Origin of the sequence: [Scytonema hofmanni] UTEX 2349 (assembly GCF_000582685.1) — a bacterium.
GTDB lineage: Bacteria > Cyanobacteriota > Cyanobacteriia > Cyanobacteriales > Nostocaceae > Hassallia > Hassallia hofmanni.
Genome location: NZ_KK073768.1, coordinates 1,750,224 through 1,807,894, shown reverse-complemented (window position 1 = coordinate 1,807,894; position 57,671 = coordinate 1,750,224). Strand labels below are relative to the sequence as shown.

Sequence of the window (57,671 nt, the reverse complement as noted above, 5' to 3'; positions counted from 1 at the left end):
AGTGCAACTTCTAGGATTTTATCCCAGACTTGCTGAGGCAGATTAAAGAAGACACTCTTTTATAGCTATTCGCGCTTGAATCAGCAATTCCCTAACAGCCTTTGTCAGTAACTCTGACTCTATGGTTTTTCAAACAATTGCTGAATGCCTAAACCCCAGGTGGTAATGGCGATGCATCAAAAATCAATCACGGACGGTTGATTTAATTGCTTACAACAATATGCTGCCGTTCTGGAATAATCAGGCTATTAAACGCAACTCCCTAGTCAATCGCTCTTTTACTTTGAGCCGAAATTCGCAATATTTATTATCAGCAGCGCATTTTTGGGCTGGCAGAGGACAGAGGTATAACCCGACTCCAGAACTATTTGTGCTGCCAATATTCGAGGAAATTGAATGCCAAAACAAATTATAATCGCGGAACAGCATCAGATTGCTGCGGTATTTTCCGAAGATCAAATACAAGAACTCGTAGTTGCCACCGGTCATCACCAAATAGGTGATATTTATTTAGGTGTGGTAGAAAATGTATTACCTGGGATAGATGCGGCTTTTGTCAATATAGGAGACCCGGAGCGTAACGGCTTTATTCATGTAACTGATTTGGGACCCTTAAAGCTGAAGCGTACCGCAGCTGCAATTACAGAACTACTGACACCACAGCAAAAAGTGTTGGTGCAAGTAATGAAAGAGCCAACAGGGACTAAAGGACCAAGGCTCACAGGTAATATCACCTTGCCGGGACGGTATGTAGTGTTGATGCCTTATGGACGAGGCGTAAATTTATCGCGTCGGATTAAGAGTGAAAGCGAGCGCAATCGCTTGCGAGCGTTAGCGATTTTAATTAAACCCGCAGGAATGGGTTTGTTAGTTCGCACCGAAGCCGAAGGCAAGCCAGAAGAAGCGGTTATCGAAGATTTAGAAGTGCTGCAAAAGCAATGGGAAGCAATCCAACATGAAGCTCAATCTACCCGCGCTCCAGCACTGTTAAATCGAGACGATGATTTTATTCAGCGCGTGCTGCGAGATATGTATGGTGCGGATGTAAATCGAATTGTGGTAGATTCGAGTACTGGTTTGAAGCGAGTAAAGCAGTATTTGCAAAACTGGAGTGGTGGGCAGACACCACAAGGATTGTTGATTGACCATCATCGCGATCGCTCTGGAATATTAGAATACTTCCGGATTAATGCCGCCATTCGCGAAGCTCTCAAACCAAGAGTAGACCTGCCTTCTGGAGGTTACATCATCATCGAGCCAACAGAAGCATTAACGGTGATAGATGTCAACTCAGGTTCATTTACGCGATCGGCAACAGCCAGAGAAACCGTTTTGTGGACGAACTGCGAAGCCGCAACCGAAATTGCCCGCCAACTACGTCTGCGGAATGTTGCTGGGGTGATAGTCGTCGATTTTATTGATATGGAATCGCGGCGCGATCAATTGCAAGTCCTAGAACATTTTAACAAATCTCTCAAAGCAGACAAAGCTCGTCCGCAAATTGCTCAACTAACCGAACTAGGCTTAGTAGAACTTACCCGCAAACGTCAAGGACAAAACATCTACGAATTGTTTGGTCAAACTTGTCCTACCTGTGGCGGTTTAGGGCATATAGTACATCTGCCGGGAGAAACTGAAAACAGATTGCCAACACCAGCAGAATTACCAGACCGTTTTGTATCTGTGCCCCATAGAGAACCGCGTTTAGCAACAACCAACATCACAGAACGACGGGAAAACTACGACGGATTTAATGAAGGGTTAGATGCTGACCCGGAATTGAATTCGATGAATCTAAATCATCCCAGTTATCAAGAAATAGGAGATAACAAGCGTGGTGGTGGTGTTCGCAGGCGTCGTCGAATTAGTATAAATGGAGGAAACGGCAAAGAAGAGCCACGGGTTATTGGCAATCCCCTGTCTTTTGTCAACGATTCCGAGTTAGAAATTGATGACGAACCGGAAGCACCAGTAACTCCAGAAATATCTTTACCCAGCATTAGCAAAGCTCCTTGGACTGATAGAACAGAGCGGATAAAAATCACTAAAGGTGAACCAGTCAAACCAGTGGTAGAACCACCGGAGATTGTTTCTGTAGAAATGTCATCTCAGGAACAGGATGTTTTTGCTTTGATGGGAATTTCTCCTTTGGTGCGCTTGAATCGGGAAGTCAAAAATCCCAAGTCTGTGATTATTAACGTCACTCCACCAGGACAAACTCCGGCTACACCGACCGAATTCACCTCAGAAGTAAGCACTCCGGAAAGAGTAAATATTTCCGAATCCACTGCTCCGGAAAGAGTAAATATTCCCGAAAGAGTAAATCTTGGAGTAACTCCAATTAAGAAGGTTGAGCCAAAAGTAGAACCAGAACCAGAACCACAACCACAACTGGAATTGTTTACTGAGAATGTAACTGAGCCATCGGGTTTTGCCGCGAATGCCGATGAAACTGAAGTTAACAGCGCTCCTGTTGACAAACGTCGTCGTCGTCGTCGGGGTTCTATGGATCTCGATGCGTCTAACGATGGGTAAAAGTTAAGTTTTGTAATGGTACAGAAAAAGCAAGCTGTCGCTTCTCTAGAAGAATCGATTTGGCTGGAATTGTCTGGCTATTGGGACATTCAACAAGGGTTGATTGCAGGTGTAGATGAAGTGGGACGGGGTGCGCTATTTGGTCCTGTAGTTGCGGCAGCAGTTATCCTACCAGAAAGCGCAATGCCCGTTCTGATGGCGGCTAAAATTAAAGATAGTAAAAAGCTGTCTAGTTCTCGGAGAATTCAGTTAGCGCAGCAAATTTGTGCATTAGCGATAGACTGGAAAATCGGTTTTGCAACAATAGCCGAAATTGACTCTATAAACATTCTGCACGCAACACTTTTAGCGATGAAGCGGGCAGTGTTGAAGTTGAAAGTACAGCCTGCACTTTGCTTAATTGATGGCAATCAGTTGGTGAAAGGCTTGTTAATGCCGCAACAAACAATAGTCAAAGGTGACGAGCGATCGCTTACCATAGCAAGTGCTAGCATTGTTGCGAAAGTGTGGCGTGACGACTTGGTGGTGCGTCTGGCATCAAAATATCCTATGTATGACTTAGAGCGGAATAAGGGTTATGGTAGCCAGCGACATCTAACAGCGCTGCAACACTATGGTGCTTCTGCCTTGCATCGTCGCTCATTTCGTCCTTGCCAAATTCAGCTTTAATAGGACTTACGGATGGACTAGGTATTTCCGTCATTGCGACGCAAGGAAGCAATCTCAAAGTCTTGTTTTCTCGTGACTGAGTGCGTAAGTCCTATTTAAGTTAAGAGTTACAGCAGATTTCGCTCTAATCGAATACACCTAGAGACGTAGCAATGCTACGTCTCTACAAAGTTTTGGGTTTTATATAGGACTCATAATTTTTATTTATTTCTTCCTACGTGAATTTTGAATTCAAAAAGGGTCAACTAGCAACAAGTTCTGTAAAAAAAGTATAAAATTACTCCATACCGAGGATAGGTAATTCAGTAGTATTATCACGAAGTTCTATTTCCTTAGTTTGTGATATTACCCAACCACGATAATCCACCAATAATTGATGTAACAATCTTTGCTTAATTGTCATCAAAACACTTTTTAGTAGACCATTGCCAGTAGCCTCTAAAATTGATGTCGGCATAAAAGAAAATGGCGGTGGTAACTCAACCTGCACCTCTAAATCAGCTTTTCCTTTTAAGAAAGTGTCACCTGATCGCTCGTAGGGAAACAAATGCCCTTTTAAATTTAGATCAAAACGTTGGTTAATATATTCCACACCAAGAATTTCACAACCCACCGATCGCAAACAAATAATTCCATTTGATTGTGCCCAAACTCTCATGTCTACAGTCGGCTGAATACTGAGTGTCATAAAAGTCAGCGGACGCATTTTCAAGCGAAATACTTCTTCCGAAAGTTGCTGAATGCGAGTGGGGTCAATTAAAGCATTAACTAGGCGTTGGGGTTGACGCAAATAGTGCTGAATGGGGATGGGCTGCTTTGGAACAGCGATTTCAACCGATAAGGAGGCAGTAAATCTAGTAGCCATGAGCAAACAAAACTGCGTATAGTAGAATGATTTTAAATTCTTTTCCGAATAAATAACTAATTACAAAGCTGCTTCATGAATTTTTTACAAGTAATACTTACAGCTTTATCTGGGTAGATGCCTCCCCCAGAAGTGTTGCCATTCGACTAGCGCCCTCTCGTAGATATCCCTGTTTTTCTACGAAATATAAATAAATATATCGTTTAACGTTGTCTTTCAACATCTAACCGTAGTTATAGTTATTGATTTGTTTAGCTCTAGTGCGATCGCCCTTGTTATCTGTTATTTCGCCCTTGTTATCTGTTATTAATATAAACGGCAACTAAAGACTAAAGGCGATGAATCAATCGATTGCACATTTAGGACCTCCTGGCACTTACGCAGAACAAGCGGCTCTTTTTTATCTCAACTGGCTTAAGAAAAACAAGGGAATTGAAGCTAGTTTGTGTCCGTATCCCAGTATTGCCCAGTCACTCCAAGCCGTAGTTCAAGGTAATGCACAATTAGCTGTTGTGCCTGTAGAAAATTCTATTGAAGGAAGCGTGACAATGACGCTGGATTCGCTGTGGCAGCTGGAAACTTTGCGAATTCAAATGGCGTTGGTAATGCCCATTGCTCATGCTTTAATTTCTGGGGCTAGTAGCTTAGATAACATTAAAACAGTTTTTTCTCATCCACAAGCTTTAGCGCAATGTCAGGGATGGTTGGAAAAATTTCTGCCCAATGTGCAGTTGATTCCCACTAATTCTACAACCGAGCCGCTACAAAAGTTAGAACACAACAAAACAGCAGCAGTAATTTCCTCTACTAGAGCGGCGCAATTGTACAACTTGCCGATAATAGCTAGGGGAATTAATGACTACCCAGAAAACTGTACTCGCTTTTTAGTGGTAAGTCAAACTGAAGTAGACACGGCTTACCGAATAACTTCAGCAAGTTCTAGTTATACGTCTTTGGCTTTCAGTATACCTGCCAATACACCAGGTTCTCTGGTCAAACCTTTACAAATATTTGCTGAACTTAACATTAATCTTAGCAGAATTCAGTCTCGCCCTACGAAGCGATCGCTCGGAGAATACTTGTTTTTTATTGATTTAGAAGCAGATTCCACTGAACCAAAAATGCAATCTGCTTTAGCTAAATTGAGCACTCACACAGAAGTATTAAAAATTTTTGGTAGTTACAATGTTCTAAGTAGCTATAGCAATCTGGAATGATTCATCAGAAAATACAGCAGATTTCACTCCTTAGGAAGTACATATATAAAATCCCTCTCCTTGTAGAGACGTAGCAGTGCTACGTCTCTACGTATATTCGATTAGATCGATATGCTGCTGTACTACCTGTCCCCCTATGAAGAAAGTTCTCTGTGAAGTGCATCTACTTTTAACTGAGAAAACACACGATAAGCATCTAAATTCACCTTTGGCTGAGAGGTTTGCTCATCTTGTTTCATCTGAATCAAGTTATATTCAATGTTTTCTGCATAAATTGCAAAAGTGATATTAAAAATTTCTATAAAATTAATAACCCATTGGCATTCCTCTTCTGGATATTTGTCGTAATAAGCAATCAAATCAGCCATCCTGATTTCTAAATGACTGCGCGCGTTTTTACAAATCAAAATTACTTTTAGCAGTACAACCACCAATGTTAAAGGATGACCCTGAGAAAGTAATAAAACGAATAATTGTGAAGGTTCTCGTCCCTTTTCTGTTGTTAAACAATCAATCACTCGGTTACAGGTTCTCAATAACAATTCTTTGCTGATAGTTTGTTCATTATATTCTTTCTTCCAAGGTGATAATTTATCTGACAACTGCTGTTTCAACGTTTCTACAAAATCTTGACGTTCTACAGAAAAAATCAAATATTTTTGTAAGCTGTCTTTAAAGTCTTTAAAAGTTTGATTTTCAATCTGTTTGAGAAATATATTCGCAACATTTTCGTGACTGAATGCACCTTTTTTTAAAACAATCGTTTTGATTAAATGTAAAACATTATCTCCCAAAATAGTGGGATTTCTGTAGCGTGTTTCGCTTGATTTAGCAGACTGAGAACGAGCAATATACATTGCTAGTTCAAACTTAAATTTGTCTTTCATCTGCTTGGACAGCTTTAAAGCCGATTCTTGTTGCTCTTTTGGGTTGTTTTTATCAAAAGATTGAGCAACTAATGAATATGTTGTGTAGCGATTAGTCCAATGAGTTTTGTTTTGTTCTTTATGTCTAAGAGCAAATAATTTTAGTTCTTCATAGTCGTTACTATTAACAAAATTTATTAACCATGTTTGGAAAATATTTATTTTGTTTGAACAAGATTCAGTAGTCCATATCTTGATTTTGTAATTAACAAATAATTCCACTAATTCTTTGATTTCTTTGTGTTTTCTTTGAGAATCCCAGTTATTAACTATAATGTAGCAACATCGCTTAAGTGTATGACGAAATTCTTGTTCCTGATTCTCAGAAAACATTGCATATATAGTTGGTGCAGAATTTAAATCAACTGAATCAAGGCAGTCTATAAATAAAAACTTAAATTCTTTTAAAACCTCTTCTGGCGAAGATTTTTGCACAATTTCCCCTAAAAACTTATAAGTTTTCTCTTGTGCAGTTTGCAGAGTTATCTGTGTAGAGTTATACTTAAAAAAAGGCTTATTTACCTGAGTTTTATGTAATCTATTTGCGGTCATTGCAGTTCTCAAGACCAAAAAGTTTGCCGATATTATTATCAGCTTAACCTTAGAGAACAAGAGGATCAATCTATTTTTCAAAGATTAAGTAATCTTTTTATATAAATTTGATAAACACGATATAAAATTAGTTGATTTCTTCTGTATTTATATACTTGCGTATGTATTTATACTGATTTTCTACTTACGTAAGAATTTCTTTTCCCAAATTTTCTCAGGTGTGGGCAAAGCCTACCAGCTATATTTATAGGACTTACGCACTCAGTAGTGAGAAAACAAGACTTAGATCGGTGTGTGACTTTACCCATATTTGATTTGGAGAATCACTCGTAGAGGTAAGGGACTCTTTACTGGGGACTGGGAAGGAGGAATAAAAGTGTACTGAGTTTTGTTCAAAAATCAAATATGAGTCCTATAGAATAAAAGTATTACCCATTACCCATTACCCCATGCTACTGTCTTATTCTCAACTCTACGAGCAGTTTATTGAACAGGTAATTGGTTTAAGTCAAGAACAAGAATTTTCATTGACTGCTGTAATAAGTAACTATCTAAGCATGAATTATCAGCTTAAATTAGAGCAAATAGACAAGTTAAAAGCTTGGTTAGATGGCTTTAGACCTTTTAATAAAACAATTATAGCGGAACTCAAAAAGCTGTATAGTGTCCGCTTTACTTATAACTCTAATGCCATCGAAGGGAACACTTTAACTCAAAGTGAAACTGAGTTAGTGTTAACTAAAGGGATTACAATTGGCGGAAAAACTCTCGATGAACATTTAGAGGTGATTGGACATAAGGAAGCGATTGACTATATTGAGAGTTTAGCCCAAAAAGATACAGCAATTAATGAATGGGAAATTAAACAAATTCACAATCTGATGCTGAGAAAAATTAACCCTGATGAAGCGGGTTGTTATCGGACGCTGGATGTAATGGCAGCAGGAACAAATTATCTTTATCCTCCCCATTATTTCCTGTGTCAATTAATGGCAGATTTTGTAACCTGGCTCAATTCAGACGCTGCTTTAACACTCCATCCAGTAGAATATGCAACAATGGCTCATTATCGTTTTGTCTCGATCCATCCTTTTCGGGATGGAAATGGGAGAACGGCTAGATTATTAATGAATTTATTGTTAATTCGTGCAGGATATCCCATTGTGGTGATTAATAATCAAATTCGCAATGATTATATTAATGCTTTGGCTTATGGACAACAAAATCAAGATGATTTAAGTCAGCTTTTTGATTTGGTTTGTGATGCTGCTATAAGTTCATTGGTGGAAACTTTAAGATTATTAGTAACTGCAAGTAGCAGTAGGGAAAAAGGGCAGCTTTTTTATCAGGAAATTACTGATTTTATTGATAATTATTTGAGGAAATAGGAAATATAAATTGATCGGAAAATCGAAGCCCTCTCCCGCCAAATCAACCAAACCGAAAAATTCAAAAAAGGCTTAGTGCAAAAACTACCGAAGCCTACGATCGCGGTGGCAAATTCAGAATGTATCAAAATAACCCCGTCTTCAAAGATTACTTATTGGTTAGTTCCACTGCGATCGAAATGGATTTGTATCACAAAAATGATGCGGGACAATGGATGATTATTAACTATGGAGAAGGCGACACAATCGAACTAAAAAGCATCAATCTCAGCTTCCCTATTGAACAAGTCTATCGCAGTTTAACCCTTGAACCAGGGAATGGGGAATAGAATAAAAGCATTACCCCTTTATTGGAAGCATAAGCTTACCGTTGCGGCAAAGTTATGGGTAAAGTCACAAAAAAAGTCACTCTAGAGTGACTTTTTTTTAAGTGGGGGTGGAGGGACTTGAACCCACACGACCTTTTACGGTCAACGGATTTTCATTTTCCCGCAGCTTTCGCTGCTGCCTAATCGGTTTTACTTTAGGCTTTGAAAATTGGACTCTCCCTTTACCCTCGACTTGACGTTAGGGTAGCTCCCGTCGGGTCTCTGCACCTTCCGAAGAGTTAAGATAATGAAGTATGAGTTAAGAGTTAAAAGTTAACTCATGACTCAGCATTCAGCACTCTTATCGGCTTGGCTCAGGATTGCCATGTCTGTTGCCAGATTTAGGTTTCCCTGAGTTTGAGAGCGGTCACTTGAGGGATTTCTCCTTCAAGGCTCAGTTATCTAAGTCCGTAGCGTCTACCATTCCGCCACACCCCCATCAGCTATTTGGGATTTGCTGATTTTCTTGAGGCAGCAAAAACCTCTTTATCTATTCCACCATCAATTGCGTCTTTTGTCCAACTGAATTTAAAATTTTTTTTTCTGGCTTGCCGTCAGAGTGGTCAATGAGATTTTTCGCTTTCAATGTAGCAAATTATCAAACTTATATAGGACATAGCTTTCAGGCTTATAGGTAGATTCTACGGCGATCGCGATTTTATGCCAAAGCTACGCAATTGAAATTAAACTATGGCTAATTTCAACTTTTATCTATACGTGTTTTTACGAGTGTTGAATATAACGATTTATAACGAAAATAGTAAAATATCCAAACCAAAAAATATTTAGATATTCAATAAAAGTAAAATATATGGGAGATCCCCTGACTAAGGATGTAGGTCTTACTCAAGAGATTTTGTTACACCGCATTGCAAATCGCATTCGGCAATCTTTAGAACTTCAAGAAATTTTATCGGCGACGGTTGCCGAAGTACGTTCGTTTCTCGACACCGATCGCGTAAAAATTTACCAGTTTCAACCTGACACTCATGGATTAGTAATTGCCGAATCAATTCAGGAAGGACGTTTACCTCCTTTGCTAGGGCTGAATTTTCCCGCAGATGACATTCCCCCCTACGCGCGTGAATTGTATGTTCGGGCACGGCAGCGAACCATCGTCAATTTGGCAACACAACAAATCGGCATCAGTCCTCTTATTTGTCCAGAAACAGGCAAACTGTTAGACCAGCAAGATATTCGCTATCGTCCGGTCGATCCTTGCCATGTAGAATATTTAACAGCAATGGGGGTAATGTCTTCGGTTGTGGTGCCTATCGTTCTAGAAAGCAAGGAAACAGGCAAAGGTTCTTTACCTTCTTTACAGCAATCATCTCAATTGTGGGGACTGTTGGTGTCTCACCATTCAGAACCACGGGTAGTAACAGAGAAGGAATTATTATTTATTCAGTCTGTAGTCGATCAAGTGGCGATCGCCATTTCTCAGTCCATCTTGCTCAATCAAGTGCAACAGCAAGCCCGCCAAGAAGCCATTATTAACCAAGTTACCCAGCAATTGTATAGTACCTCCATTGTCCAGCTTGAAGCTGCCCTAGAAGCGACTGTGGCTGCCTTTGCAGGCTCTGGAGGACGGCTCTACTTATTACCAGATAAGGAGCAAAGCGCAGAAATCTACACATCTGGCGTGCAGCCCACCCAACTTGATGGCGGACAAGGTAGAAATATTGAGGAGCATCGACTGTGGCAAAAATATCTTTATTCTGCCTCTATGTTGCCCGTCGGCGATCCAGAACAGCCCAGTGTTAAATCATGGTCGATAAACTGGATGAGAGCCGTTTATGCTTTGAGTCCTCTACCCAACGAACTAACTTCAGACTCAAATTTGTGGGCGATCGGCGACATTTATAAAGAACCATTATTTCGCTCGCTCACTCCATGTTTCCAAGCAACCCAAATTCGCGGCTTGTTAATTGTACCGCTTCAGCATGGTTCCACTGTCGTTGGCTGCTTAAGTATTTTCCGAGATGAAGTAGATATTGAAACGATTTGGGCTGGCTGTTTTTCTACTGATTCTCGCCAAATGATGGCGCGTCAGTCGTTTGAAGCATGGCGCCAACTGAAAACCCAGCAAGCACAACAGTGGGCAGAATCAGAAGTCAAGCTAGCGCAAGAGCTAGGTGAGCGCTTTTCCACTGCTGTGAGGCAATACCAACTTTACCAACAGATACAAACTCTCAATACAAATTTAGAGCAACAAGTACGCGATCGCACGGCACAACTGCAACAAACTAACAGCGACTTGCAACGCTCAACTATTGAGCTACAGCGATCGGTTGAACGGCAGCAAGCTTTGGCGCGGATCATCGCCAACATCCGCCAATCGCTGGATGTGGAAAAGATTTTTTATACCGCGAGTGAGGAAGTTTGTGAATTACTCAAAATCGATCGCGTTGCAGTTTATCGCTTTAATGCCGATTGGGGAGGTGAATTTATCAGCGATTATGAATCTGCAAATCCCCAATGGCACAGAAGAGTCAAATTGGGAGTAGGCATGGTATGGGACGACACCCACTTACAAGAAACCCAAGGGGGACGCTATCGCCATAATCAACCCTTTGTGGTCGATGATGTCTACAGTATGCAATTTAGCCAATGTCACATTGATTTACTCGAACAATTTCATGTGCAAGCGTTTATGGTTGCGCCAATTTTTATCGGGCAAGAGTTATGGGGTTTATTGGGTGCTTATCAACACTCAAGCAGTCGGCATTGGGAAGCTTTGGAAGTAGAGTTTTTCACGCAAATAGCAACTCAACTGGGAGTAGCATTGCAGCAAGCTGAATATGTAGAACAAGTGCGATCGCAATCGATAGAATTGGTTCGTGTGACAGAACAGCAGCAAACCCTAGCGAGTGTCATTACCAAAGTTCGGAAATCCCTCGACTTGAACGAGATTTTTGAAACCACCACCCAAGAACTCTGCCGAGTACTCAATGCCGACCGTGTTGTGGTCTTTCGCTTCTACTCCGACTCCGAATATGACGGTGGCGAAGTTATTGCAGAAGATGTTGCCTCTGGTTTGCCATCAACCTTAACCGCAAAAGTGTACGATCGCTGCATCGGTGAGAAGTATACCGAGAAATTCCGCCAAGGTCACATTCATGCAGTTAGTGATATTTATAACTCTGAGCTAGACGAGTGTTATATATCAATGCTCTCTCGCTTCCGAATCAGGGCAAACTTGGTAGTTCCCATAATTAAGCAAGATCGGCTATGGGGCTTATTGTGTATTAATCAATGTGAAAATTCCCGTGAGTGGCAAGAGTTAGAAATTGAATTTGTCAGCCAAATTGCCTCTCAATTAGGAGTTGCCCTCGAACATGCGGTACTGCTCAAACACACACAGCAGCAAGCTACACAACTTTCCCAAACACTCGACCATTTAAAGCAGACTCAAGCTCATTTAATTCAGAGTGAAAAAATGTCGAGTTTAGGACAATTAGTTGCTGGGGTAGCACATGAAATTAACAATCCTGTCAACTTTATCTACGGCAATATCGCTCATGTTCATGAGTATACGCAAAACCTAATTGAGATACTCAATCTCTATCAACATTACTATCCTGAACCCGACCCAGAAATTAAAAAACAAGCAAAAATCGCAGATTTAGAGTTCATCGCGGAAGATTTGCCTAAACTATTTTCTTCGCTGGAATTAGGCGCTGAACGCATTCGGGAGATTGTTCTTTCGTTAAGAAACTTCTCTCGTTTGGATGAAGCCGAGGTAAAATCCGTTGATATCCATGAGGGACTTGATAACACTTTGTTAATATTGCAGCATCGTCTTAAGCCTAATTCATTGCATTCAACCATTGAGTTGATCAAGCATTATGGTGAGTTACCGCTTGTAGAGTGTTTTGCCGGACAACTCAATCAAGTTTTTATGAATCTCCTCTGCAATGCAATTGACGCAGTAGAAGATTCCTGCCGTAAATCTCTTAAATCTGGAAAGGAGAGACATCATCCGCTCATCACAATCAAGACCCAGGTTTTAGAAAATGATTGGGTACAAATTTCCATCAAAGATAATGGAGTTGGCATAAATCATGAAGTACAGGCGAAGCTATTTGATCCCTTTTTCACCACAAAAGAGGTGGGTCAGGGTACAGGTTTAGGACTCTCAATTAGTTACCAAATTGTCGAAAAGCACCGAGGCAAATTAGAATGTGTGTCTCAACCAGAACAGGGGGCTGAGTTTTTGATCGACATCCCTCTAAAACAACCCAGAAAAAAAATTGCCTGATTTTCGTCCTCTCAAAAAAGTTAAACTAATCGGCGTTCAGCCTATGATGGAAAACAGATGCACCCCTATATAGAGAGACAATTATGGTTGTAGCCCTACTGTATCTGATTTTGGCTGGAGCTTATCTATTAGTCATACCAGCAGCAGCCTTGGTGTACCTCACACAACGGTGGTATGTGGCTAGCTCCTTTGAGCGCGGTTTTATGTACTTTCTCGTCTTCTTCTTCTTGCCCGGTTTGTTGCTTTTGTCACCTTTTGTAAATCTTCGACCCAGACGGCGACAAATTGAAGTTTAACCGAATACACGTAGAGACGTAGCACTGCTACGTCTTTACAACGAGAGGGGTTTTATAAAAAATGTACTTCATTTATAGTCATAACTAGAGATGCGACGGATTGACGCTGTTGGAATTGTCTTTGGGTTTTTTGTAGCTGGTGGCTTGGCGTATGTATTATTTCAGCTAGTAGGCTTAGATAGCCAGAAAGCCGGAATTTGGAGCCAAGCGTTGCTAGTGTGTGGGTTGATTGGCTGGGTAGCAACCTATCTTTTTCGTGCAGTTGGGCAAAAAATGACCTACCATCAGCAACGAGAAGAATACGAAAAAGCTTTTTTGCTTCATCGACTCGACGAACTCACCCCAGAACAACTCGCAAAACTTCAAGCTGACATAGAGACTGGGGATTAGGGACTGGGGACTGGGGACTGGGGAGCAGGGGGAGCAAGGGGACAAGGGGAGCAGGGGGAGCAGGGGGACATTTCTTTCTATTCCCAATGCCCAATGCCCAATGCCCAATGCCCAATGCCCAATGCCCAATGCCCAATGCCCAAATTGAAAGTTTTTTGCCCTGACTTAGTAGACAATTTAACCGATATGTTCTTGAATATTAAGAGCAGATATCAAGCTGTAAAAAAATAGCTGATACATCCGCTTATGGTTTGAGTATTATGTAAACTTGAATAGGTTATAAATAGTCAGGAACCCTAGCCGTCATGCATAGGGCTTGAATGAGAAATCATCAAGCCATTCTGACCCGACCACCTAGAAATAGGTAAACGTTATTTGAGTCATGACACCGAGGGCAATGCGAAGCTAGTCCCCCGCTCTGTCGCTTGTGATTAAACAAAACTAAGGTCACTGGTTTAGTGTTGCAAGCCCAACAAGCTCTTATAACAGGTCTAAGCTAACATCACCCCGAAAGGGAGGTTCTTCGGAACAAAACCGTTATGCGTACAGGGTTGTGAGATTTGAAATGGTAATTGTCCCATTGAAAGTGCAATACAACGGCACACCGAATTAAGCAACCCCTAGGCGGTAATGGAGCAAATATAAAGCCGTCAAGCGAAGGACGGGGTTTCAGACCCAAGGAGTTTCGATGAGTGTGAGAGTGAGTAAATCACAAATGGTTATAATTACGTCGCAGTTGAGGGGGAGAGGCGATGAGTGAAAGTATGGCATTTATCGGCGGAGTTGCTGTAGCTGGTCTAGCAGCGATCGTATTGCTCAAAGGGACAGGTACTCCAAATCTACAACCTAATATTGCTGTTGCCCCGCAAATCCCAGCTACTGTAGTCGCACCGCAAATGATGCAGCCAGGACAATATTCTGCTTACGGGCAACCATACCCCAATCCTGCGCCAATCAATCCCAGCGGAACCGAAGAGTTCAGAATGCAAATGGAACGGCAGAAAAGTCAGCTTGACGTGCTACAGCGAGAAAACGATCTGCTCAAACAGCAAATTCCCCAACTTCAATATCAAGTTGAAAATTATAAAAACCAAGCTCAATTAAGCGTCAATAACCAAGCAGCTCAACAAGCAGCATTGAAGCAGCAGACTGAAACTCCTTGGTCGTCTTCACCCATAGTTTGGGCAGTGGCAGGTATGACTCTAACGATTGGCGGTGGTGTTGTTGTCGCTGGTGTGTTGGCTTTGTTCTCGCCACGGCAGCGTTCTACCCGTACCGTACAAGTAATTCATCCTTATAATGGTCCGACACCGCCCCTGGCTCCTGTACGACGGGCTGAATTTCTCCCCCCTCGTGTAGAAACCCGACGAGTTGAAGCCACTGAATACGACGAAATGCATTGAAATTGAAGTAGTAACCACAAAGCAATACCCTATGGTCAGATCCCTTTCGGGCATCTAGGGTGAGAATTATTTTGGGTAAAACCAATAAATCTCGCCTATTTGTTTTATCTATAAATGAATACACTCGTCCGATGCAGCTAAACTGAACGGTATTGGTCTAGAAATTGGTTCTTTACCCCTAACTTTAATTAGATAAGATATTTATATGATAAAATGATTAACCATATAAACTTTGTATAGTTATTGAGTACTGGGCAAAGCGATTGTTGGAAAATATTAATAAGACAAGCGCATTTTACTAAGGAGGGGGTGCATCTTAGCATACTGCAATCAAAAGCAACGCATCTCCCCGAATCGAGAAGAAATAAATGCCCAGCATATCATTCAAGCGATCCTTAACACCCGTAAGGCTATTTATTTTTATGGATCACTCTTAAAGGGAAAACGGGAAAGGGGAAGAAGTAATTTGAAGTATTTTTATTAATTTCAAATAACTCCGTCCCTTTTGCCTTCTTCATGTATTGAAAAATTAGCGTCCGCAATTGAAAACCCTAAATTTATTTATAGGGTTTCCCTTTCCCCTCTTTTTCATCAGTTTCCTAGTTATGTCAATAAAATTACTTTAAATATTAAATTACTAGTAACAGAAATGCGTTATGTATCTAATCCTTGCAGTGTATGATTCATCATTGCAACCATACACTGCAAGACAAAAGTCGGATGATCTTTGACAATTGTCAGAGACTAACTGGTTAGTATCATCTTTTATCAGCTTTATTTATTATCTAGAAAATATGCTGATACGTAGAAAACTTGGAAAAAAAGTATAAGAAAACATACTGAATAAATTTTTCTATCACTGATGGCTTAAAGATGATTTCTGAGTATTATCACTCTCAGTGTTAGTTAAAAATACTAATTTTACAACTTCGGATATCGTCTACTGGATTATTCATCATTTGACAAGGCTTTGAGACGAAGTTGTCACCCCCTCAGGCTGTATTCAGGGCATCATACATGCGTTAAATAAATTAACTAGATTATCCAGTAATGTTAATTTATTGGCAGCAACCTGGTAGAATCTCAGAATCATCAGTTGTGTTCATCTATTGGCAGCAATTGCCAATACTTTTTATTCGGCGCATGAATTTGAAGTAGATATATTTATCTTGGCAGTTACTGTAAAAGTAACAAATTTTGTTTTTAAAATTGACACGGCTTTGATAACATGCTCTAATCACAAAAAAATAGAAATGTTTTTCTAGGAGTAGTTAGCAAGGCGTAATTGTATTAGGGTGCAGTAGATACAAGCAGTTAGTAAACGGCAAGCTTTTTGGGTGCTTAGTGTTGCAGTGAATTTGGGCAAAAAATATTTCATCTACCAGAAGGAGGACATTTTACATCATTTTGCTTCCTGAATATAAAATTTAATTCCACTCAATCGACATCATTCCCTTGCAAGACAAAGGGAAAAACAGTAAGCGGACTAAGGAAAGCTGTTTTTGCTTTCTTTATATTGCAATTACAGTTCTATACGGTATTTTTCATGGGTAACAGTGAAATTTTGGTAATACTTTTGTGACTTAAGTTTCACAACCAGTATTGCTAATAGCATGGCAGCAATAATCCCAGTGATTTAATCGTTATATCTGAAAATAGAAACAGCGATCGCATGTCAAATCAAAATTATGTGTTATTCAGATTGACACATGTTCTCGTTATGCTCTCCTTCCAAAAAAAGTTAATTAAAGATTGTGTAAAAGGAATTGTGAAAAAACTGCAATTGTATCAAAGTTAAAAGACCACTTATCAAAATTTACTGAGTCCACTCGGCAAGAACGGTTTCCGTTCCGTCTCGATTGGGGGAGACGCTACGCCAACCAAGTGGCTCTCCCGTTGGGTGATACGATGCTTGCGTCTAAAAAAAATGAATTCATCCCAGAAAAGAATTAGGTTTTTCCACAAAAACCTAACCCCATAACAATCCTCTGCTATTGCTTGATGCCTTCCAATGACCTCTATAAATTCATGGTTGAGGCATAAGAGCCTCTTTTTTCCGTTTTTCTCGCTCAGTATATTTATTTACGTAGGCGTACCTGTTTTTGCTCAAACAGGAGTAATCAGGAATACCGCAGGTGCTGGCGCAGACAATCTTCCACAAGTTCGCTCAAATGAGGTGACTTTAACTGCCGGACAAGCAGCTTTGGAGATTATCAAAACAGGTGACAGAGCAGCAGCCGAACCGGGCGAAACAGTAGTTTATCGCCTTGCCATCAGAAACGCTGGGAGGGCAGCAACAAGCCAGGTATCGATTACAGACAGACTGCCTCTAGGGGTGCGATTGATCAACAGATCGTTGAAAGGTTCTATCGGTGGTAGGGAAGTCCCTTTAACCACTGACCGGGGTTCAAATCGGACGGTGACAATTAATGCGAGTGTTGGACTGCAACCGAACGAAACCTTAGTTGTGGTATATGCCGCTGAAGTAACACCAGATGCAGTTCGAGGAGATGGCAGAAACTTAGCCCAAGCCAGAGCCGGAAGTTTGACAAGCAACCAAACCAGCTATCGGATACGCATTCGACCGGGTATTCTTTCCGATTGTGGTACCTTGATTGGTCGCGTGTTTGTCGATAAAAACTTTGATGGTGAACAGCAGCCGAACGAACCAGGAGTACCGAACGCCGTGATTTATATGGACGACGGCAATCGCATCGTTGCCGATGCGAAAGGATTATTTTCCTTGCCAGGTGTTATATCCGGTTATCGTTCAGCAACACTGGACTTGAGTAGCTTACCTGGTTACGCTTTAGCACCTAACAACTACTTTATCGAAAAAAATAGCCAGTCACGCATGGTGAAATTAGCACCAGGTAGTTTGGCACGAATCAATTTTGGAGTTACCCCTGCCTTTTCAGGAGGTAAGCGATGAAAACTAGAAAAACTTATGTAAATTTTGCCAAAAATTTGAGGATGAAGCGGAATATAGGACAACTGGGGACTAGGGACTGGTTACTGGGGACTGGGAAAGAGGTTCTTTTAAGGTTTAGTTGGGGTCTGAATCCTCATGTAAATCTTGCCTTACCCCAGTCCCTAATGTTGCCTGTATTTTTAGCGATCGCCACACCATTTTTTGATCGCAGTGTTTGTGCTAGCACCTTAGGCGATCGCCTGCGGGGAGCTGCCGAAACCTCGACCGCAATAGGACAAGGGGACTTGGAGACAAGGGGACAAGGGGACAAGGGAGACAAGGGAGATAAGGGAGATAAGGGAGATAAGGGAGATAAGGGAGATAAGGGAGATAAGGGAGATAAGGGAGATAAGGGAGATAAGGGAGATAAGGGAGATAAGGGAGATAAGGGAGAATTTACTTCCTCATCCCCCTCATCCCCCACTCCCCCCCTCCTCTCATCCCCCACTCCCCCACTCCTCCCCGGACTCATAACACAAATTTCCCAACTGAGCCAAGATTCAGGCGGATTTCCCCAAGATCCGGCAACTCAATTTCAACAAAATCCGGCTTCTCCGATTCAACAACCTGTTCCTCCACCGTCGCAACAAACACCGCTACAAGCACCACCGACGACTCAGGAAATCTTGCCCAGTAGTACACCGCAGATTATTGGAAAGGATCGCAAAGCACGAATTGAACTTACACCTGTAGGAGATCCGCGAGTTCAAGCTGATGGACGTTCTACCATCAAGCTTTCGGGGCAAATTACCGACGATAAAGGTCAACTCCTTACCAAAGATGTGATGGTGACATTGACCACCACCGCAGGGAAGTTTGTTGGGGCAGACCAAGAAAAAGACCAACCAGGGTTTCAAGTTAGGGCGATCGGTGGTGAATTTGTTGCCACTTTGCAATCAGATATCAAGCCTCAACAAGTCAGGATTCGGGCTGGGGTAGACAAAATTCAGACCCGAAATCGTTTTAGACAACTACCACCCGAAGCGATCGGGCAACCATCAATCCCGTATTACGGAGACAGCAATACAACTGGGGGAAGTCAACCATTTCCCCAACAAAACGATAGCTCTTTATTTGAACTAGTTGGCAGTCAGCCACTAGAAGCTTATACCCAAATTGAATTCACAACTTACCTGCGTCCATCCCTAGTGACAGGGGTAATCAATTTGCGAATTGGACAGCGGGGAACTGATTACTTCGGTAGTTATAGCGATTTTCTCGCACCTGGTCGCACTGGTGGCACTCAAGTTGACTTCTATAGTGCGGTGTTTGCGACAGGTAAGGTTGGAGATTGGTTATTTACCGGCGCATATAACAGCCAACGTCCCCTCAATCAAGATTGCGAAGGCAGAAATCGCCTCTTTGGGGGAATTCAATTTTGCGAACAACAATATCCCGTCTATGGTGACAGTTCTACTTTCACTTCAACTGCCCCCTCGATAGATAGCTTCTACGCCCGCTTTGAGCGCAGTTCTTCGGTGCCTGGGGCAGAGCCAGATTACTTTATGTGGGGGGACTACAACACCCAGGAATTCAACCGTTCCTCGCAGTTGTATACGGCAACCTCGCGTCAATTACACGGGTTTAAGGGTAACTACAATTTTGGCAACTTGCAGGTAACTGGTTTGTATGCCAATAATATTGAGGGTTTCCAGCGCGATACCTTTGTGCCGAATGGAACTAGCGGAAATTATTTCCTCTCCAAGCGGTTGATTGTTCCGGGAAGTGAAATTGTTTATGTAGAAGCAGAGGAAATTCAGCGTCCAGGTACAGTGGTTCAGCGCGAACAGTTGTATCGTGGACAAGATTATGAAATAGAGTACGATCGCGGGACACTTTTGTTTCGCCGTCCAATTCTATCAACAGATTTGAACCCTTTTGGCACAACTTTGGTGAGACGAGTTGTGGTTACTTACCAAAATGATGGTGGTGAAGATTCCAAACTTTACGGCGGACGACTGCAATATAATCTTTCCAACGAGCTGGAAAGTAAAACTTACATCGCCGGTTCTTATTTAAGAGAAGACCAAGGCGATCAAGATTTTCAATTGTATGGAGCAGATTTCTTAGTTTCCTTGGGGAATTCAGGTCGGATTGTTGGGGAATTTGCCCGTTCTAACAGCGATTTGCTGACTGGACGAGAGGTGACGGGTAATGCTTATCGGTTAGAAGCATTTGGTAATATTGCTGAGAGAATCAGCGCTAGTGCTTATTATCGAGGAGTTGACCCAAATTTCGCCAACAACGCCACTTTTAGTTTTTCACCGGGGCAAACACGGTATGGTGGATCATTGTTGGCAAGGGTGACAGACACCACCAGCTTTACTGTTGGTTACGACTTTGAAGAAAACTACGGTCGCTCTACGGGGAATATTGTAGACTTTTTTGACTTATTCAATCCGCAGCCTCAAACGCGAGTTGGGGACAGGGTTAGTAATGAGTTAAAAACCTTCCGCGTCGGCATTTTGCAAAGAATCGGAAATGCAGACGCGAGTGTGGAGTATGTGAATCGATCGCGTGAAGATCGGGTGAGCGATCGCTTTAATGGTAATGCGAATCAGTTGGTATCTCGGCTAAAATTGCCTCTAACTCAATCATTGACCTTTCAGGCGCAAAATGAATTAAATATAAATGGTTCTGACCCACTTTATCCTAACCGCAGTACTTTCGGCTTGGATTGGAAGGCTATGGAAGGGGTGACGGTGCGACTCGCTCACCAATTCTATGATGATAGTGAGTTACTGCGCGGCAATTCTTTCACTACTTTGGATACGATTTTCGATCGCAAGTTAGCAGAAAATACGGCGATTACTGGTCGCTATTCGGTATTAAGTGGTTTCAATGGGTTTCAAGGTCAAGGAGCCGTAGGATTAGATCAGGGCTTTCGGGTTGCCCCAGGTTTAAAGGTAAATGTTGGATACCAGTACATCTTTAGAAATATCTTTAACGCCACCGCTGCCGGTTCCCGCAATGAACAGTATTACGCTGTTGGTCAAACGGCTTCTTCACTGGGACTTTTTGCTGGTTCGGTGTATAGTTTAGGGTTTGAATATACTGATAATCCTGATTTCAAGGCAAGCACAAGATTTGAATATCGTGATGGCGATGAAGGCAACAATCTAGTTATTTCCGCCGCTGCTTCTGGTAAAATTACTCCGGCTTTAACGGCATTGGTTCGCTTTCAACAAGCAGGTGAGGCAAATGTATTTCTACCAACTTCTGCCGGTATTGTCAGCGATGGAGTCAGATTTCAAGAACTCGGCGACACGGCAAATTTGAGATTTGGGATAGCTTACCGCGACCCCAGCAATGATAAGTTTAACGCTTTGTTGAAATATGAGTGGCGGCAAAATTTTGACTCAATTCCCGAAGCGCAATTGACTGGCAGCACTGCTACAGGGCATGTATTTTCTGCGGAGGCTATTTATGCCCCAAATTGGCGTTGGGAATTTTATGGGAAATTCGCTCTGCGTAATGGTGTCACCTATTTAAATGGCGATCGCTACGACGGGACGGTGAATTTGGCGCAGATGCGGGCAAGTTACAGACTTGGTTATCGTACTGATTTGGCGGTGGAAGGGCGCTGGATTGGGCAAAACTCGAATAGTGGGACTGATTATGATGAGTTTGGCGTCGCTGTGGAAACCGGGTATTATTTAACACCTGATTTGCGCGTGGGGCTGGGCTACAGCTTTGGTAGCATCGATGATCGGGACTTCACTGGCTATCGGTCTCAGGGCGGTATTTATGTGAATATCAGCTTGAAGTTGAATGAACTTTTGGGTGGATTTGGATTGCAAAAACCTGTACCGAAACAGCAACAGGAATCGGAAGTCGGACCAGTGGTTAGCAGGGATGGTAATTCTCAAAGCAAGTTGATTAACCGTCTGCGGCTTGCGATGGGGCAAAATTCACCCCAGAAGTTGATCAGTCGTCTCAAAGAACTAGGGACTGGGGATAAGGGACTAGGGACTAGGGATTAAAAATGAGGAATAAAGAATATCTTCCCCAATCCCCAATCCCCAGTCCCCAATCCCTAGATAGCCATAGAATGCGAGGTTTACAGGAGTGATGTTGAGTGTGAAATTTCGTTTATTGTTGATGGGCAATAGGCAATGGGCAATGGGAATAAAAAGAAGTTTGCGAATTTCACTTGCCCTATCCCCCATGCCCTATGCCCTATGCCCCATGCCCTTTTTGCTTTTAAGTTCGGGGGTTGCATTTAGTCAAACGCCGACTCTACCAGCTTTGCGGGTGGTGGTGAACAGTAACTCTGATGGGAATATTCAGGCTGATTCAGAACTGACATTGCGAGAAGCGATCGCTCTGGTGAATGGTACGTTATCGGTTGAACAACTCAGCAGTAGCGAAAAGGCTTTAGTTCAACCACAAAGTAGCGGCAGTTCCCGCATTGAATTTAATTTGCCTAATGGGGCAACGACGATTCAGTTGCAGCAACAATTGCCCGATTTGTCAAGTCCGGGATTGGTGATTGATGGTGGGACGCAACCGGGATATGATGCTGCCAGTTCAGCGACGGCAGAAATTGCCATTCCGGTGCCGGTGGTGACGATAACTCCAGCGACAGATAAAGAAATATTTCGCGGCTTGACTGTTGTCGCGGATGGTGTAACGATTCGCGGCTTAAGTATTTATGGTTTTAATGCCAGTCCGGTTAAGCAGCAGTTGGGGAACTTATTAATTTATGATGGGATTCCCAAACCGGTGACGCTGACGACACCACCAGGGGATATTGTCATTTCTCATCGTTTTCCACCTCCGAATACGAAACGACAGCAACCACCTAATGATAGTTTTCCTTTTTATGACCGAGATGTTCCACCGAAGAATGTTGTCATCGAAAACAACTGGTTGGGACTGACAACTGATGAAAGGATGCCACCAATTACATCGGCTTTTGGGGTTTATGTTTTTAATTCCCAAGGTGCGACAATTCGCAAAAACCGAATTTATTATCATGATGGCAGTGCAATTATTACTTCTGTTAGGGGTGAAAATACGGTAGTTGAACAAAACATCATCGTCGGAAATGGTATTGACGGGATGCCAGATGCCTTGCGGTTTGAGGGTGTGGTTACAAAGTCGCAGATTATAGGTAACTTGATTTGTGCCAACGATGGGGCAGGGGTGTATTTATTTAAACCTGAAGGTGATGTGTTGTTGCAAAATAACAAAATCACTTATAACGGTAGACGATTGCGACGTGCGGCTGTTTATGTGATGGGAAGCAATCATCAAATAATTGGTAATGAGATTGACCATCAAACTGGACCTGGGGTAGTAGTGTCGGCGTTCCCTAATACGGAACGGAATATTATTCAAGATAATTTGTTTACCGCTTTGGAAGGTTTGAGCATTGACCTGAACACCCAAGGCAATCTTGATGTCAGCGACTTTCAGCGGGGGGATGGTCCCAACCCGAAGCGGGATTCCGACAATCGGCGTCGGGATACCGGAAATGGGGCAATTAATGCACCAGAATTTACGGCACGGTCGTTTCTGCCGAGTGGTAGCGGGGTGACTTTGCAAGGGAAGGCTGACCCAGGTTCACAGGTAACAATATATCGTTTGGGAGATTATCAAAGAGGAAAAAAAGCGCTTTATGAACCCGGTTATGGAGCGTTGAGTCAAGTTTTGGCGACGGTGCCTGTAGATAATAAGGGCAATTTTAGCCTGACGGCGACAAACTTGCAGACAGGAGAAATGGTGAGTGCGATCGCTACCGATCCGAAATATGGGACATCCGAAAGTGCGATCGCAGCGGTAATTGGCACTCCTGGTACACCAACGAACCTGACACCATCTTCTAGTCCAACGCCCATACAGCCACCGCAGTGTACTTCAAAACCGACACCACCCCCACCACCAGAACCGCCGGCACCACCCCCACCACCAGAACCACCAGAACCGTTGCGGATACGTGTACCGCGCAACGTTCACTTTGCCTTAGATAAATCCTTTATTAGTCCGGCGAGTTCGCTGGTTTTGGATCGGGTAACGCAGGTGTTGAAGCAATATCCGGTGATTGTCATTGAAATAATCGGTCACACCGATCCCCGTGCTAGCAACGCCTATAACCTAGCGTTGGGTAGACGACGGGCATTAGCTACGAGAAATTACTTATTACGCCAAGGTATCGCCCCAGAACGCATGACCATTCGTTCTGAGGGTGAAACCCAGCGTGTAAGTGATGGTTCTGGTCGAGTAGATTATGCACGCGATCGCCGTGCGGAAATCATTTTCAAAGACGTTAGAGGCATCGAAATCATTATCGAAGGACAAGAACAAGACTTACAAATCGAACCACCTAGAGGTCGATAAGAGGGGAAAAGGGGAAGGGGAAAAAGGGAAGGGGAAAAGGGGAAAGGAAAAGAAAGATAGAATCATTTGAATAAATCCGTTCTTACAAAGGTTGACGGGACGGAAACCGACCCCGCCAACTTTGCGCTATTTTATTTCCGTACCTTTCCCCTTTCCGCTTTCCCCTTTCCCCTTCCCTTTTTCCCCTTTCCGCTTTCCCCCTCTTATTCCCCTTCCCGCGTCAACTCTGACTTAGGATCTTGCGATGAAACCTTTATTTAAGCCTTTACCAGCGTTGGCGGAGCCTCTTTGGAGGAGAATCGCCCACACTGAAATATTTCAACCTTTAAGACTGACACTTTTGACACTGTTGTTTACAGTGCCGCAAGTTCCCATACAATATCCATTGCCAGGAAGCATTTCATTGGGTGGGAAGGCTTTGGCACAAACAAGTTGTCCGGCTGGGACATCACCCCAAACTTTACAGTGGACTCCTAGCAGCAATCTCCAAGATTTTTTAAGTCAAAATCTGAGCGTTGGCGGCATTGCTACCACATTCCGCTTCTCTGAAAGCAGCCCTGGAGTCATTGACGAAGGCGAAACACTTATTGAATCAGAAGTATACGGTGGTCTTAACGAACCGAATCTCAGGTTTAATATCGGAGGAAATTCGCTAAATAGACCAGCCAATGATCGAGATAGCAGTCCGGCACCAGTTGGTAGTAGTGCTACACTCACCATTACCTTCGCACAACCAGTCACTCTGGCATCCCCGCTTACTTTTTTAGACATTGACCGAGATGGTGCGCGAGACCCTGTGGGAAGAACTTTCCAAGATAGAGTAACAATCAGAGCCGTTAATGGAACTACACCAGTTGGTGTGACAGGTACGGCATTAGGTACAAATACTAGAGTCACTAATCAAGGTAATAGTGTTCTGGCAGAGGGTATAAACGAGAATGCCCAAACCACTCAAAATGCCGGCAATATTCAAGTTACGCCAGCTGGGGCAATTACCCAAATTCAAGTTTTATATGAGCCAGGAACAGAATTTGGTCCTCCTGGGCAGGATGAAACTATCGGTCTTGCCCAGTTAAATATTTGTGCGTCTATTCCTGGTACAGGCTCACTTGGCGATACAGTGTATAATGATACCAACGGCAACGGCATCCAAGACACAGGCGAACCGGGAATTGGCAGCGTTCCTGTCAATTTAGTAGGGGCGGGACCTGATGGTCAATTTGGCACGCCAGACGACATCAGCCGCACCACTACTACTGATATTAATGGTAGATATAGCTTTCCGGGATTACCTGCGGGTAGTTACAGAGTTTCCGCAAATAATCCTCCTGGTTTAACACCCACTCAAACTCAACCGAATGCGATCGCTCTCAGTGCTAATCAAAATATTAATACAGTTGATTTTGGCTTTCGTCCGACCTCACAAGCTTCAATCGGCGATACAGTATTTAACGATCGCAATGGTAACGGTGTTCAAGATCAAGGCGAACCGGGAATTCCTAATGTCCCCCTCACCTTGACTCTTCCCGGACCCGACGGTAGATTAGACACTCCTTCTGACAACACCACGCAAACGACTACCACCAACAGCAACGGTAATTACAGCTTTAATAATTTGCCGCCAGGACCTTACAGAGTTACAGTTACCCAGCCTTTCGACTTTCCCCAAATTACCACTGCTAGTCCCCAAATAGATGTAAATCTCTCAACAGGTCAGACGCTAAATAACGTGGATTTTGGCTTGCTGCGTCCACCTGGGGGTTCAATTGGTGATTTTGTCTTTAATGACAGAAATGGCGATCGCATTGCTAACCCAGGCGAAACCGGAATTCCCAATGCTACTTTAACTCTGAGAAACTCTAGCAATCAGATAGTTGCTACCACTACAACTAATAACAACGGTAACTACATTTTCAGCGGCTTACCACTAGGCAATTACACTGTAGAGGTAACAACACCAGGTGGCGGTTTTAGCGCTACCACTAACACAACTTTGACCGCTAACCTAACTGAAGCCAATCAAGATAACCCCGATATTGACTTCGGTTTCCGTGGTGGTACTGTAGGTGCGGCAAATACTGCTCTGCGTTTGGTAAAACGAATTACCAACGTGTTTAGAAATGGTCAGCCTGTCAACATTGCCAACTTCAACACTTTTGTCGATGATCCCAATGATCCTAACGACAATATATTACAGCAAGCTGGGCGCCCACCTCTCGGCGTTACCCAACTAGAAACCCCCTTGCAAAGCGGTGATGAAGTAGAGTACACAATTTATTATCTTGCGGAAGGCGATCAAGACTTGCAAAACGTCAGCTTCTGTGATTTAATTCCACCGGAAACAAGCTATAGTTCTGGGGAAATTTTAGTCAATCGAGCCGGTACAAATAGTTTGCTAACTAACGCTCAAGATAACGATCAAGGAGCATTTTTCACACCTTTACAACCGTTACCTCAGCCTAATCAATGTCTGAGTCAAACAAATACTAAGGGGGCAGTGACTGTAAATTTAGGCACTATCACCCCTGATAGAAACTTCGGTTTCCTGCGTTTCCGCGTCAGAATCGATTAAAACTCTCTTTTTAGTTACCAGGGCTTATGTCTGGTAACTATAGCGCTTCTCGGTCCCGTGCAATACGCGGTGTAGGAACGCGAAATTTCGCCACATCTGGTCGTCTTATATCATGTCCGCCAAATTACCCATAATAAAAGAACCCCACCCCCAACCCCTCCCCGCAAGCGGGGAGGGGAGATAAAGCACAGCTTTGTCGGGGTGGGGTTCCGGGTCTCCTATGTCTATTTATTTTTTGAACATGTATGTGATTCAAATGAGAACCGCTATAATTTCTGTTGGTTCTGTATACGAAAAATTTGACAGTAAATTAGGTATTATTATTGAGGCTTTTACTTATCAGCTTAAATATTAAAGTTACCATTCCCAATGCAGAAAACTAAGTTTATTAGCTCAATTATCACCAGTGCAGTGCTATTATCTACCTTCATCATGGAGGGAAAAATTGCCCAAGCAGTACCTCGTCCCGTTCCACTTTTGAGAGCTAAATGTGTTAGTAGTGGACTTGGCACTTACCGCGAGCAAAATCTTGATGTTTCTATAGGCAAAGGAGTTTATACAAGTCAGTTTTATTTAGGAGCTGGCAACCGCTCGGCTTCGTTGACTTGTAAAATTAAACCAGATAATCGCCCAGAATCTCCTTTTCAAACCCTCAATTTGGGATTTGGAATACGTGACAATGACGCAACAACTCCAAATGTGATAATTAAGGTTTACTTAGATGGTCAGCAAGCTGAAACACGGACTGTGATTCCAGCACAGCCAATCTCATTATCACTTGATGTCAGCAATGCTAGTAATGTTGCTATAGAGGCTGTTTGCTCTCGCTCAAACCAATATTGCGATAGAGTTTACTTTTATAAGGCTGATTTAGAACGCAAAATCATTTCTCCACAACCGAAAAAGTAAATTTGTTATTTGTTGGTGGATAGTGGTTAGTCTCTTCAGATCCCCGACTTCTCTAAGGATACAGAAGAACGAATGGTAGGTCTGACCCCTCGTTTTATTCAAAAACCTCGTAGAGACGTTCCGGCGGAACGTCTCTACAATTGTGTGGAATGTCGAAAAATCGTCAGATAAGGAGTAATACCCCTGATTCTCTCTTCTCTATCCTCTAAGAAGTCGGGATCTTAGTCCATAATCGATAGTGAATAACTGTTGACTGTTACGTCAACAACCAACCTAAAAATCATTTTCATCAGTTTCGGTGGTAGTTTCACTATCTATATTATTGTCGGATTCTTCAGTAGAGACGTTCCGTCGGAACGTCTCTACTTGATGTTGGCGTTGATTTAGATGATGCGGTTTAGCTATTTTTGGCAACTCTTGTTTAGCTAAATTATCAGCTGCTTGCTTAAATAATGGGTCTATTTTATCTCGCCAATATTGAATATTCGGCAACTTTTCTGGATGCTCTTTATAAGCTAAAACTTTATCCCATTGACCGTTATCAAGTGCTTTATTGATTTCATTAGATAAAGCTTCCGCTTTTGCCCAATCTTGCTGCCATTGGGTGACAGTTCCTGCTGTTTCGTTCCAACTTGAAGAAGCGTTTGCAGGCAGAGATTTGAGTAGTGCGATCGCTCCCCCTAAATCTCCATTATCATACTTCTCTCTTGCTTGTTCTACAACCTGAGAACCGTTTTCTTTATTCTTTGATTTATCTAAATTATCATCAGCAGTAAATGGTTCAGCAATAAATGGATCTGGTTTTTCTGACTTTAGCAATTCTGGTTTTTCTAGCTTTGGCAATGAAGTTACAGCAGCTGGTTTTGGTATCGGTTGGGGAATCGGTCGAGCCGCAATTAAATCACTATCATTTACTGTCTTAATAGCAATACTTTTGTCTCGCAAACAAGATACCCATTCTTCGGGATTAGCTATTACATGAGAATTCGCCCAAGCTAACTTTCCGGAATCAAGTTTAACTTGCACCCAACCGAGTTTTGTCCGCTTGCCAGTCACCTCAAAACTAGTGTTATCGCTAAGTGTTTGGACAATAGTATCAGAATTAATTGCACTCGGCTCAGAACGAATATTAGAATTACCTGTAACAACAGCCTCGCAGATATTTGGTGAAGTTGCGCCATTACTAGCAAAATTAAAACCGAGATTTTTTGCACTTCCAACTAAATTAGTAGCTACAACAGCTGCACCACCTGCCAATAATGTGGCAATAACTAACGGCAAGAAGTCAGGTTTGTTATCTTTACGGGCAGATTTGGCAGCATGATTTGCTGGTGCTAGAGCGATCGTCTGCTGCCCAGACATTTGAGAAGTCGGTTTGATTGTTTGGTAGCTGCTGGGAGTTTTCGCGTATTCTTGAGCTTTAGAGGGTACAACAGAAAGCAATTGCAATGACAGCAGTGCTTGCATGACGCTGTTATAGCGGTCTTTGAAGTGATAGCGCACCATCTTGCTTAACACTGCCGCCAATTCTGGACTTACAGGTGCTAAATGCTGCCAAACAATTTCGCCTGTATCGGGGTCTTCTTGAAAATCCATTGGCGCCACTCCCGTCAGCGCTTGAATGGCGATAATACCTAAAGAGTAAATATCACTGTTGGGACGGGGTTTGCCTTGTCCTTGTTCTGTGGGCATATAACCGGGAGTGCCGATCGCTACAGTCGCGGTGGTTTGCCCCGCAAAAGTAAGATTAGGCGATCGCAGTTGTTTAACGGCTCCAAAGTCTACTAAAACTAACTTATTATCACAAGTACGACGAATAATATTATCTGGCTTGATATCGCGGTGAATTACCCCTTCGCGGTGGACAAATTCTAAGATGTTCAAAACTTCTAGCAACATCTGAATGACTTCGCTTTCACTCCAACGCTGATGTGGTATAAGTTCTTCGCTGAGGGTATGTCCTTCAATAAATTCTTGGACTAAATAGAATTCTTTATTATCGTCAAAATAAGCTAAAAGTCTGGGTATTTGGTCATGATTCCCCAGTTTTTCTAAAGTTTCCGCTTCTGATTGAAACAAGCGCTTGGCAGTTTCAAAAATTTTCGGATCAGAGTTTGCCCCTTTGAGGTGCTTGACAACGCAGATGGGGTTGCCCGGACGTCTAGTATCTTGGGCAATGTATGTTTCCCCAAATCCTCCCGTTGCAAGAACTCTAACTACTTGATAACGATGGTCTAACAGCTTGCCGATCATATTCCCTCCCCAGTTTTAACACCCATTTTCCGCATGGTAATAAATATCTCCAAGTTTTCTTTGATGAAATCCGCTATCTTGAGAAAAGATTTAGGCAGAAAACACAATTTTTTCACAAAAACGTTGTTAATTTTTATTTCAATCTTGCTTTGAATTTACCATGCCACCTAAGATAACCAATTCACAGACGTGGGAACAGGCTGAACTGCTGATGCAACCTGCTTTCATTCGCGTTGTTGATAACATTCGCAAGCAACTCGATGAATCTGCTTGGAAAGGAACTTACAAAGATGTATTGGTTTGGACTGCTGATACAAGTGATGAAACTAAAGCGATCGTTACCCAACTGTTGCAAGAAATGGAAGGGGCAACACCGGAACAAAGCGATTTAATCAGACAGTCTCTTGCCAATTTACCAACACCCCATCCAGGATATCATCTATGTTTGCAGCGTCAAGATCAACTAGTGACGGTTGATTTGTGGGAACTGTGTTATCAAGTGTGTTTTCTTGACTATGGTACAGGTAATAACTCAGTAAGTATCGACGCTAGTTTAATTGATGAAATGGGTGATGTAGATTGGCTCCAGTTGGAAGCGAAGACTAAGGAGTTAGTTGAGCAACTGTTTGCGAATTTACCACATTAATAATATCATGACAGGCTTATTACATATCTCTTGTAGAGACGTTCCGCCGGAACGTCTTTACGAGGGTTACGATGTTTTTATTAGTATTAATTAACCTTTATAGCGATTCCCACATTCATGAGGTACAGAAAGAATTAACCGCAGATGAAGATAGATAAACGCAGATGGACGCAGATAAATTTGTACCTCAGCAGACTAAGAAACGGTATATTATGTCTAAACCAAAAATTTTGCAAGAAGGACAGAGTTACACTTTTCGTTCTTACTTCGAGTTCCCTTATGAAACAGAAGATATTTTAGCTGAATTAGGTTATAGCTTTTCACGTATGCGTATGACCTTACCCTCTTCTCAACGTATACCACAACGTTTACCTGAATTACGTCAGCAAATTGAGGAGTTGCTACCACTAGTAACTTTATCGAGCGAAACTGCACGTCGAGAAATTATGGTAGCACCAGTACTTTCGGAATTAGCGCGTTTTTGTAAGTGTCAAATGCGCTTAGAATATCCTCTTCAGGTAAGTTCTCAACTCAAAGGTAATTTAGATTATTTACTGCGAAATATAAACACAGATGAAAAAAGTAAAAATTTTCTGGTAATTGAGGCTAAAAACGACGATTTGTCAAGAGGTTTTACTCAACTATCAGCAGAGTTAATCGCTTTGGCAATAGCAGAAGAACAAGATATTCTTTATGGTGCAGTTACAGTAGGTGATACTTGGCGTTTTGGTTTATTAGAACAACAGCCTCTTCATATTACTCAAGACATTACTTTGTATCGTGTGCCTGATGATTTAGATGTTTTAATGCAAATATTGATTGGAATTATTGAATAGCTGATTTATAGCCAGTTAAGGTGCGGAATCTCGGTAGTAAGCACTTCAGTGCTTAATTTGAGCGGTAAACCGCTCACTACGAACTAAAAGAGTATTTTGCATATACTCATAAAGGCATTTAGCAACATACTCAGCTAATTTTACGGGAACTGCATTACCGATCATTTGTTCTAAGTCTGTTTTGCAACTTTCAAAAATAAAATTAGGTGGAAATGTTTGTATATAGCTGCGTTCAATAGTAGTTAAAGGTCGTAATTGCGGCGTTACGGGTGCAGCATCACCAGGATGAATTTTATAATTTTTAGGAATCGGTCTATTAACACCTCTAATAGTCGGACTTGGTTCGTCAATACTAAATATTGCTCTTCTTTTATAGCTTCTCGGATGCCTATAATAATACTGAATGCCTAAACTATCACCCAAGTATTCTTTAATTGTTTTTGGTCGCGGTGCTAAATTAGCATTTAAATAATATTCTAAACCTTTATCTTCACCGTTCAATTCACCTAAACAAAAAAATCTTTTACGCTTTTGCGGTACACCACACAAGCTCGCATCTAATACCTTTTCAGTGAGTCCGTATCCAGCTTGTTTAAAAATATCTCTAGCTATTTTATATTTGGCGCTTTTGGCTAATCTATCTACATTTTCCATGACAAACCATTTAGGTTTGACACTAGCGACTATTTCCGCAAATTTTATCGTTAAATCACCTCGTCCTAAGTTTTCATCGCGTTTGCCAGCGCTAGAAAAATCTTGACAAGGGGGACCGCCAATAATTATATCTGGATTAATATTTTTGATAAGTTCAAAATTATCTAAAGCGGCAATATCACATAATATGACATCGTGATCAAAGTTTTTTTGATAAACTTTGATAGCGGTTTGCCAGTTATCAAAGGCTGCGGCTATTTGAAATCCGGCATTTTGAAATCCGAGAGATAAACCACCGCATCCGGCGAATAAATCTATGATTTTTAAGGATGAATGGGATTTTAATTTATGATTTTCTTTCACCATTACAGCTATATAGTCTTAATCAATAATATAGCCCTCAGAATGGAATTCTGGGGCTACACGAACGAAGCCCACCTTCGTGGGCTAAGAGGAAGTGTTTTTAGCTAGTCTGGGTTAAGGGAGTTGTGTAGCCGGCTAGTTGATTGTTTGCATTGGCTTCCAACTATGCAAGGATGCTTTAATTGTGGTCAATTCATGTAAGTATTGATTTAATTGTGCTTTTTGAATTTCCAGCATTTCCCGAATGCGATCGCCTTCAACTTCTTTTGTCTCCCGTTCTTTCAGCAAGCGATCAAAATCATCTTGAAACCTTTTAATATAGTCGTTGATTTGCTTCTCTGCATTTCTGAAGTCTTCCGCAACCTGTTTTTCAATTACTCGCTGTAGAAGTTCTCGACTGCCTGATGCTTGACTATCTATATTCACTTTGATTGCCTTTACTGTTTCACGCAAGTTCACTTCATAGAAGGAACGCTGCTTTTCAACCTCAACTTCTCTCTCTTTAGTGGTTCTTTTGGTGTAATCTTGCTCATCCTCACACGAACGGCGTTTTTCTCCTGTGCTGTAATTTTGTTTTTCCTTCGTTTTATAAAGTTGCTGCTGATATTGAACTTGTGTATCAATCCCCGGAAAATCAAAACTTGGAAACTGAATAGGATTGACGTTGAGTTCCACTTCCAAAGCTTCTCCAAGATAGTTCGACAGTTCATTTGATATCTGTTGGATATCATCTTTAATTTTATGTACCAACTCTTCTCTAATTCGTGTTCCGTCCCTCACAAGTTTATCCTGGGTATCGAGCCACCAAGTCTTAATATGTGGCGCACAAAATTCGTTAATAGTGCGTTCAAATTTTTTAGCCTCTTCCTTCGTATTAAGTCTAATTTTGTATGGATCTAAACTTTTATACTCATTAGAGTTATGGTTAGACAATGATGTTGGAAAAACTTTTGTTAGAGCTTCTACCAAAGGGGTCTTTGTTTCAAAGGTGAATGCAGTACCACCTATAAGAGGAATCCAGCTTGGTAGACTGAATCCAAATTTTACTTCACTGGAAGGAATATCTACATTTCTTATAAGTATTTCAGCTTTTTTCTGAGTTTCTTTCGGTATTTGTTTGTTAGGTACAGATTCAGCTATCAAATCTATTTCCTCCTCTATCTTAGCTTTAGCTCCTTCAGCAAATTGACTAATTGCCTGACTAAAACCACTGATTAGGATCTGTTTTTGTTCATCGACAGACTTTTTTACAGCTTCTACTTTGCTTTTGGAATAATCAGAGCGTTTCCTATATTCTTCTACTTTTTGTTTTAAGGCATCAATTCCCATCTGCCAACCGCTTATCTGTGTGTTTAAAGTATCTTCAATTCCCTTACCAGCCTTATCAATTTTTGCCACAACATCACTCAAAAGATTCCATCCAGAATTTTGAGTTATGGTTTGAATAACTGTTTGTTCAATTGTAAGGATGCCACTATCTTTTAAAGCTTGTGGTGCAATTTTCCGAGGCGCTGGTATAATCTGATTGCCTTCTTCATCTTCAGTAGCATATCTAGCACTGAAAAACTTTTTGAAATCCTTTATCTGGCTTTCAGTTGCCTTTCCTTGTTGAATCAGCTTTGCCAAAAGTCCTTGTCTAGAACTTGCAGGGTAAATAATTGGATTAGAAAAGCCAAAGTTAGTTAACTCGCGTTTCAAATCCTCTATGACATCAGCAATATCTTTGTCTTGTTCTGTCTTCTGATCGACTTTATTAAGAATGAAGTAAATCTTACCTGTATTCTCAGCTAATATTTCCTTACGATTCTCTATCACATCTTTAAACAAATCTGAAATAGCATTGTCTTTGTAGGAAGCGTAATTTAAAACGAACAAAATTGCATTGCAAGTTCGCAGCGCTTCAAGTGCAGTTTGTTTCAGCGCTACTGTATTAAACTTGGCAGATTCCCATTCATTCGGACCTGGAGTGTCAACCAAGGTAAAACCAGATAGAGATGAAAGTGCGCTAATAGCTTCGATAGGATGTTCTATCTCAAAGCGTATCGTATTGTCAGGATTGCCTTTTTCCCTAATCTCACGGGTACGCACCAAAAATTTTTGTTGAATCTCTCCAGCGTTACCCTCAGCAATCACAAAACCTTGTCTTTGTCCTTCTCGATATTCCAGAAGTCTGGGTACTTGTCCATCTGGAATATGTCGCACATCTGTACGGCAAATTGTACACGCTGCTGATTCACTTGCGAGAACATCTGCACCAATTACTGCATTTAAAAAGGTACTTTTGCCAGCTTTCATCGCTGCAATAACTGCTACTTGATACTTCTGCTCTTTTAATGCGCTTAAAGCTTTGTTTATGTCATCCTCAATACTCTGTAAACTTTTGGTATCGTCTCCCTCGCTGAAACGACCTTTGCGAATTTCCTCAAGGTAGTTTAAGAGTCGTGTGCCAGTATGACAAATGCTGTCGTGTGCTGCCTGAAACTTTTCAGAGGACATAATTATGTAAAGTTAGAGGGAAAGAGTAGTTAAAACACGTACAGCTTAACTTAAAATCAGAAAGATTGGCGTAAGTAATTATACTTGGGTATTAAAGGCGATTATGAAGAATCCTGAAGAAGTTGAACTAAATTTGCGACCTTGTGCAACAGAAACAGTATCGATAAAGATACCAACAGACACATTACAATCTCTGAAAAAAGTTGCCGCTAGTCGAGATATGTCTGTTGAAGCTTTACTGAAATTGTATATTGGGCATAATTTGCGGCAAGATTTAGCTAAATTATTCTCTGATCGTGTAATTGAGTCAACTACTTTCCGTAATTTGAGCAGTTGATCAAAGCGATCGCTTAACCGCAAATCCTTACTTGATAATATTTTCATGCTGTAAGTTGATTTAAACTTGGTTTTACAACCCAAAATTGCTATCACCATGTCCAAATCTGCAATTGACACCAAAGACGCAGCAGCTATCCAAGCAGCGCAAGATTCTGTCGCTGTATGCGATCGCTCTTCCTGGGGAATCATCCGTGTTTCTGATGATGACCGCATCCGCTTTTTACACAATCAAACTACTAACGATTTTCAAAGTCTCAAACCAGGACAAGGCTGTGATACTGTAATGGTGACATCCACAGCCCGGACTATTGACTTAGTTACAGCTTACGTTTTAGAAGATGCAGTGCTGTTACTAGTTTCGCCCAATCGCCGGGAATTTATCATGCAATGGCTGGATAAATACATCTTTTTTGCCGATAAGGTGCAATTAACAGATGTAACAAATGAAACTGCAACCTTCAATATTATCGGTTCGCAAAGCGACACTATTATAGAAAAGTTGGGTGCTGAAGCTATTATCGGTCAACCTGACGGCACTCATCAACTATTTGACGGTGGGATGCGGGTTGCGGTGGGTAGTGGTCTGGCTTTGCCGGGATATACCCTGATTTTACCAGCTTCTGAGAAGGCGACGGTATGGCAGAAAATTGTCGAAGCTGGAGCGCAAGAAATGAGCGATCGCGCTTTTGATATGTTGCGAATCTTACAAGGTCGCCCAGCCCCAGAACATGAATTAACTGATGATTACAATCCTCTAGAAGCTGGTTTATGGCATACCATTTCCTTTAGCAAAGGTTGTTATATCGGACAAGAAACCATCGCCCGTTTAAATACATATAAAGGTGTAAAACAACACCTTTGGGGGATTCGTCTCAACGCGCCGGCGGAAATAGGAAGTGCGATCGCAGTCGGGGATGAAAAAGTCGGCAAATTGACAAGTTATACTGAAACTGCTGATGGTTACTTTGGACTAGGTTACATCCGCACTAAAGCTGGTGGCGTCGGTTTGAAAGTTCAAGTCGGAGAAACCGGGGGTGAAATAGTAGAAATCCCCTTCGTTTCTCACGAATACCCACAGTAAAAAGAAGGGGAAAGGGGAAAGGGAAAAGGGAAAAGGGGAAAGAATTTTTTCATTTAGACCGATGGGGAGATGCGGGGAAAGAATTGTCCTCCTTGTCCTCCTTGTCCTCCTTGTCCTCCTTGTCCTCCTTGTCCTCCTTGTCCCCTTGTCCCCTTGTCCCCCTGTCCCCCTGTCCCCTTGTCTCCCTAAATTCTATTAACCAACACCTTTACAAAACTCATCTATCCAAGAAGGTAGATTACTGGCATTAGTAGCTGATGAATTAACTTGACTCTGAACATCTTTGCGTTGCATTTTTACATCCTTGGCTTGACTTTCAATTGTAGCCACAGCAAGCGGTTTGCTATTGCGAGATAATTGGTTGGAAACTGAGTGCGATCGCTCGCTTGTTGGATTCATTCGGATAACATCACCCGGAAGCACAGCAACGCTTTTTTTCGCCTCTTTTCGCCAGGGAGAAAGGTTAGAAGATGAAGTTTTGCTATGTTTATTATCAGGTTTGCCCTTGGTTTCAACTTTAGTTGTAAATCCCGATGCCTTAGATTTATTCTTGCTTTCAACTTCAGGTTTGTCATTATTTTTGACTTCTGTTGTCATCAACGCTTCATTAGTATTAGTTTCAACTTCGTTTTTGACAGCATCTCTAACCAAGGGGAGAGGTTCGCTAATCTCCTCTGTGATAATCATCGTATTTTCCGATTTAATTAAATCTAAATGTCGGTCGGGATTGAAGTTAAGACCTAATGCAGCAACAATGCGATCGGGATTACTATTTAGATCCACAATCAACGGAAAAATCTCATCAAGTTGCGGTTCTAAAACAGATAAAGTTGCCAACAGAAAACCACTGCTTGGACGTCGTTGACCATCATAAGTCCCCCAAATTTGCATTTTTACTAACCAGGGACGATTTTCAAAGTAGTAATTCAGCCACTTTATTTTCAATGATTCACGTAGCTGCTGAATATTCATAGGATGCCTCGCAAAGATTAAAAAAGAGTGCAGTCCTTTATATTTTTAATCACCTTGGTGTCCGGAATGAAACCGATATTACTGCATTTTTTTAACTTCGTGACCGTTGAGTAAATGCTGTTCTACTACCATTGGCACTTCCTGAGGACAGACACGACTATACCAGACGCGATCGGGCAACACCAACACCATCGGACCATTACCGCATTGTCCCAAACAGCCGGTAGGTGTCACCATCACCCCAGGAACTACTGAAGCCTTAAAAGCAGCTAATACCTTAGCCGCACCTTGCTTTTTACAAGTACGATTTTGACATACCCGCACGCATTTAGAAGAAGCGGATGGATCTGTAGTTAGGGAATGGGATGCTTGAGTGTTTGACATTCGTAAAGGGGGATGGGGAGGAGTGGGGGAGTTGCACGACAACTAACAACCAACCACTAACAACTAACCACACTCTAACTAACTAATCTACTGACAGTCCTTTTGACGCCAGCCATTCCGGGTTGAATATCCGTGATTGGTAACGAGAACCGCTATCACATAAAATAGTGACGATAGTATGTCCAGGTCCCATTTGTTTCGCTAGTGCGATCGCACCACCAACATTAATTCCTGTGGAACCGCCCATTAATAGCCCGTCTTTTCTTAACAACTGATAAACTACTCGCAAAGCTTCTTTATCATCGATTTGAATCGCATCATCAGCTGGCGCCCCTTCCATATTTGCTGTAATCCGACTGTTACCAATACCTTCGGTAATCGAATTACCCTCTAATTTAATTTCTTTGTATTTAATATAACTGTAAAGTCCGCTACCCATTGGGTCGGCAACTACGCATTTAATCGCCGGATTTTTCTCTTTCAGGTACATCGCCACACCCGCAAATGTTCCCCCTGTGCCAGTTGAAGCTACCCAGCCATCTATTTTACCATCTGTTTGCGCCCAAATTTCTGCTGCTGTGGTTTCGTAGTGAGCGCGACGATTAGCTAAGTTATCAAACTGATTCGCCCAAATTGCGTTTTCCATCTCTGCGGCGATTTTGCCAGATAACTTAACGTAGTTATTGGGGTCTTTATATGGTACAGCGGGGACGGGGCGAACTTCAGCACCCAACGCTCTCATCGCGTCCATTTTTTCTTGCGATTGAGTATCAGGAATAATAATTAAACATTTGTAACCTTTGGCGTTACAAATATGTGCTAATCCAATACCTGTATTACCGGCTGTTCCTTCAACGACAGTACCACCGGGTTTGAGTAAACCTTTCTTTTCAGCATCTTCAATAATATAAAGTGCGGCGCGGTCTTTGACGGAACCTCCAGGATTGAGAAATTCTGCTTTTGCGAGAATTTCGCAGCCAGTATCTTCGCTAAAGCTGGTTAAGCGAATCAGCGGTGTGTTACCAACAGTTCCTACAAAGCCGTTTTTGATATCCATGTTGAATTTACCTGAGTTATTTCATACCTATAAACATTTTGGCTTATAGAGCAGATTTCAGGTTTAGAAAAAATCGTTTTCGTTACTGTGGGTTTGATGAGGGTTTGCGGTAATATAAGCGTCGATACGCCCGTATGTCTACACGGCTGCATCGACCAATTTCTTCACTTGATCACAGTGGGTGATGTCTGTAGTTAGGGCGAGTACCTTGCTGCCGTTGCCAGTCAACTCCTCTGCTAGCGACTAGTAGTCTGTCAATTATATGTAGAGACGTTCCGGCGGAACGTCTCTACGACGGTTGCGATATTTAGGAGCGGGGAAGCCGCCCCTATTTCCTAGACTTCGCAACTCAACTCGCCGGCTTTTTGACTAAAGCGGCTGTTTTCGCGATAATCTACAGGACAATCTATCACTGTTGGTACATCTTGTGCTAAAGCTTCTTTGAGAATCGGAACTAAATCAGTAGCAGATTCAACACGGTAGCCTTTTAAACCCATACTTTCGGCAAATTTGACAAAATCAGGATTGCCAAAATGCACAAAAGATGATCTACCTTTGCCAAAGTGATTTTCTTGTTTCCACTCAATTAAACCGTAGCCACCATCATTAAAAATTAAGGTGACAAAAGGTGTACCAACTCGTAAAGCAGTTTCTAATTCTTGGCAATTCATCATAAATCCGCCATCACCAGTTGCAGCGACAACTTTACGATTAGGATAAACGAGTTTTGCGGCTAAAGCACCAGGAATGGCAATACCCATTGCGGCAAAGCCATTAGAAATCAGACAAGTATTCGGACTATGACAATGATAATGACGGGCAATCCACATTTTATGTGCGCCGACATCAGATATAACAATATCTTCTGGTCCCATCACTTGCCGCAAGTCATAAATTAACTTTTGTGGCTTAATCGGAAATCCGTCATCATTAGCGTATTGTTCGTAATCGGCACGAATACTTGACCGTAAAGTGATGGCAAATGGGTTCTGTTTACCTTGTCTATCTGCTAACTTTAAAATCTCATCCAGAGAATCAGAAATATCCCCGACAACTTCAGTACGGGGTATATAACTACTATCAATTTCTGCCGGATTTGCCGCAATATGAACAATGGGAATTTTGCCGCTAGGATTCCATTTCTTCGGCGAAAATTCAATCAAATCATAGCCGATCGCTATCACTAAATCTGCCTTATCAAAAGCACAAGTGATAAAATCTCGCTGTTGCAATCCCACTGACCACAATGCCAAAGGATGAGTATAAGGAATTACACCTTTGCCCATAAATGTATTGGCAACAGGAATATTCATTTGGGTAGCAAATTGCGTCACAGCATCACTAGCTTGAGCGCGAATCGCTCCATTTCCCACTAATATTAACGGATTAACCGCCTGAGAAATTGCTGCTGCTGCTGCCCGAATACTCGCAAAAGAAGCATAGGTTTTTTCAATATTATGCTTCTGCAAAGGTTTCCCTTCTACAGGCATAGCGGCAATATTTTCCGGTACATCAATGTGAACTGCACCAGGTTTTTCACTTTGCGCTACTTTAAAGCCTTTTCGCACAACTTCTGGTGTAATACTCGGTCGCACAATTTGCTTATTCCACTTTGTTACCGGGGCAAACATCGCTACCAAATCTAAATATTGATGCGATTCGATGTGCATTCTATCTGTGCCAACTTGCCCGGTAATTGCTACCAAAGGCGCACCATCCAGGTTAGCATCAGCTACACCCGTCATCAAGTTAGTCGCTCCAGGACCAAGTGTAGAAAGACACACCCCAGCTTTTCCAGTCAGGCGTCCGTAGACATCTGCCATGAATGCCGCACCCTGTTCGTGACGGGTAGTGATAAATTGAATGGAAGAATTTTTCAATGCTTCCAAAACGTGCAAATTTTCTTCTCCAGGGAGTCCGAAAACATATTGCACCCCTTCATTTTCTAAACACTGTATCAGTAGATCCGCTGTATTCATTTAATTTCCTTACTAGCAAAAGATATAACAACCGCAGATAAACGCCGATAATTTCCTCTTTTATCTGCGTCCATCCGCGTGCATCAGCGGTTAAAATCACTTAACCCACACTGTTTTAACATTGACAAACTCGTGTATGCCTTGAATACTCAATTCCCGTCCATACCCAGAACGCTTAATGCCACCAAAAGGCATACGGGGGTCGGATTTTACCATACTGTTAATAAATACGGCACCGGCTTCGATTTCGGAAATTAAGCGATCGCTCTCCTCCTCATTTTGCGTCCAAGCGCTTGCACCTAAACCAAAAGGTGTATCATTAGCGAGCTTGATTGCCGCATCGATATCGGGAACCCGAAATAACATTGCCACAGGTCCAAAAAATTCCTCTTGTGCGGTGGGGCTATCTGTGGGAATATCAATAAGAATCGTGGGCGGATAGTAGTTACCAGGGCGATCGCTTAAAGGTTGTCCACCGATGAGAATTTTTGCCCCACTTTTGAGACTTGCTTGCACTTGTTGGTCTAATTCTTGGAGAATACCGGGAGTTGCCAGGGGTCCTAAATCGGTGTCTGGTGACATCGGATCGCCAACTTTTAGCGCTTGGAATTTTTCTAAGAGTAATTTTTCAAATTTATCGGCGATCGCTTCCACCACAATAAAACGTTTCGCTGCAATACATGATTGCCCGTTATTCAACATCCGCGCTGTAGTCGCTGTTGCAACTGCTGTTTCTAAGTCAGCGCTCTCTAACACGATAAACGGATCGCTTCCGCCTAATTCTAAAACGACCTTTTTAATTTGTTTCCCCGCAGCAGCAGCGAGTGATGCACCTGCGGGTTCGCTTCCTGTCAAGGTAGCAGCTTTAACTCGGTCGTCAGCCATTAGGTCTGCTACCTTGGCAGCACCAATTAATAGTGTTTGAAAAGCACCTTTGGGAAAACCTGCCCTTTGGATGATATCCTCAATTGCCAAGGCACACTGCGGCACATTAGAAGCGTGTTTCAACAAGCCAACATTACCTGCCATCAATGCCGGTGCAGCAAAGCGGAATACTTGCCAAAAGGGGAAATTCCACGGCATGACGGCGAGAATTATACCTAATGGTTGGTAGCGAACAAAACTACGGCTAGCATCGGTTTCTACGGCAACATCGGCGAGAAATTCAGCCGCATGTTCAGCGTAGTAGCGACAGACAGCGGCGCATTTTTCGACTTCAGAAATGGCAGCTTTATAGGGTTTGCCCATTTCCAAGGTCATTATCTTAGCAAAGTCAGCTTTTTCTTTGTCTAAGATATCAGCAGCTTGTTGTAGAGCGTGCGATCGCTCTACTAAACTAGTTTTGCGATACGAATCATTAGCCAAACCTGCCAAATCCAACTTAGCGGCAATTTCCGCATCAGTTAGCGGCTCAAAAATTTTAAGTGTTTCCCCTGTAGCGGGATTAATGGTGGCGATCGCCATAACCTGACTTCCCGTTGAAAATAATTTACAGTAGCTTTATAGTCTTACACATAGTAATTACGGCAGCTACCACCCAAATTCTAGTCTGTTAAACAAGATTTGGTTTCTTAATGTTAAAGTTTCGCAACTTAAGTTTAAATAAAATATACATTTTTCTCAGTATTTATACTATGTTATTGATTGTTGGTTGATGGTTGTCAAAAATTACTCTTACCCACTAACCACCATCCACTAACTACTAACCACTTGCCAAATCATGCATTTTCGTCTGATAAACCTTGACTAATCGATTAATGCCTTTGAAACTGTAATTTCCCATCTCTTGAAAATCATAGGGTTGGGAAAGCATTTTATAAGTAACTTCACTAATGACACATTCACTAGGAGGACAAACAGCTTCCATCCGCGCCGCCAGATTAATAGTTGCGCCCAAAGCAGTATAATCAACTCTTTGGGAACTGCCGACATCGCCAACAACAGCCTTACCGCTGTTAATTGCAATGCGTAACTGTAGCGGTTCTTGCCAAAAACCATTGGCGTTAAGCTGTTCGAGACGAGTTAACATACCCTTGGCAGCAGCGACTGCTCGATCTGCATGATCTAATTGCAGTTCCGGTGCGCCAAAAAATGCCATAATACAATCGCCAATATATTTATCTAAAGTGCCGCCCCAGCCAAACACTTCTTGTAACATTTCTTCAAATAAATTATTTAATAATTGAGCAACTTCTGTTGGTGTAACTCGTTCAGAAATTGCTGTAAAGCCGACTAAATCGGCAAATAAAATGCTGATTTCAGTTTCTACGGGTGCTAAACGACCATTAGGCAATCCTCCCACAGATATCAACTGTTGCACAACTGCGGGAGAATGATAGCGTTCTAATCTGTGACGAATCACTTCTTCAGCTTTAAGTTTTTCTACCAACAACCAACGTTGAACGCTAGAAGCGACAAGATTTGCCAAAGCTGAAAAGAAGCTCAATTCTTCTTCGCCTTCATTGTCCCAATGATAAGAAGAAAGGGTAGCATCAGCATAAAGAACGCCGACAACTTTATTTTCATCCCATAAAGGTACAGCCATTGCGCTGCGAATGCCTTTGACTAAAATGCTGTGTTCTCCAGCAAATCGTTCATCTTTTTGAGCATCAGCAGTTTGAATCGCGACTTTTTCGGCAAATACCTTTTGGCAGATACTACGGCTAATCCAACTGCCATCGGTTGCTAAATTTTCTTGTTGGGAAGCTTTTCTAGTAGCAGAGTTCATTAACTCTAGTTTACCGCCTCCATGCACATCAATTAACAATGCCAAGCGATCGATACTGTCGAGGTAACGAAAAATAACTTGCTGTACCTGTGAGAAAATCTCTTCAATAGATGCGGCTGCACACAGATTCTTGGCTATATCTACTAAGTCTTTGAGTCGGGCAATGGTTTGGTCTTTATTAGTTGTCTTGCCGTCTTTACCGTTGGGTTCTATCCATTTTTTTTGCAATTGTTGGACATTGCGAAGAATTGTTCTTTGTTCAGCAACTTCCTGTTGTCTGGGGCTGAGTGGCGGTTCACTATAATCTGCATACAATACTAATAAACTAACATCGCCTAACCATAAAATATCGCCGTGCTGCAACTTTTGAGGAGAGGTAACAAGGTGTTCATTTAATTGCGTGCCGTTTTTGCTGCCCAAGTCTTCAATAGTCCACACATCGGCAGCAATTTTCACTACGCGAGCATGGGAACGAGAAACTCCCCCAAAAGGTAAGTATAAGTCACATTCAGGCAAACGTCCGATGGTGAATACATCTTGATTCACCGTCACCGTTGTGTCGTTATCTCCCTCTTGTAGGAGTAGTTTGAGTTCAGTCATGACAATGATAGATTAATCCACTCCCAGCTGGGGTGCTAGCAACCAATACGGTAAGGGTTAGCCCTTCACTATTTCTTTATGACACTGTTAAGGGCTTTCGGCAACTATATGTACTAAATGTGACAGCCATTCCCCCAACAACTAACTAGAGTGAATTAGCGCTCTACAGTGACTTGAATAATAGCGATCGCTTATGGCTTCATAGTTAAACATATTTAGAAAAGATGATCCGCGCCATTTGAGTAGCAGTTTTACTCAAAAATCGCTCGAAAAGGTTGTTAGCGCGTTAGGTGGTAATTCTAAAGGAATTGTACCGAGAAATCCTTTGCGAAAATCGGTTAAAAGTTGCCTTGCGGTGCGCTCGACATCACCTTTGTAACGATGAAGAGCTAAAGCGTGTAAATATGCTTCTCCAGTGTCGGTTGTGGAGTCGAGGTCGTAACGATTCTCGAAGGGTTTTTTCGGTAATACGTTAGTTGCTACGGCTTCTAAGTATATGACTAAATCTGCGAGTGCTGATGCTACTAGTTGATTATCATAAGATGCTTCGCCAATATCGTCACAAATCGCTAACTTTAATGCTGCTTCTTGGTCTTCTAACTTTAGGGGGATGACACCAGGAGCATCAAGCAATTCTAATTGCTCAGAAATTCGCACCCAGCGCAAGGAACGAGTTACACCAGGACGAGCAGCACTTTCGACTACTCGCTTTCCCACTAAGCGGTTAATCAAAGCTGATTTACCGACGTTGGGAAAACCAATGACTACAGCGCGGACGGGACGGGGTAGCATTCCGCGATCGCTTCTTCTTTTATTTATCTCTATTCCAGCTGCTTGTGCTGCTTTTGATACCGCAATTACGCCTTGACCTTGTTGGGCATTGGTAAAATAAGGCACTTCACCTTGGCGCTGAAACCAATCTATCCAAAGCGATCGCGCTCTTTGTGTAATCATATCTACTCGGTTTAGCACCAATACCCGCTCTTTACTCCCTACCCATTCAGTCATTTGCGGATGGTTTGTCGCTAAAGGTATGCGTGCATCTCGTACTTCCAGCACTACATCTACACGCTTTAGCTGCTCTTTAAGCTTCTTTTCAGCTTTGGCAATGTGACCGGGATACCATTGAATCAGGTTTAATTTATAATTTTGAGTTATGGACATTTGTTAGTTAGTTGATAGTTGTTGGTTGTTGGTTGTTGGTTGATGGTTGTTGGTTGATAGTTGATGGTTGTTGGTTGATAGTTGATAGTTGTTGGTTGATGGTTGATGGTTGATAGTTGTTGGTTGATGGTTATCCACTAACCACTAACCACTAACCACTAACTACTAACCACTATCCACTATCCACTATCCATTTTAGATTGATGCAAAATTATTCTATTGCCATCAGGATCGTAAGCGTAAATTTCTCTACCGTGAGAAGCGGTTGTGATTTTTCCTGGTGGGGGATAACCTAAGACGGTAAGGTGAGCGATCGCATCTTCCAAATTACTCACCTCTAAACATAAACTCATCTTACTTTTAAGTGAGTTAATAAATTCAGATTCATTAGTTTTTTTGGCTTTGAAAATACCTAATTTTACACCTGTTAATTGAAACTCAGCATAAATATTTGGCATGAGTTTTACTGGTTCTTTTTTGAAAAAGTCAGTATAAAATTTTACTAAGGCATCCAGGTTTATCGTGGCTATGGTGACGAAAGCATCAGTATATAGGAAAACCATATTTGTTAAATATAACTAGGAAAAATTAGATAAATTAACTTTGAAAAAATATAGTTTTCTCAGACGATTCACCACCGTGGACAATTTTGCAGACGCAGATGTTATCTATTGATAACATTTAAGAAGGAAAGTTCGCACAAAAAGTACAGTCTTTTTTCCTCAACCATTAGAGGGATGAAAAATTACCTTCAAGTTGATAATCTTGTAAAGAACACTTAATACATAAAAATTACGGCTATGGCATCCCCAACACGATTGCAAGGCACAGAGCTAGTAGATTGTGCTAGAGCGAATGCCAAACAGGGAATTGAAACGGCTGCTCACCAATGTGGATATGGTGAGGATCTCAACACTTTTGCGCGTGAATTACGGCAAGCTTGTGAGGAAATGAATTTGCAAGTAAAAGAACTTAATGAATTGATTACTGACCAAGACATGATATTACAAATTGGTACTGGCGAAGTGGTTGCCCCAGATACGGCATCAGAACTGTGACATCTCCTACACTGACCCGATGACGGGTACAGTGTAGGCTTCCAAGACAATCCGGCTATCGCTGAGGAGGCTCTTGGCTTTTGAGAACGGAATGCCCTACCGCTCTATTTTTTATATTTATCGCGGCGTTATGATCGCGATCTAAACTGCATCCACAATTATGACAGTCATGCCATCTTACGTGCAGCTTTTTAGGAACTTTCACACCACAATTAGAGCAATCTTGACTTGTGCCAGACGCGTGACAAAGGATAACACATAATCCAGCATTTTCGGCTTTGATTTGTAGTATCGACAGAAAGCGCGTGCCCTCCAGCGTCCGTAATAGATTTAGCTAATCGGGTACGTGCAAGTCCTTTTACATTCAAATCTTCAACCGCAATAACATCATATTTTTTCAACAGATTGTTAGCGGTTTTAAAGTGAAAGTCTTTCCTTTTATCCGCAACTTTCTTGTGTTGCTTCCCTAATTGTTTGACAGCTTTATTTCTTTTGTTGCTTCCCTTTTTTCTGCGAGATACTCGTTTTTGGATAACCCGTAAACGCTTTTGAGCTTTTCGATAATACTGTGGAATTTTTACTACATCATTATCGGAAGTAGTCAAGAATTCTTTTAAACCAACATCAATACCAGTTATAGAATCAGGGTTGAAATCAGGCTTGATAGTCGGAACAGTTTTATCCTCTAAGCTCAAAGTTGCATAGTACCCATCGGCTTTTTTAGTGATAGAACAAGTCTTTATCTTGAATCCATCAGGTATTGCACGATGTTGAATTAGCTTCACTTTCCCAAACTTAGGAAGAGTTATAAAGCCACTATCAATGCAATCATCTTTCATGGATGTATACGTAAAGGTTTTGTATTGGTTAGAAGCTTTGAATCTTGGTTTTCCGCTTCGTTTCCCATTACAATCTCCACCCAGGAATCTAAGATAAGCTAATTCCACTCGTTTCGCTGCATTTTGCAAAACTTGCGAGTGAATTTCCTTGTACCACGGTCTGTCCTTCTTTAATTGAGGTAATGAGTTTTGTTGGCTATAGTAATTTGGATTATTTCGTAACTCCGGTAAATGGCAAACAAATAAAGAACAAGAATTGATAGAACATCGATTTTCTTCATACCATCGAAAACGGTCAGCTAGCAAATAGTTGTATTGACAACGTAGCATGTCTAGCCATCTGTCAATTTGAGTTATTTGCTGTTTTGTTGGACGCAATCGGTATTGATATGAAGTTCTCATTTGTTTTACCTCCGACAAATATGATAACATCAACGTATGGCTACTGGGTGGATTAAATGAAAGAATGTAGAATAAGTTTGCGAATATCGACACGAAGAATGAATAAATTTAGAAACTATGCGGCAAATAAAGATAAAACGCTAACCCAATTGATAGAAGAGTATATCGATTTACTTCCAGATACAAAGATTGGCAATTCGTCACCGACCGACATCCCGCAATAACCTGCGGTTATTATTGGTGGTCGGTCACTTCCTCCGAAGCCCACCTTATATCTTGCCACTGATTTTGGGTACAAAATTCAGGTGGGGGACTTACGGTGTTTAGTTAATTAAGAAATTGGCTCAAATACCATTGTCGGAATCAACATATCAGCTTCTGTTTGGGCTATTCCTAAAAAAAGCCCGTCTTCATGGTAAACTCGCACTGTTCCGGTAATATCTATTACCGGAATACGCTGTCCTTGACACCATTTTTGAGCAGATGTTGCGTCTAAGGTGACAGATGGTAAATGTTGTAAAGGTGCATCCGGGGGAGTTGGTTGAAAGGTTCCTGCTTCTAAGTCGCTAAAGGTGAGACTGTCTGAATAGTCAAAACCGCTGCTTTGGGTACGTGTCAAAGCAGCGAGAGTACCCCCAGTTTGTAAAACGTTACCTAAATCGCGAGCGATCGCTCGAATATATGTACCAGATCCGCAGGCGATCGCTACATCCAATTCGGGAAAATCCCCAGATCGCCAATCCAATATTTCAATCTGAAAAATCTCAACTGTTCGCGCCGGCACATCCACCACTTCGCCTTTACGTGCCAAATCATACAGGCGTTTCCCCTCAACTTGAATTGCACTGTAACTTGGGGGTATTTGCTGAATTTTTCCCTCAAATTGTTTAAGTGCAGTTTCCACATCTGCTAAACTGACTGCACAGATTTGAGAAGCGATAATTTCACCTTGCAAATCATCAGTTGTAGTCTGCACACCTAAGCGAATTGTCGCTTTATAAGCTTTGTTTCCTGGTAGATACTGCAATAATCTTGTCGCCTTACCAAGTGCGATTGGTAACACCCCGGTAGCGGCTGGATCTAATGTTCCTGCGTGTCCCACGCGCTTGAGACGCAAGAGTTTGCGCGTTTTCGCTACACAGTCGTGAGATGTCCAGTCAAATGGTTTGTTGAGATTTAGAAAGCCTTGCACAGATTTTGGTATTGGTTAGTTGGAGCGTTGTTAAGTCAGCGGTTCAAATTAAATATACAGCGGATTGCAGGTTCATGAAGTACAGTAGCAACAGTCTGTAAAGCAGTTTTTTAGATGTTTCGGATTAATCAAATCAAGAGCCGTCACAATCAGAATATCAACCAATGAGTGTTGTGGTTGGAGAGAATTGACTTTAGCGCTATTTATTCATAACGTATTATGCTAATTGAGCGCTGTTAGCGGAGCTTTCCCGTAGGGTAGCGATCGCTACGAGAAAAACTATTCCCAGGTGGAAATAGACCGCAGTAGATCGGGAATTTCACCTTGAGATAGAGGAAATTCGAGGGTGGTTTCTTTTAAGCCTAAATAACCAGATTCTGTAAAGGATAAAAGCATCCGCGACAGCGCTATCCAAACTTCTGATTCATATTCCCAATCACGATAACGTGCAGCACGACCAGCAATTGAACGCAATGCCCAAAAGTATGAATTCCTCACCACGGAACCACCTTTTTTAAATTCTGGTAAGTCCTCGTGGTGTAAGAAAAGTACGCTGTTTTCAATTCTGGCTCTCATAGAGGAATGGGGTACTTTTTGACAACCAACAACTATCCACTAACAATTATCCACTAACAACTAACTATTCACCATTTAGTGCTTGCGCTAATTCGGTTGTCGTCAATGACTGGACGAGACTTAAACCGACAGGTTGGCTGGAAATGCTTTTGACGTAAGCTGCGTTGAGGTAAGGAATGTATTTTGAGGTTCTGGCAACGTAAGTTTCAAAAAAAGGCAAACTCAAAGCATTTATGTAACGACGCGCTTGTGCTGGATTGTCACCAACTATCGCTGAAGGTAATCCTACTTGTTCAGTGGTGTTCTTGGTTTCGCCAATGGTCGAAAAGTGGGTTCCACCTTCAAGCATAACTAGGTACTTTTGGGTGTTGGCAATCCAGGAAAACGGCAGAATTTGTTCGTATAAAGCTGGGGCAATGGTATCATCACTGCTGCCAACAATCATCACGGGAGTTTGAATTTCCTTTAAACCAGCTTCTCCGAAGATACTGTTAGTAATTGGATTAAGAGCGATCGCTGCTTTAACTCTCTCATCCCGCAAGTTATACTGATTGTTTGGCAATAGCAAAGCGCGACATTGAAGCAATAAAGATACATTCCAAGTATGTTTTAACGCCTGCTGAGTACAATCTTTTCCTAATTGCTGAAAGTTAATTTTAGCACCAGCCAAAGCTAAAGCTGTGTAGCCACCAAATGATTGACCAATTACGCCAACTTGTTGCAGATTTAGCCGTCCTTTAAATCGAGAATCGGATTTGTTCCGCATCTCCAATTCATCAAGTACATGTTTGACATCTAAAGGACGGTCAACAAATTCCTCTGGTTTTGCAGCTTCATTAGCGCGTCCATTCAAAAGGGATTGCAGTTGTTTGGCATCGCTACCCGGATGATTGGGAACAACCACAACAAACCCGTAGGATGCTAAGTGATTCGCTAAATATTCAAAGTTGCCGCTGTCTGAACCGACACCATGAGAAATTACAATTACTGGTGCAGGTTTGGAAATATTGGGAAGGTAAACATCAGTCAGTAAAAGCCGATTCCGTGCTAAGTCAAAAATCTTTAGTGTCTGTTTATCTTTGACTGCAAACTGTCCTTTGCGACGTAAGTCTGGCAATTGCGAAAGATTTGGTGATGGTTGGATAGTCGCGGCTTCTGTATTAGACTTTTGGGAAACTGCGGCGATCGCTCGATTGGTCTCACTAACGAGTTTTTCCAGTTCTCCGGCTATCCCCAGGCTACGGGCTAAATCAATGTGGATGCTGCGGCTGGGATACTTTCTTAACAAATTTAATAACGTTAAGCCTTGTGGTTCCGCAGAAGCTAAAATCAGCGCTGAACGTAAAGCATGAAATCCGGGTTTGGGTTGACGAGATTCGCTTTTAATCACTTCTCCCAAACGTCCGAGAAGAAATTCTCCTTGGGGTGTGTAAAGAAATTGCGAAACCGCTACGGAGTTAACTTTGATTGGTGTGACTAAAGCACGACGTAACTCCTGAAGCTGTTGTGGTTGCACATATTGCTGATAAACTGCCAAATCGTCGTCAATTACACCCTTTTTCGCGTAATCTTCCAAAGCATTGATGGAAATAGAACGCTCTAGAGCCGAGTAAGATGCATAAATTCGCTCTGCTGCCCGTGCTGAATTACTCATCCCAAGTGTAGGCAGCAGCGTTGAGAGAACCAGCCATAGAAAGTTTTTTCTCAGGGTGCTGGTCCAATTACCAAACAAGCTGTTCATCGATCAACTGTTGAATGGTGATGTTGTTTTAAGAGGCGTTTGCTTTGGTAGTTACGGACACCCTGGATCTTGGAAATTCCATTCGCCTGGTGAAGTATTGATTTTTGTTTTTTCTCTAATTAAGAAATTCAAAATAAAATTTCTTGAGAGTTATTAACATAAGTCAAATTACTTACTTCGCAAGATATGAATTAACAATTCTTAGGTAGCTATTACATCATAACAAATAATAAATTAATCTGCTTCAGTATGAAAAATGGAACAATGAATCAGGAATTAAGTTGCAGCAAAATCCAGTAAATTTACTTAGATAATAATTTAGATTAATTGGATTTTCCCAAAGCGATCGCTACACAACCAGATACAACCAAAACCGCGCCCAGTATGCCTGTCAAAGTTAGACGTTCTGGCGCAATTAAAGTACTTGCCACAACTGATACAACTTCAACTGATATTAAAGTCACAATCGGAGCCGTAGCCAATACTGCACTTACCCGCGATGCTTCCCAATGCTCTAATGCTTCTGCAAAAGCACCGTAAGCAATTAAAGTATTTAAAGCACAAAAAAACAACATTCCGCCATGCAAAAAATCGAGTGTCAAAATTGTATTTGGATGAGCAAAGGGAGTGAATAATAAAGTACATCCTCCATAAATAATCAGCATAATGCTGGCAGAAGATAAAGATTGTAATAATTGTTTTTGTGCTAAAGCATAAATCGCCCATGCGATCGCTCCCAATACAGTTAAACTAGTACCTAAAAGATATGCTCCACGCGCTGTAATTAAATTATTTAATTGTTCGTGAAAGAACAATAAAAAACCAAAAATTAGTACACTCACACCCAGCCACTGACGCAATTTATAACGTTCGTGAAAAAGAACTAAACCACCGAAACCTAATAACACCGGCGCTAGTTGAATGATAACTTCGGCGTTAGCGGGTGATGTTAACGCTAAACCTTGCAAGAAAAGAACATAATTACTAGCCAAAAAGATAATAGCGATCGCTAACAACTTCCAAGAAGCAGAACGCAGTTGTATTAAGGTTGGTAATTTACCTCGCACTCCCAAATAAGCGGCAAGCAATGCAAATGACACCACAAAGCGAAACCAAGTAACAGTGTAAACATCAAGTGTTTGCAATGTTACCGCCAAAGCAATAGGTAGAATTCCCCATAAAAAAACGGTCACAAGCGATAGCAACAGTCCTAAACGCCAGCGACCGGAACTTTGATGCATCATATTGTTGGTTGTTAGTTGATGGTTGTTAGTTGTTAGTTCTTGGGTGGTGGTTGTTAGTTGATGGTTGACACTTAATGGTTATCTACGCTCCCCACTAACCACTATCCACTAACAACTATCCACTAACCACTATCCACTAACAACTAACTTTTAAAAGAAATCTATCATCCAAGGGGAGGAACCTGCAAAGATTTGTGTAGCTGTATCTAAAGATGTTTCTGTACCTTGAAGTTTTCCGGCTATTTGCAATTGCTGCGGTGTAAATAAACCTGTGTAAAGCGGTGCTAATCCTTTGATGTCTAACTGTAACTCGCCTTTTCCGCCTTTTGTGACTTCACCGCGTCCGTTGGCAATGGATAAAATGAATTTACCATTGTTTTCGGCGATCAAGTCATCTTCAACTTCTAAGTGCAGTTCAGTTTGAATTTTTTTTGGATAACCCCGCTTTTCTAACGCTTTAACAACATCTATCACCCGCAGCATCCAACGGCTGATATGCTTTAGTTTGGCAGTTTGCTCTGGTAGCAGCAAACTTAGAGAGTCAACTGGGGAACTTCTCCAGCGTATCTTGTCAATTTGCGATCGATGATTGGCAAGAAATGACCAGAAAGTTTGTGCAGCAGCAGTTGTCAGGACTACCCAATCGTGAATTCGCAGAATAGCACCATCCTTGTCTGGGTTTTGGCTGAAGATAATATAGCCTTGAGGTTGGTCAGCTTCCCCTATAAGATAGGCGTAAAGTGGTTCTTTTTCCAATGGTTTGCTGACTCCCTCCCACATAAACTGATTGCGGTTTAAATTTCCATTGTTCAGTGTTGCTTGCTTGTGGTATAAGTCATAAAATACTTCAAGATTGAGCGGAACTACAGATTTGATAGGTAATAACTGCTCTCGAACCTGGATACTCTCAGCCGGAATTTCCCAAACGCAAGTTGTACCAGCTTGCTCATATCCCGCTTTGCGATACAAGCGTTGAGTAGCTGGATAGAGTATGGAGATGGGTACACCGTTAGTATAAAGTTCCTTGATGGTGTGCTGCATCAAAGCGATCGCAGCTCCTGTTCCGCGATATTCACAAGCAATGCCAACTGCGGCAATTCCCGTCATCGGTACACTTACACCACCCCACCATTGACTCATCGAAATCAGCGCTAGTCCCCCAGCAATTTCCTTATTTTGATGGATGACACGGAGGTTTTCTACACCAACGCGATTGATGTAGCTTTCGTTTTCACTAAGTTCGAGAAAACACTGCTTAAGAATATTACCTAACCGTAGAACATCTTCGGGATTGACATTCTGGCTATATTCAAATTGAGGCGTCATACAATTTACCGCCTAGTAACATGCAATTACAAGCATACTACGGGAAGTGATATTGCGATCGCACTACAGCTGACTGAGGGATATTCTGATGATGTGCGATCGCATAACTACAGCAAATTTCACTCCTTAGGAGGTACATACGTAAAACCCAAAACCCGCTCTCAGACGTAGCACTTGGTAGTCTCTACATGTATTTCATAACAACGCAATCTGCTGTAAGTATGGGAACTAGTCTACATAATCAATCTTTGATATTTTCCGATTTTTGCGGTTTATTTGAGGTGATTGGACGTTGACCATCGATGTCAATCGTGTCAGAAACGTGAAAATTGCTTTTAGCGATCGGACGTTCACCATCAATATCATAAGTACCTTCAATCTCTAAATCACCTGGGTCAATTGGACGATGACCGTCTACGTCTAGGGTATGATGATTCTCAAAATTGCTCTTGCCAATTGGACGCTGACCATCTATTTCATAACTATCACAAGAGCTAAAATTACTCTTGGCAATTGGACGCTCACCGTCTATGTCATAAGTATCAGAAATTTGAATACTACTTGGGTCAATTGGACGATGACCGTCTACATCAAGTGTTTTAGGAGTTTCTTTCCCTTCGCGATTAGATAACTCAATGTCGGTTGTATTCTCAGGATAATTATCTTTCTTTTTGTTATTCATAAATTCCATATCCTATCAATTCTATACTTAAAGGATACAGTCTCCAAGCGATCGCTAAAAAAGCCAAAAGAAAGATTTTTTACCTTGTCATGAATTAAGATAAAAAATACCGTAGTTCCTTATAAGTAGAAACGCGCAAAAAAACAAATGTGTTTCTTTCATATATTGCTAGTGGCGATCGCCGCTAGTGAGGGGCTGATATCTTGCAGCAGTCTCAATAACCCGCCGAGGAATAAATTCCCACAGCAAGTAGCTAAAGTCGTCTAAAGACGACTCGGTAAGAATTTTAGTCCATTTCAACTGATAACTTGCACCATTCTCAATTAGCACCATCGCCCGCCCAGAGTTAAAACTCCACAGCTTTTAGCTAAAGTCCACGCTTTGTGGACTCAAACCCTTGCTCAGTCGTCTTTAGACGAATGCGAGCTATTAGCCTCAGAATTCATTCTGAGGCGGTTGTTGCAACTAATGCAAGTTATCAGTTTCAATGGACTTATGCTATCATCTGTGGAAATTGATTTCCGGGCGGGTCTGGATGCGCTCTTGAGAATGGTGCAAGATGTTATATTATTTCACGTTAATAGCGATACATACAGCAAATTGCGTTTTTGTTGAATACACGTAGAGACGTTCCGGCGGAACGTCTCTACAGGTCTGTATTTGTATCAAGGTTTTTGTGAAACGGTATTAGGTTACACCAACTTCAATATTGCTGTTGATAAATTCAGCATTCAAAGGTAGAGACGCACAGTTAAGCTCTTATACCGCGTGTTGCATCCAAAATTTTTGTATATTCTTTATTTTGCCAAAAGCCGGAATATTGCCCAGCAAAGTTGTATACAATCTCATCAATAACCTGATAATGACCCAGTTATGCCGCCAGACTACTCCGGTCAAAATCTCCGAGGTCGCTCTTTTAAAGGTCAAAACCTGACTGGGGCAAACTTTAGCAAGGCAGATATTAGAGGGGCAAATTTTACCAGCGCTATTCTTAAAGATGCTGACTTCACAGGTGCTAAAGCTGGACTACAAAAGCGTTGGGTAATTGGGTTGCTTATAGTCTCATGGCTGCTGTCGGGGTTATCAGGCGTTTCATTAATTGTATTTAGTATACCGGTACCATTTCAAGCATTTATTTTTGAAACTAACGTTAAAAGAGTCATCGTTGTTCTAGTCTGGCTAATTGTGCTTCCACTCTTGTTTTTTGTCACTATCCACAAGAAGGGTTTAATAGCAAGATTAGGAACCCCGGTCTTCGCCGCAGTTGTAGCCGTTACCGCAGCCTATATCGTCAACGTAGTGGGAGTCTCAATCACAGCTTTCAAATTTATTGGTGTTCTCACTCTTGTTTTCGCCGGAGCTTTTATCTTCACCTTTGCCTTTGCTCTTACCGGAGCCGTTGCTGTTGCTGTCGCTGGAACCTTAGCTGGCTTGATGACTGAAGTCATCGCCGTCGTCTTCGCTGTCGCCTTCATCAACACTATAGTTGTTATCTTCGACTATGCTTTCACTGAAGTTTTTGTCAGAGCCTTTGCGTTGACCTTTGTTGGAGTCTTAACGCTTCTTGGTACTTACATTCGTTGGTGTAGTTTAGCTGGAGATCAACAAGACGCATGGATTCGCTCTTTTGCCATTGCCTTTGCTGCTACAGGTGGCACAAGTTTTCGTGGTGCTAATTTGATTAATGCTAATTTTACTGGTGCAATTCTCAAAAACACAGATTTTAGAAAAGCAAACCTAATACGCACCCGTTTTTACGAAGCCAAAAAACTTGAATTTTCCAGAGTTGGCAACACCATATTAACTAACCGAGATGTTCTCAATTTGCTCGTCACTTGCAATGGTAAAAACAAATCCTATGCTGGTGCTAACTTAAGAGGCGCAAATCTCAAAGGTGCAGACTTGAAAGAGGCTAATTTTAAAGGTGCTGATATTATTGTAGCCACCTTTGAAAGAGCTTGTTTAGAGTGGGCAAACCTGACTCTCACTCAAGCTGTTACCACTGATTTTACCAGCGCTCAAATGACCGGCGCTTGTGTAGAAGCATGGAATATTGACAGTACAACTAAGTTAGATAATGTAGATTGTCGCTTTGTCTATCTTCTAGAATATCCCAAACTGGGAATCGATGACCGCGAATGCCGTCCCAGTAGTGGCGACTTTCAACCAGGGGAATTTACCAAGCTGTTTGAAGAGGTTTTAAATACAGTTGATTTAATATTCCGCAACGGCATCGACTGGAAAGCTTTTGTTACCGCTTTCAATAAAGTACAAGCCGAAAATGAAGACACAGAATTAGCCCTACAGAGTATTGAAAATAAAGGTGATGGGGTTGTTGTCGTTAAAGTCGGTGTACCTGATGGTGCTGATAAAGAAAAGATTCATAGCGACTTTACAAACAATTATCAAATAGCACTGCAAGCTGTAGAAGAAAAATATAAAGCAGTACTACAAGCTAAAGATGACGAAATACTCTTTCATCGCCAACAAAGTGCGAAGATTCCAGAGATGATTATCTCTTTAGCGAATAAACCTATAAATGTTCAAGTTGAAAATAAATTAGAAAATCAAAATATGACTAACAGCAATGATGCCAGCCGCAAAATCAATATTGGCAGTGTCGGCGGAGATTTTAATGCTAGCGGACAAGCTTTGAATTTAGGTGAAATCAGCGGTACGGTAACAAACACTATCAACGAGTTACCAAAATCTGATGAACCAGAGAAACCGGGAATTAAGGAATTATTGACGCAATTGCAAACAGCAATTGAAGCTGACACAAATTTAAGCGAGGAAGATAAAGCCGAGGCTTTAGAACAAGTGAAGGCTTTAGCAGAAGCAGGGAAAAATCCCCAAGAAGGAGCGATGCAAAAGTCAGCGAAAACGGCTATGAAGATTTTAAAAGGGACAATTTCTGGTTTACCCAGCGCGGCTACATTGGTTGAAGCGTGTGGTAAATTGTTGCCGCTGATTTCTGGTTTTCTCGGATTGGGGTAATAAGAGTTTAAACCGCAGATAAACGCGGATAGACGCAGATGAGTATAAATAGAACATGGGGCGTTGCTGATTTTAAATATGAATTTTAAATTTTGACGGATGATTGTAACATTAAAACCCGCCTTTGTAGAGACGTTCCGCCGGAACGTCTCTCAATACGGTTCGGTTAGGGCAGGAGACGCGATAAATCGCCGTCTCTACAAAGGACTTTTTATTGTAAAGACGGCGATTTATCGCGTCTTTGTGATCTATAATTTTCATCAAAAAATTTTATCCGAACCGTATTGGAACGTCTCTAGCAATAATTAGGAATTTCATATTAATATTCCTGACTTTTCACGGTATCTGGAAAACCTCTCTCTAAATCTCTCTCCTAAAAGGAGAGAGACTTTGAATTT

The 57,671-nt window shown here is 41.8% G+C and carries 43 protein-coding genes and 2 pseudogenes (1 of these 45 only partly in view); 23 read left to right on the top strand and 22 right to left on the bottom strand.

Annotated features, from left to right (window positions below; all coding sequences use genetic code 11):
• From TOL9009_RS49305 to TOL9009_RS0113155, 4 genes are all read left to right on the top strand, one after another.
• Positions 1-46 carry the end of a hypothetical protein gene (locus tag TOL9009_RS49305; protein ID WP_260675889.1) on the top strand. It extends 80 nt beyond the left edge of the window, so 46 of the gene's 126 nt are visible here — the last part of the coding sequence; its start codon lies beyond the left edge, outside the window; it ends in the stop codon at positions 44-46.
• Positions 47-220: 174 nt separating this feature from the next.
• On the top strand, positions 221-415 hold the full coding sequence (locus TOL9009_RS45575; protein WP_144238221.1) for a hypothetical protein: 195 nt from the start codon (positions 221-223) through the stop codon (positions 413-415).
• Positions 397-2,535 carry an Rne/Rng family ribonuclease gene (locus tag TOL9009_RS0113160; RefSeq protein WP_029633221.1) on the top strand — a complete coding sequence of 713 codons (2,139 nt, stop codon included), beginning with the start codon at positions 397-399 and terminating at the stop codon, positions 2,533-2,535. The genes TOL9009_RS45575 and TOL9009_RS0113160 overlap by 19 nt, the downstream gene beginning before the upstream one ends.
• Positions 2,536-2,550: 15 nt before the next feature.
• Entirely contained in the window at positions 2,551-3,204 is a 654-nt protein-coding gene (locus TOL9009_RS0113155; RefSeq protein WP_029633220.1) for a ribonuclease HII, read from the top strand.
• Between the two features lie 277 nt (positions 3,205-3,481).
• On the opposite strand, the gene TOL9009_RS0113150 is transcribed toward TOL9009_RS0113155, so the two are convergent.
• A complete protein-coding gene (locus TOL9009_RS0113150) occupies positions 3,482-4,069 on the bottom strand; it encodes a DUF1997 domain-containing protein (protein ID WP_029633219.1) in 588 nt (195 codons plus the stop codon).
• 338 nt (positions 4,070-4,407) lie between these two features.
• On the opposite strand from TOL9009_RS0113150, the gene pheA reads away from it, so the two are divergent.
• Positions 4,408-5,286, top strand: a complete 879-nt coding sequence (pheA, locus tag TOL9009_RS0113145; protein ID WP_029633218.1) for a prephenate dehydratase — start codon at positions 4,408-4,410, stop codon at positions 5,284-5,286.
• A gap of 134 nt (positions 5,287-5,420) precedes the next feature.
• Here pheA and TOL9009_RS0113140 read toward each other — a convergent pair whose 3' ends face one another.
• On the bottom strand, positions 5,421-6,764 hold the full coding sequence (locus tag TOL9009_RS0113140; protein ID WP_029633217.1) for a hypothetical protein: 1,344 nt from the start codon (positions 6,762-6,764) through the stop codon (positions 5,421-5,423).
• A gap of 449 nt (positions 6,765-7,213) precedes the next feature.
• Here TOL9009_RS0113140 and TOL9009_RS39025 point away from each other — a divergent pair, with 449 nt between their 5' ends.
• From TOL9009_RS39025 to TOL9009_RS0113085, 12 genes and pseudogenes are all read left to right on the top strand, one after another.
• Positions 7,214-8,152, top strand: a complete 939-nt coding sequence (locus TOL9009_RS39025) for a Fic family protein (protein WP_051502883.1) — start codon at positions 7,214-7,216, stop codon at positions 8,150-8,152.
• A 77-nt stretch (positions 8,153-8,229) separates the two neighbouring features.
• Positions 8,230-8,481 (top strand): annotated as a pseudogene (locus TOL9009_RS39020) (Uma2 family endonuclease); the annotation flags it as partial.
• Positions 8,482-9,331: 850 nt separating this feature from the next.
• Complete coding sequence (locus tag TOL9009_RS0113125; RefSeq protein WP_051502882.1) at positions 9,332-12,781, top strand: GAF domain-containing protein; 3,450 nt, start codon at positions 9,332-9,334, stop codon at positions 12,779-12,781.
• A gap of 83 nt (positions 12,782-12,864) precedes the next feature.
• Positions 12,865-13,077 (top strand): NAD(P)H-quinone oxidoreductase subunit L, encoded by a 213-nt coding sequence (gene ndhL, locus TOL9009_RS0113120; protein ID WP_029633214.1) that lies wholly within the window; start codon positions 12,865-12,867, stop codon positions 13,075-13,077.
• 90 nt (positions 13,078-13,167) lie between these two features.
• The gene (locus tag TOL9009_RS0113115; RefSeq protein ID WP_029633213.1) at positions 13,168-13,467 is read left to right on the top strand and encodes a DUF3007 family protein; all 300 of its coding nucleotides are present in this window, start codon (positions 13,168-13,170) and stop codon (positions 13,465-13,467) included.
• Positions 13,468-13,560: 93 nt separating this feature from the next.
• Complete coding sequence (locus TOL9009_RS47245; RefSeq protein WP_186227548.1) at positions 13,561-13,698, top strand: hypothetical protein; 138 nt, start codon at positions 13,561-13,563, stop codon at positions 13,696-13,698.
• Positions 13,699-14,219: 521 nt separating this feature from the next.
• Positions 14,220-14,870, top strand: a complete 651-nt coding sequence (locus tag TOL9009_RS0113110; RefSeq protein WP_029633212.1) for a hypothetical protein — start codon at positions 14,220-14,222, stop codon at positions 14,868-14,870.
• Between the two features lie 2,011 nt (positions 14,871-16,881).
• Positions 16,882-17,802 (top strand): DUF11 domain-containing protein, encoded by a 921-nt coding sequence (locus TOL9009_RS0113105; protein WP_029633211.1) that lies wholly within the window; start codon positions 16,882-16,884, stop codon positions 17,800-17,802.
• On the top strand, positions 17,799-21,824 hold the full coding sequence (locus TOL9009_RS39010) for a hypothetical protein (protein ID WP_260675888.1): 4,026 nt from the start codon (positions 17,799-17,801) through the stop codon (positions 21,822-21,824). The genes TOL9009_RS0113105 and TOL9009_RS39010 overlap by 4 nt, the downstream gene beginning before the upstream one ends.
• A 205-nt stretch (positions 21,825-22,029) precedes the next feature.
• The gene (locus tag TOL9009_RS0113095; protein WP_242055577.1) at positions 22,030-24,183 is read left to right on the top strand and encodes an OmpA family protein; all 2,154 of its coding nucleotides are present in this window, start codon (positions 22,030-22,032) and stop codon (positions 24,181-24,183) included.
• 244 nt (positions 24,184-24,427) lie between these two features.
• Positions 24,428-26,755: an SdrD B-like domain-containing protein gene (locus TOL9009_RS42140; RefSeq protein WP_051502881.1), complete on the top strand. Its 2,328-nt coding sequence runs from the start codon at positions 24,428-24,430 to the stop codon at positions 26,753-26,755.
• A gap of 369 nt (positions 26,756-27,124) precedes the next feature.
• Positions 27,125-27,664: a hypothetical protein gene (locus TOL9009_RS0113085; protein ID WP_029633209.1), complete on the top strand. Its 540-nt coding sequence runs from the start codon at positions 27,125-27,127 to the stop codon at positions 27,662-27,664.
• A 273-nt stretch (positions 27,665-27,937) separates the two neighbouring features.
• Here TOL9009_RS0113085 and TOL9009_RS0113080 read toward each other — a convergent pair whose 3' ends face one another.
• On the bottom strand, positions 27,938-29,917 hold the full coding sequence (locus tag TOL9009_RS0113080) for a serine/threonine protein kinase (RefSeq protein ID WP_029633208.1): 1,980 nt from the start codon (positions 29,915-29,917) through the stop codon (positions 27,938-27,940).
• 160 nt (positions 29,918-30,077) lie between these two features.
• Between TOL9009_RS0113080 and TOL9009_RS0113070 the strand changes: the two genes are divergently transcribed.
• Together TOL9009_RS0113070 and TOL9009_RS0113065 are read left to right on the top strand one after the other, a co-directional pair.
• Positions 30,078-30,563 (top strand): hypothetical protein, encoded by a 486-nt coding sequence (locus TOL9009_RS0113070; RefSeq protein WP_029633207.1) that lies wholly within the window; start codon positions 30,078-30,080, stop codon positions 30,561-30,563.
• A gap of 212 nt (positions 30,564-30,775) precedes the next feature.
• Positions 30,776-31,399 (top strand): hypothetical protein, encoded by a 624-nt coding sequence (locus TOL9009_RS0113065; protein ID WP_029633206.1) that lies wholly within the window; start codon positions 30,776-30,778, stop codon positions 31,397-31,399.
• 45 nt (positions 31,400-31,444) lie between these two features.
• Here TOL9009_RS0113065 and TOL9009_RS39000 read toward each other — a convergent pair whose 3' ends face one another.
• Both TOL9009_RS39000 and TOL9009_RS0113055 read right to left on the bottom strand, forming a co-directional pair.
• Positions 31,445-32,419: a DNA cytosine methyltransferase gene (locus TOL9009_RS39000; protein WP_038296332.1), complete on the bottom strand. Its 975-nt coding sequence runs from the start codon at positions 32,417-32,419 to the stop codon at positions 31,445-31,447.
• Between the two features lie 132 nt (positions 32,420-32,551).
• Positions 32,552-34,912 (bottom strand): dynamin family protein, encoded by a 2,361-nt coding sequence (locus TOL9009_RS0113055; RefSeq protein ID WP_029633205.1) that lies wholly within the window; start codon positions 34,910-34,912, stop codon positions 32,552-32,554.
• 103 nt (positions 34,913-35,015) lie between these two features.
• On the opposite strand from TOL9009_RS0113055, the gene TOL9009_RS38995 reads away from it, so the two are divergent.
• The gene (locus TOL9009_RS38995; protein WP_038296330.1) at positions 35,016-35,249 is read left to right on the top strand and encodes a hypothetical protein; all 234 of its coding nucleotides are present in this window, start codon (positions 35,016-35,018) and stop codon (positions 35,247-35,249) included.
• Between the two features lie 96 nt (positions 35,250-35,345).
• Complete coding sequence (gene ygfZ / locus TOL9009_RS0113045; protein ID WP_029633203.1) at positions 35,346-36,332, top strand: CAF17-like 4Fe-4S cluster assembly/insertion protein YgfZ; 987 nt, start codon at positions 35,346-35,348, stop codon at positions 36,330-36,332.
• Positions 36,333-36,527: 195 nt separating this feature from the next.
• Here the strand turns inward: ygfZ and TOL9009_RS0113040 are convergent, their stop codons facing one another.
• The 9 genes from TOL9009_RS0113040 to TOL9009_RS0113005 form a co-directional block, all read right to left on the bottom strand.
• Positions 36,528-37,304 (bottom strand): DUF5331 domain-containing protein, encoded by a 777-nt coding sequence (locus TOL9009_RS0113040; protein WP_029633202.1) that lies wholly within the window; start codon positions 37,302-37,304, stop codon positions 36,528-36,530.
• Positions 37,305-37,382: 78 nt separating this feature from the next.
• Positions 37,383-37,688, bottom strand: coding sequence for a (2Fe-2S) ferredoxin domain-containing protein (locus TOL9009_RS0113035; RefSeq protein ID WP_029633201.1), 306 nt, complete (start codon positions 37,686-37,688; stop codon positions 37,383-37,385).
• Between the two features lie 82 nt (positions 37,689-37,770).
• Positions 37,771-38,745: a cysteine synthase A gene (locus TOL9009_RS0113030; protein ID WP_029633200.1), complete on the bottom strand. Its 975-nt coding sequence runs from the start codon at positions 38,743-38,745 to the stop codon at positions 37,771-37,773.
• A 335-nt stretch (positions 38,746-39,080) separates the two neighbouring features.
• A complete protein-coding gene (locus TOL9009_RS0113025) occupies positions 39,081-40,724 on the bottom strand; it encodes an acetolactate synthase large subunit (protein ID WP_029633199.1) in 1,644 nt (547 codons plus the stop codon).
• Positions 40,725-40,820: 96 nt separating this feature from the next.
• Positions 40,821-42,188 (bottom strand): NAD-dependent succinate-semialdehyde dehydrogenase, encoded by a 1,368-nt coding sequence (locus tag TOL9009_RS0113020; RefSeq protein ID WP_029633198.1) that lies wholly within the window; start codon positions 42,186-42,188, stop codon positions 40,821-40,823.
• A 238-nt stretch (positions 42,189-42,426) separates the two neighbouring features.
• Entirely contained in the window at positions 42,427-44,052 is a 1,626-nt protein-coding gene (locus TOL9009_RS0113015; RefSeq protein ID WP_029633197.1) for an adenylate/guanylate cyclase domain-containing protein, read from the bottom strand.
• A gap of 255 nt (positions 44,053-44,307) precedes the next feature.
• The gene (gene ylqF, locus TOL9009_RS0113010) at positions 44,308-45,216 is read right to left on the bottom strand and encodes a ribosome biogenesis GTPase YlqF (RefSeq protein WP_029633196.1); all 909 of its coding nucleotides are present in this window, start codon (positions 45,214-45,216) and stop codon (positions 44,308-44,310) included.
• Between the two features lie 3 nt (positions 45,217-45,219).
• Positions 45,220-45,354, bottom strand: a complete 135-nt coding sequence (locus tag TOL9009_RS49300; RefSeq protein WP_260675887.1) for a hypothetical protein — start codon at positions 45,352-45,354, stop codon at positions 45,220-45,222.
• 41 nt (positions 45,355-45,395) lie between these two features.
• Positions 45,396-45,779: a VOC family protein gene (locus TOL9009_RS0113005; RefSeq protein WP_029633195.1), complete on the bottom strand. Its 384-nt coding sequence runs from the start codon at positions 45,777-45,779 to the stop codon at positions 45,396-45,398.
• A gap of 237 nt (positions 45,780-46,016) precedes the next feature.
• Here TOL9009_RS0113005 and TOL9009_RS0113000 point away from each other — a divergent pair, with 237 nt between their 5' ends.
• On the top strand, positions 46,017-46,274 hold the full coding sequence (locus TOL9009_RS0113000) for a hypothetical protein (RefSeq protein WP_029633194.1): 258 nt from the start codon (positions 46,017-46,019) through the stop codon (positions 46,272-46,274).
• A 6-nt stretch (positions 46,275-46,280) separates the two neighbouring features.
• Here TOL9009_RS0113000 and TOL9009_RS38990 read toward each other — a convergent pair.
• The 8 genes and pseudogenes from TOL9009_RS38990 to TOL9009_RS47240 form a co-directional block, all read right to left on the bottom strand.
• Positions 46,281-47,515: pseudogene (locus tag TOL9009_RS38990) on the bottom strand (RNA-guided endonuclease InsQ/TnpB family protein).
• Positions 47,516-47,846: 331 nt separating this feature from the next.
• Positions 47,847-48,707 carry a tRNA pseudouridine(55) synthase TruB gene (gene truB / locus TOL9009_RS0112990; RefSeq protein ID WP_029633193.1) on the bottom strand — a complete coding sequence of 287 codons (861 nt, stop codon included), beginning with the start codon at positions 48,705-48,707 and terminating at the stop codon, positions 47,847-47,849.
• Positions 48,708-48,986: 279 nt separating this feature from the next.
• The gene (locus TOL9009_RS0112985; RefSeq protein ID WP_029633192.1) at positions 48,987-49,283 is read right to left on the bottom strand and encodes a hypothetical protein; all 297 of its coding nucleotides are present in this window, start codon (positions 49,281-49,283) and stop codon (positions 48,987-48,989) included.
• A 64-nt stretch (positions 49,284-49,347) separates the two neighbouring features.
• The gene (locus TOL9009_RS0112980; RefSeq protein ID WP_029633191.1) at positions 49,348-51,024 is read right to left on the bottom strand and encodes an alpha/beta hydrolase; all 1,677 of its coding nucleotides are present in this window, start codon (positions 51,022-51,024) and stop codon (positions 49,348-49,350) included.
• A gap of 323 nt (positions 51,025-51,347) precedes the next feature.
• The gene (locus tag TOL9009_RS0112975; RefSeq protein WP_029633190.1) at positions 51,348-52,265 is read right to left on the bottom strand and encodes a DMT family transporter; all 918 of its coding nucleotides are present in this window, start codon (positions 52,263-52,265) and stop codon (positions 51,348-51,350) included.
• A gap of 153 nt (positions 52,266-52,418) precedes the next feature.
• A complete protein-coding gene (locus TOL9009_RS0112970) occupies positions 52,419-53,594 on the bottom strand; it encodes a GNAT family N-acetyltransferase (RefSeq protein ID WP_029633189.1) in 1,176 nt (391 codons plus the stop codon).
• Between the two features lie 241 nt (positions 53,595-53,835).
• On the bottom strand, positions 53,836-54,276 hold the full coding sequence (locus tag TOL9009_RS0112965; protein ID WP_029633188.1) for a hypothetical protein: 441 nt from the start codon (positions 54,274-54,276) through the stop codon (positions 53,836-53,838).
• Positions 54,277-54,444: 168 nt separating this feature from the next.
• On the bottom strand, positions 54,445-54,609 hold the full coding sequence (locus TOL9009_RS47240) for a hypothetical protein (protein WP_186227547.1): 165 nt from the start codon (positions 54,607-54,609) through the stop codon (positions 54,445-54,447).
• 540 nt (positions 54,610-55,149) lie between these two features.
• On the opposite strand from TOL9009_RS47240, the gene TOL9009_RS0112955 reads away from it, so the two are divergent.
• Complete coding sequence (locus tag TOL9009_RS0112955) at positions 55,150-57,273, top strand: pentapeptide repeat-containing protein (protein WP_029633187.1); 2,124 nt, start codon at positions 55,150-55,152, stop codon at positions 57,271-57,273.
• The last annotated feature ends 398 nt before the right edge of the window (positions 57,274-57,671 follow it).

Bases quoted from the DNA above. Each gene is read 5' to 3' on its own strand.
- TOL9009_RS45575 (WP_144238221.1), top strand. From the start codon at position 221: ATGCTGCCGTTCTGGAATAATCAGGCTATTAAACGCAACTCCCTAGTC.
- TOL9009_RS0113160 (WP_029633221.1), top strand. From the start codon at position 397: ATGCCAAAACAAATTATAATCGCGGAACAGCATCAGATTGCTGCGGTA.
- TOL9009_RS0113155 (WP_029633220.1), top strand. From the start codon at position 2,551: ATGGTACAGAAAAAGCAAGCTGTCGCTTCTCTAGAAGAATCGATTTGG.
- TOL9009_RS0113150 (WP_029633219.1), bottom strand. From the start codon at position 4,069: ATGGCTACTAGATTTACTGCCTCCTTATCGGTTGAAATCGCTGTTCCA.
- pheA (WP_029633218.1), top strand. From the start codon at position 4,408: ATGAATCAATCGATTGCACATTTAGGACCTCCTGGCACTTACGCAGAA.
- TOL9009_RS0113140 (WP_029633217.1), bottom strand. From the start codon at position 6,764: ATGACCGCAAATAGATTACATAAAACTCAGGTAAATAAGCCTTTTTTT.
- TOL9009_RS39025 (WP_051502883.1), top strand. From the start codon at position 7,214: ATGCTACTGTCTTATTCTCAACTCTACGAGCAGTTTATTGAACAGGTA.
- TOL9009_RS0113125 (WP_051502882.1), top strand. From the start codon at position 9,332: ATGGGAGATCCCCTGACTAAGGATGTAGGTCTTACTCAAGAGATTTTG.
- ndhL (WP_029633214.1), top strand. From the start codon at position 12,865: ATGGTTGTAGCCCTACTGTATCTGATTTTGGCTGGAGCTTATCTATTA.
- TOL9009_RS0113115 (WP_029633213.1), top strand. From the start codon at position 13,168: ATGCGACGGATTGACGCTGTTGGAATTGTCTTTGGGTTTTTTGTAGCT.
- TOL9009_RS47245 (WP_186227548.1), top strand. From the start codon at position 13,561: ATGCCCAATGCCCAATGCCCAATGCCCAATGCCCAATGCCCAATGCCC.
- TOL9009_RS0113110 (WP_029633212.1), top strand. From the start codon at position 14,220: ATGAGTGAAAGTATGGCATTTATCGGCGGAGTTGCTGTAGCTGGTCTA.
- TOL9009_RS0113105 (WP_029633211.1), top strand. From the start codon at position 16,882: ATGACCTCTATAAATTCATGGTTGAGGCATAAGAGCCTCTTTTTTCCG.
- TOL9009_RS39010 (WP_260675888.1), top strand. From the start codon at position 17,799: ATGAAAACTAGAAAAACTTATGTAAATTTTGCCAAAAATTTGAGGATG.
- TOL9009_RS0113095 (WP_242055577.1), top strand. From the start codon at position 22,030: ATGCCCTTTTTGCTTTTAAGTTCGGGGGTTGCATTTAGTCAAACGCCG.
- TOL9009_RS42140 (WP_051502881.1), top strand. From the start codon at position 24,428: ATGAAACCTTTATTTAAGCCTTTACCAGCGTTGGCGGAGCCTCTTTGG.
- TOL9009_RS0113085 (WP_029633209.1), top strand. From the start codon at position 27,125: ATGCAGAAAACTAAGTTTATTAGCTCAATTATCACCAGTGCAGTGCTA.
- TOL9009_RS0113080 (WP_029633208.1), bottom strand. From the start codon at position 29,917: ATGATCGGCAAGCTGTTAGACCATCGTTATCAAGTAGTTAGAGTTCTT.
- TOL9009_RS0113070 (WP_029633207.1), top strand. From the start codon at position 30,078: ATGCCACCTAAGATAACCAATTCACAGACGTGGGAACAGGCTGAACTG.
- TOL9009_RS0113065 (WP_029633206.1), top strand. From the start codon at position 30,776: ATGTCTAAACCAAAAATTTTGCAAGAAGGACAGAGTTACACTTTTCGT.
- TOL9009_RS39000 (WP_038296332.1), bottom strand. From the start codon at position 32,419: ATGGTGAAAGAAAATCATAAATTAAAATCCCATTCATCCTTAAAAATC.
- TOL9009_RS0113055 (WP_029633205.1), bottom strand. From the start codon at position 34,912: ATGTCCTCTGAAAAGTTTCAGGCAGCACACGACAGCATTTGTCATACT.
- TOL9009_RS38995 (WP_038296330.1), top strand. From the start codon at position 35,016: ATGAAGAATCCTGAAGAAGTTGAACTAAATTTGCGACCTTGTGCAACA.
- ygfZ (WP_029633203.1), top strand. From the start codon at position 35,346: ATGTCCAAATCTGCAATTGACACCAAAGACGCAGCAGCTATCCAAGCA.
- TOL9009_RS0113040 (WP_029633202.1), bottom strand. From the start codon at position 37,304: ATGAATATTCAGCAGCTACGTGAATCATTGAAAATAAAGTGGCTGAAT.
- TOL9009_RS0113035 (WP_029633201.1), bottom strand. From the start codon at position 37,688: ATGTCAAACACTCAAGCATCCCATTCCCTAACTACAGATCCATCCGCT.
- TOL9009_RS0113030 (WP_029633200.1), bottom strand. From the start codon at position 38,745: ATGGATATCAAAAACGGCTTTGTAGGAACTGTTGGTAACACACCGCTG.
- TOL9009_RS0113025 (WP_029633199.1), bottom strand. From the start codon at position 40,724: ATGAATACAGCGGATCTACTGATACAGTGTTTAGAAAATGAAGGGGTG.
- TOL9009_RS0113020 (WP_029633198.1), bottom strand. From the start codon at position 42,188: ATGGCGATCGCCACCATTAATCCCGCTACAGGGGAAACACTTAAAATT.
- TOL9009_RS0113015 (WP_029633197.1), bottom strand. From the start codon at position 44,052: ATGACTGAACTCAAACTACTCCTACAAGAGGGAGATAACGACACAACG.
- ylqF (WP_029633196.1), bottom strand. From the start codon at position 45,216: ATGTCCATAACTCAAAATTATAAATTAAACCTGATTCAATGGTATCCC.
- TOL9009_RS0113005 (WP_029633195.1), bottom strand. From the start codon at position 45,779: ATGGTTTTCCTATATACTGATGCTTTCGTCACCATAGCCACGATAAAC.
- TOL9009_RS0113000 (WP_029633194.1), top strand. From the start codon at position 46,017: ATGGCATCCCCAACACGATTGCAAGGCACAGAGCTAGTAGATTGTGCT.
- TOL9009_RS0112985 (WP_029633192.1), bottom strand. From the start codon at position 49,283: ATGAGAGCCAGAATTGAAAACAGCGTACTTTTCTTACACCACGAGGAC.
- TOL9009_RS0112980 (WP_029633191.1), bottom strand. From the start codon at position 51,024: ATGAACAGCTTGTTTGGTAATTGGACCAGCACCCTGAGAAAAAACTTT.
- TOL9009_RS0112975 (WP_029633190.1), bottom strand. From the start codon at position 52,265: ATGCATCAAAGTTCCGGTCGCTGGCGTTTAGGACTGTTGCTATCGCTT.
- TOL9009_RS0112970 (WP_029633189.1), bottom strand. From the start codon at position 53,594: ATGACGCCTCAATTTGAATATAGCCAGAATGTCAATCCCGAAGATGTT.
- TOL9009_RS0112965 (WP_029633188.1), bottom strand. From the start codon at position 54,276: ATGAATAACAAAAAGAAAGATAATTATCCTGAGAATACAACCGACATT.
- TOL9009_RS47240 (WP_186227547.1), bottom strand. From the start codon at position 54,609: ATGGTGCTAATTGAGAATGGTGCAAGTTATCAGTTGAAATGGACTAAA.
- TOL9009_RS0112955 (WP_029633187.1), top strand. From the start codon at position 55,150: ATGCCGCCAGACTACTCCGGTCAAAATCTCCGAGGTCGCTCTTTTAAA.